Source organism: Pedobacter sp. L105, from assembly GCF_009765875.1.
Classification (GTDB): Bacteria; Bacteroidota; Bacteroidia; order Sphingobacteriales; family Sphingobacteriaceae; genus Pedobacter.
The window spans coordinates 301,776-359,446 of sequence record NZ_LMUP01000008.1 but is presented as its reverse complement, the minus strand read 5'-3'; the positions used below and the strand labels follow the sequence as shown (position 1 = coordinate 359,446).

The following is a 57,671-nucleotide window of genomic DNA, read 5'->3' as shown; positions in this document are numbered from 1 at the left end:
AGGCCTTGATTGATAAATATACTTTCACTGCACTCTACGATTCTACCAAGGTAATTGCCCAGCAGCTTTTTTTAAAGCAGAACAGGTATATCATCAAAGGTACTTACCAATCTAATGTCTCCTCTGTATTCAGCTTAAATTCCATTAATGTCCCGCAGGGATCTGTAAAAGTATTTTCGGGAACTATTCCTTTACAGGAGGGGGTAGACTTTACTGTAGATTACCAGGGCGGTAGGGTAACGATCATCAATACAGGCATACTGATTTCAGGTCAGCCGATACGGATCACCACGGAAGATAGTGAGATGTTTGGTTTACAGCAGAAGTCGTTGTTTGGTACGCGACTGGATTACCGGGTGAGTAATAAACTGAGTTTGGGGGGAACCTTTTTAAATCTTTCAGAAAAACCACTGACCACTAAAGTGAATATTGGGGATGAACCGGTAAACAATAGTATCTGGGGATTGGATATGAATTACAATTCGCCTTCCAGGTTTTTAACCAAGATGGTAGATAAGCTGCCCTTTATCTCTACCAAAGCTCCTTCAAAGGTTACTTTTGCAGCAGAATTTGCCAAGCTTATTCCAGGTCATTCCAGTGCGATCAATAGTGAAGGCGACAAAGGGGGCGTAAGTTATCTGGATGATTTTGAGTCTGCCAGTGCAGTGATCGATTTGAAGAGTTCCATAGCATGGCAATTGTCTGCCACACCTCAGTTTTTTAGTGAATCACAATTGATTGATAACCTGGCTTACGGTTATAACCGGGCAAAAATTGCTTTTTATAATATCGATCCTACATTTTACGATAAGACTTCGTCGGCTTTTCCGTCCAGTCTGCGTAATAACAGAAGTGAGTTGTCTAACCACTATGTTAGGGAAATCATTACGCAGGAAGTTTTTCCTTTACAGCAAACGCCCGCAGGACAAGCCGTAGCTTTACCTACCTTAAACGTGGCTTTTTATCCAACCATAAGAGGGCCTTATAATTATGCAACTACTGGTTTCGGCTCCAATGGTGAGCTGCAAAATCCAAAATCCCGCTGGGGAGGTATCTTCAGAAAGATTGACACCAATGATTTTGAAGCCCTGAATATCGAGTATATAGAACTATGGGTGATGGACCCTTATATCTATAAGCCTAATTCTGCAGGAGGAGATCTGTATTTTAACCTTGGAAACCTTTCTGAAGATATCTTACGGGATGGAAGGAAATCCCTGGAAAATGGCTTGCCTGCAACGGAAGACCCGACGCAATATGATGAAACCAACTGGGGCAGGGTACCCAAATTACAACCAGTAGTACAGGCTTTTGACAATGACCCATCAGCAAGACAAGCACAGGATGTAGGTTTGGATGGTTTATCCGATGCAGATGAACGCAGAAAGTTTGCTCCGGTAGTTAACCAGATCAAAGGACAGTTAAATTCAACAGCGGCAAGCCAATTGGTAAATGACCCAAGTTCTGATGACTATACTTATTACAGGGGGCCAGAATTGGATCAGGCTAATGCAGGTATCTTAAAAAGATATGAGAACTATAATGGAACAGAAGGAAACTCAAAAACCTCTCAGCAGTCTACCGCAGCGATTGGGATAGATAATTCTGCTTCTACCTCCCTGCCGGATGGTGAAGATGTGAACAGGGATAATAACATGACGCAGTCTGATGAATATTTTCAATATAAAGTATCCATGCGTAAGGCCGATTTGCAGATCGGGAAAAATTATGTGACAGATGCCGTTACCACCCAGGTTAAACTTGCAAATGGTCAGACTGCACCGGTTACCTGGTACCAGATCCGTATTCCATTATCAGATTATCAGCAAAAAGTTGGGGATATCCAGGATTTTAAATCTATCCGCTTTTTAAGGATGTTCCTAACCAATTATGCAGATACCACCGTACTGAGGTTTGGTAAAATTCAGCTGGTAAGGGGAGAGTGGAGAAAATATAATACAGATAATATAGGCACACAAGTTATTACCGACCCGGCACTGGTAACGGTTACTCCGGATAATTCCACTATTGACATCAGTACAGTAAGTGTTAATGAAAATGGTCAGCGTTCTCCTATTCCTTATGTGGTGCCGCCGGGAATTGTACAGGATGTAGATTATACGAACTATAAAACAGATACTAAATTAAATGAGCAGTCGCTGGCACTGACCATTAATTCCTTAAGGGATGGATATGGCCGTGCTGCTTTTAAGACTACCTTAAGTGATTTCAGGTCCTATAAAAGATTAAAAATGTTTGTCCACCTGGAAGCATTGCCAACAGCTACGCTGGCCAATGGCGACCTGACCGCCTTTATCAGGGTGGGGGCCGATTACCAGGATAATTATTACGAATATTCACAGCCCTTAACCGTTACGCTGCCCAACACCAAAGATCCCAATAAGATCTGGCCGGAAGCCAATGTGATCGATGTGCAGCTGGAGCTTTTCCAGAATGCCAAGCTGGCCAGAAATAAAGCCCGTGGGGCAAATGGATTGGCCTGGGACATAACCAAGCCTTATACTTATGTACAGGATGGCAAAACCATAACCATTAAGGGGCAGCCGGATATGAGCCAGATAAAGGTTTATATGCTGGGAATAAAAAATCCTTTAAAAACTACCGCTACGCAGAATGACGATGGCTTGCAGAAAAGTGCGATTGTTTGGTTTGATGAGTTGAGGCTGACTGAATACGATGAAAAAGGCGGATGGGCGGCTACTGCAAGGATGAACGCACAACTTGCCGACCTGGGAGAGGTAAATGTTTCGGGCAGTAAATCTACCATTGGTTTTGGTGCGCTGGACAGTAAAGTAAGCGACCGCTCCAGGGACGATAATACCCTTTTTGATATTTCTACGAACTTGGAACTGGGAAAATTCTTTCCTAAAAAATCGGGTTTAAGAATACCGATGTATATCAGTTATTCAAGCCAGGTAAGCACACCGGAGTATGACCCGATGATGCCTGATATTGAACTGAAAACAGTGCTCGCTGCTGCAGAAACAAAAACGGAGAAAAAGGAAATTCTGAACTATGCGCAGGATGTGACCACACGTAACAGTATTAATTTTACCAATGTGCACAAAGAACGCACAGACCCTTCTCAAAAGGCTGAAGTGTGGGACATAGAGAACTGGAGTGCAACTTATGCCTACACCAGTTACCTGCACCACGATTTTATCAATCAGAGCACTATCCAGAAAACGTGGCACGGCTCTCTTGCCTATAGTTTTTCTTCCCCGCCAAAGAATTACCGGCCATTTGATAAATTGATTAAATCTAACCTGCTGACGATATTAAAGGATATTAATTTTAGCCTGATGCCAACTGCCATTAACTTCAGGATGGATGTAGACCGCTTAAGCTCTGAAAACAGCCTTAGAAATCCGGATCCCGAAAATAATACCCCAATTAATACTACTTATAGTAAAAACTTCCTGATCACCAGGGTATATGGGTTATCCTGGAACCTGACTAAGTCTATGACCATAGATTTTGATGCCACCAACTATTCGATCGTGGATGAGCCGCAGGGAGGACAGTTGAATCCGCTGCAGCGCGATACTTTATGGCAAAATTTAAAGCGCCTGGGACGTACCACAGATTATAACCATAACCTGAACATTACCTATAACCTGCCCATCAATAAAATTCCGGGGCTGGACTGGGTAAATGTGGCTACCCGCTACGGAACAAACTTTGACTGGCAAACGGAACCACTTTCTACCCTGCTGGACCCCACTATTAACCTGGGTAATACCATTCAGAACTCAAGAACCATTCAGGTGAATCCAACCCTGAATTTTAATGGACTGTACAATAAATTTGATGCTTTAAGAGACATAAAAAATGACAATAGCGGATCAGGTATCCTGCTGAACCTGTTGACAAGTATTAAAAATATCAACGTAGCCTATACGCAAACCAAAGGTATTTACCTGCCAGGTTACCTGCCAACCACCAGTTATCTGGGGATTAATAGTGCCAATGGCGCTCCGGGACTGGGTTTTGTTTTTGGAAGCCAGGCCGATATCAGGCAGGATGCCATCAATCATGGATGGATTACTACCGATACGCTGCAAACCCAGCTGTATGTGAACACCCTGAAAGAAGATTTAAGCTTTACCAGTGTGCTGGAGCCTTTTAAAGATTTCAGGATCACCTTAACAGCAAATAAGAATAAAACCACTAATTATTCTACCAATTTCAGGTATGATAACAACAGCCGTTCTTTCGTTAACCTGAGTCCTTCCACTACCGGTGATTATAGTATTTCCTATATCACCATTGGTACTGCATTTTCAGACAAATCGGGTGCTACGGTATCCAAGTTGTTCAATAAATTTATGGCTAACCGGGAAATTATCTCTCAGCGCCTGGGCGCTGGTAACGTAAATTCCAAAGGGGTTAAAGATGGTTATGCTGATGGTTATAACCAAAATTCACAGGACGTGATCATCTCTGCTTTTATGGCTGCCTATTCTGGGAAAAATGCTTCCACCATCAGCCTGAATGCTTTCCCGAAAATCCCTTTGCCTAACTGGCGGATCAATTACGGGGGACTGGGCAGACTAAGTTTCCTGGAAGATAATTTTAGTTCCATTGACCTGAGACATTCTTACCGGTCTATTTATAGTATTAACGGCTTTAATTCACAGCTGGGTTATCAGGAAACGGATGGTGCAGTAAGTGCCAGGGATGATAACCAGAATTTCCTTCCTTTTTATCAATACACACAGGTAACTATAGCTGAGCAGTTTGCCCCGCTGATTGGTATTGATACCCGACTAAAAAACAATGTGACACTAAATATGGAACTGGATAAAACACGGCTGCTGGGTTTAAGCCTTGCCAATAGCCAGCTGGCCCAGTTGACAGAGAATAACCTGATCTTTGGAATAGGCTACCGTACAGCGAAATTCAGGTTCCCTTTTGGCTTGTTCAAGCAAGTGAAAATGGATAACAACATGGATTTTAAACTGGATGTTGCGGTAAGGGATAATGAAACGGTGATCTACAGAGCGGATGTGGCCGAAGCCGAGATTTCCTCAGGCGCTAAAAACATTACTTATCGTCCGAGTGTTAATTACGTGCTCAACAAACGGTTTAATCTGAAGATATTCTATGATGCGAATATTACTAAACCTTATACCTCGCAGACCTATACCACGTCGTTCAGCAACTTTGGCTTTAGTTTAAGGATTACCTTCAATTAGGCTTGCTATAAAATATTTAATAATTACCTTTGACATCTAAAATCGAATAAGAAAATGAATTTTCCATCAGAACTAAAGTACACTAAAGACCACGAATGGGTTAAAGTTGAAGGTAATGAAGCCTATATTGGTATAACTGATTTTGCACAACGCGAACTGGGTGATATTGTATATATTGATATTAATACTGTAGGTGAAGAAGTAACTAAAGATAATGTTTTTGGTACTGTTGAAGCGGTTAAAACTGTTTCAGATTTATATATGCCTTTAACTGCGACTGTATTAGAAATTAATGCAGCTTTGAATGATAATCCTGAACTGGTTAACTCTGACGCTTATGGAAAAGGCTGGATGGTTAAAGTTACCATTAGCGATGCAGCTCAAATTGATGAATTACTAGACGCAGCAGCTTACCAGGCTTTAGTAGGCGCATAATTGAATGGATATAATTAAATCTCAGGTCTGGTCTTTTTTATGGACCATCTTCATTTTGATCCTTTGTACTGCGAGAATGCCGGATGTGAGCGGTTCTCCCGGGTTTTTCTTTCAGGGCTTTGATAAAATGGTGCATATGGGATTTTTCTATATCCTTACTACATTTATTTTTTTTGGCAGGATACAAAGACAAGGAAATTACAGCTTTAAAGCACTGACCATTTTTAAAATTATTCTGGTCACTTTTTGTCTGGGTGGCGGAATTGAACTCATCCAAAAGTTCTTTTTCCCTTACCGCTCGGCAGAATGGTGGGACTTGGGTGCAGACATGATCGGCGTGATGATGTGCGTTTGCAATTATGTACTTTTACATAAATCCAACTATAATGAAACTAAAAGTTAGTATACTCTTCCTGCTTTTTGCAGGGCTGATGAGTGGCTGTGGTATATTCAGACGCGGATGTCATTGCCCTCATGTAAGTTATAATACTTATCCTCAACATCATATCAGCAGAAATTCTTAGAATTTCTGCTTTTTTTATTTTCATCCTTTTTTCTTTCTGTTTGTGGCGAAAAAAGAGGTGTATTTAAAATGTTACTATTCTTTTAACAGTCTGAAACAAACTATTTCTATAGAACGGAGTCTGAGAATGTATATATTTAAAACATATCCTGACTTTTCATGAAGATTTCGACTAAATACCTCTTGCTGATCCTTTCCCTGTTTATCAGCGTTGCTTCGTTTGCACAAACTAAAAATGGGTCGGTAACCGGGAAAGTGGTGAATGCCAAAGACCAGTCGCCTATAGACTTTGCTTCCGTAGGTGTAAAAAATCTTCAGGATTCAAGTGCTACCGCAGTTAATACCAACCATGATGGTACTTTTCAAATCGGCGGATTGGCGCCAGGCTCTTACCGCTTAACAGTGGCTTACCTCGGTTTAAAAAATTTTAATAAAACCTTTACGGTTACAGCTGCAGCTCCTGCTGCCAACCTGGGTAACCTGGCCATGGATAACAGCGGGCTCAATTTGAAAACAGTAGAAATCAAAGGCGCTGTAATTCCTGTAACAGTAAAAACCGATACTATTGAATATGATGCAGCGGCTTATAAAGTGAAGGAAAATGCAGTGGTGGAAGATGTGTTGAAAAAACTACCTGGTGTAGATGTAGCCAAAGATGGTTCTATCAAAGCACAGGGAGAAACCGTAACCAGGGTACGTATTGACGGTAAGGATTTCTTTGGTAACGACCCTTTACTGGCTACCAAGAACCTGCCCGCAGATATGATCGATAAAGTGCAGGTGATCGACCTGCTGTCAGATCAGGCGCAGTTTACCGGGGTGGATGATGGAAACAGGGAAAAGATCATCAACATTACGACGAAGAAGAACATGAAGAATGGGTATTTTGGAAATACCAGTGCAGGTTATGGTACCAATAACGGCCCGGAAACGGATAACCGCTATGATGTGAGCATGAATGTAAATAAGTTCAATGATAATCAGCAGCTGTCGGTAATCGGGCAGTTTAACAATGTAAATAAGCAGAACTTTGGTGCTGGTGGTGGTGCCGGTAATGCCGGTGGCGGCCGTTTTAGCCAGGCGGCAAGTAATGGTGCCCCTCAACAGGGAATTACTACTACTGATGCTGCAGGTTTAAATTATGCCAATGAGTTCAAAAATGGAACTAAACTTTCTGCAAATTACTTTTTTAACAAAACATCCCTGTTTAATGACCAGACCAGTGATATTACAAATTTACTGGGTCAGGGTGTGACAACGAATAACAAACAGAATTTAACCAGTACCACCAACAAAACGAACCACCGTTTTAACTTTTTACTGGATACCAAGATCGATTCTACCACCTCCATCAGGATTCAGCCAACGGTTACTTATTCTGTAACAGACCTGAACCAGAATACCAGTTATGTAAACAGTTATGCGCATTCTACAACGATAGGAAGCCAGATCCTCAATACCAGGACTACAGCGCCAACACTGGCTGATGTTTTGCTCCTGCGGAAAAAGTTCAAAAGAAGAGGCCGTACCATATCCCTGAATGTGAATACGAATATCAACAATAGTGATTCGAAGAATTTTAACAACATTAATAACCTAACCACTACAGATGCCGATTCATCATCAACAGCACTGACCAACCAGCTGTTTAACCAGAATGCCAAGTCCTTCAGTAATACAGCCCGTTTAGTGTATACAGAACCGCTGTCTAAAGCACTGAATCTGGAACTGAATTATCAAAATGGGTATAATTACGATAACAGTGACCGGGCTACATATAATTTTAATCCGATCACGAATTTATATGATGTGCCGGATCTGACGTATAGCAATACTTACGAGAATAAAACTTTTACCAATGCAGTGGGCGCCAGTTTAACCAATACTACTAAAAACTCTAACCTCAACATAGGTGTAGCAGTGCAAAATACCGACCGGTCAAATGATAACCTGACCACAGGTGCTGTGTTTTCACAGAACTTTACCAATGTGATTCCAAGTGCAGTGTACCGCTATCGCTTCAGCAGGACCAAACGTCTGGTGATCAGGTATCGCGGAAGTACTGTACAGCCATCTATTTCACAGATTCAACCCATTGCCGATAATACCAATACGGTCAGCGTTCCTATTGGTAACCCAAACCTAAAACCTTCATTTAACAACAACCTGACGTTTTTATACAATAACTTTGATGTCGCGCATTCCCGTTCTTTATTTATATACGGAAATTTAACGCAGACCTTTAATGGGTTTGGAAACGACAGCAAGCTGATTGATGATCCAACTAACCCAAATTCAGGTAAATTTGAGATTACCCCGATCAATGTTCACGGTGTGTTTTCAGGTACATTGGGTACCTCTTTAGGCGTGCCGGTTGTAAAGGATAATAAACTAAACTTTAACATTGATTTTGGAGGTACTTATGCAAGAGGGGCCAACGAAACCAATGATATCAGCAATATCACCAATAACTTAACCCTGACCAATAAATACAGATTGGTTTCCTCTATGGATAAGCTGGATATGACAGCGGCCATAGCCGGATCATTTAACAGGGCTACTTATTCTGCACAGGCAAGCAGCAATACTACTTATTACACTTTAAACCCAACCATTGATATCAGTTATATGTTCCCGGGTAATTTCAGGGTGTCTACAGATGTAGATTATTATCAGAATACAGGCGGGGGGCCTTCTTATGATACGCATTACACCATTATGAATGCTTTTATCAGTAAGCAGTTTTTTAACAACAGAGGGATGTTTAAAATAGCTGTGAACGATTTACTCAACCAGAACCAGGGCATTACCAGAACAGCTACCAATACGGCAATTACAGATTTAAGATATAACGTACTGAAAAGATATTACCTGTTATCCTTCACGTATTCGCTGAATAAAATGGGCGGCAAGAATGTAGGCGGAAACAGAGAGCCGGGCGAACGCAGAGGCGGCGGTTTTGGCGGTGGTGGAAACGGCGGTGGCGGCGGAGGCTTTGGTGGTGGAGGAAATGGTGGTGGCGGCGGAGGCGGTTTTGGTGGCGGCGGTAATGGCGGCGGCTAAGAAGCAGGCTGAATGTAATGCCAACATCATATCTATAGCGGATAAACTCTTCTTTATTTGGATTTATTATTGATAAAGTCTAAATTGCCGCCTAATTAAAGATATGAAACTTTCGCAGTTGAATCCAGGGGAACGTGGCACTATTGTAGCATTTACAGATTTAGAAATGTCGGTGAAATTGATGGAAATGGGTTGCCTTCCCGGGGAGATGGTGGAAGTAGAACGTTTTGCACCACTGGGCGATCCTATTGCTATCCGTGTGGCAGGTTATCAGCTTTGTTTACGTAAAAACGAAGCTTCTGTGATCATTATTTCTTAAAATACCTTGGCTTCTCCTATTAAAATTGCGTTGGTCGGTAACCCTAATACAGGGAAATCAACCTTGTTTAACCTGCTTACAGGGTTAAATCAAAAGATTGGTAATTTTCCGGGTATTACAGTAGATAAAAAAGTAGGCTTTTGCAAGTTAAACCCAACGCTGCAAGCTGAAGTCATTGACCTTCCCGGCACTTATAGTTTATACCCTAAGAGCAGGGATGAGAGTATCGTTTTCCAGGTACTTGCAGATACCCATAACTCAAGTCACCCTGATATCATTGTGGTTATTGCCGACGCAACAAACCTTCGCAGAAATTTATTGCTGTATTCTCAGGTAGCAGATTTACAGATTCCCGTATTGCTGGTCCTGAATATGATGGACATGGCAAAAAAAGAGGGGATCAATGTCAATATTGATAAACTTTCTGAGCGTTTGGGTGTACAAGTAGTAGGCATTTCTGCGCGAAGTAAAACCGGGCTGGATCAGCTGAAACAGGCTATTGCCAATACCACTACTTTAGCTACCCAGGTAAAGGGCGCAGATATGAATATGCTTGCTGCTGAGGCTATTCATGAAGTGAAAGAGCTTGTTCATACAGATAACGATTACCTGGCGCTGCAACTGCTGCACCAGCATGAACATCTGGAAAGTTACACCCATCAATACGAACAATTTGAGCATATTGAAAGGTCACATCATTTTGAATCTTCCAAATTACAGGCAGCAGAGACCATTGCCCGCTATAGATATTTAAGTACCGTACTTTCTGGGGTTATAGAAGATACCGGTGCGGCAAAGAAATTTGTCTTCAGTGACAAAATAGACTCCGTTTTAACCAATCGTTTCTGGGGATTTTTTATTTTCCTCGGCATCCTGCTTTTTGTTTTTAACGCTATATTTTCATGGGCAGCCTATCCAATGGAACTGATTGAAGAATCATTTGTTTGGCTGACTGCCTTTGGACATGCACACCTTCCTGCGGGGATGCTAACCGACCTGATGCTGGACGGTGTGGTTGCCGGTTTAGGTGGTATCGTGATATTTATTCCCCAGATTGCTATTCTTTTTGCCTTCATCTCCATATTGGAAGATACAGGATATATGGCCAGGGTTACCTTTATGATGGACAAGATCATGAGGAAGTTTGGCCTGAGCGGCAGATCTGTTGTACCGATGATCGGCAGTCTGGCTTGTGCCGTGCCTTCCATTATGAGTGCCCGTACCATTGAAAACTGGAAAGACAGGATCATCACTATTATGATCTCTCCACTGGTAAGCTGCTCTGCAAGGCTTCCCGTATATACATTACTGATTTCACTGATCATCCCTAACCAAAAAGTATTTGGTTTTATCAGTATGCAGGCCCTGGCTTTAATGGGTATGTACCTGATCAGCATATTGGCGGCTATGACCGTTGCTTTTGTAATGAACTTCCTGATCAAGGCCAAAGAGAAGTCTTATTTTATCATGGAATTGCCTGTGTACAGGATGCCAAGATGGAAGAATGTAATTTTTACCATGTATGATAAGGCAAAAACTTTTGTTTTTGAAGCGGGTAAGGTGATCATTGCCATCTCCATTGTATTGTGGGTAATGGCTTCCTATGGCCCGTCTGATCGTTTCCAGAAAATAGAACAGAAATATACACAGCTGGAAATTAAAAAAGACAGTACACAGGTAAGTACGATTGAAAGGGACAAAGCCGCAGAAAAGCTGGAAAATTCCTATGCTGGTATCTTAGGGCACACCATAGAACCTGTGATCAGGCCTTTGGGTTACGACTGGAAGATAGGCATTGCCCTGATCACTTCATTTGCGGCCCGTGAAGCATTTGTAGGAACAATGGCTACCATTTATAGTGTAGACAACGGTGCAGAGAATACAGGGACTATACGCCAGAAAATGAGCGTAGCCACCAATGCCCATACAGGACTTCCCCTGTTTACTTTTGCAACCGGCTTTTCACTGATGCTTTTCTATGCCTTTGCCATGCAATGTATGAGTACTGTAGCCGTGGTTTACAGGGAAACAAAAACCTGGAAATGGCCGGCTATCCAGCTCGCTTACATGACCGGGCTCGCCTATGTGGCCAGCTTAATTGCCTATCAATTGTTGAAGTAAATTCTTTACCTTAGAGCTGTGGAAAAATCTACTATTTTAGCACAGTATATGCCTCCTGAAGCAGCCCCCGTGATTGCTAAATGGATTGACTATTTTCAATGTGAATTTAAAATATCCAAAAGCAGGGCCACTAAGCTGGGTGATTACCGGCACCCTTTCCAGAAGCTGGGACACAAGATATCCGTGAACAATAACCTGAACAGATATGCTTTCCTGGTGACAACCGTTCATGAATTTGCGCATTTGCTCACCTGGAACGACCATAAAAATAAGGTAAAACCGCATGGGGAGGAATGGAAGCGCAATTTTAAAAGAATGATGACGCCCTTTCTGGAACAGCAGGTATTTCCGCAGGAACTGCAGACCGTGATCATTACCTATCTGAACAATCCCTCTGCATCGAGTTGTACTGATTTAAGGTTGTCCCGGGCGTTGAAACAATATGATTTTTCACCAGATCATTCCAGGCTGGAGGAATTACCAAGGAATACGGTTTTTACCATTAAAGATGGTCGCAGGTTCAAAAAAGGAGATCAACTGAGGAAACGTTTCAGGTGTGAATGTCTGGATAATGGTAATATTTACTTGTTTAGCCCGCTGGCCGAAGTAGTGGTATCCGCTACCGGCACATAAACTGCTTCTTTGTCTACAATTTTCCAGTTCAATCGCAGCTTTTCATCTTTAAAAGTCAGAGGGGTATTTAACAGGCTGTCTATAAATGCATCTTTGGTATTCACCAGCAGGCTAGCCTTATAATTGCTCCTGTTTTTGCTTTTTAGATTGATATAATGTGCCTCGGGATAAGTAGTGATATTATCAAATACCATTTCAAATTTATCCTTGCCCATAATGGCATCATTGAGGCCTTTGATATCATCTTCATAATTGGCATCGGGATATTTGTTGTCAACCGGCTGGATCAGCAGGTAGGGAAGTGTATGTATCGCTGCTGAAGAACTTGCCGTTCGGCTGTCCATCCTGAAAGCTACATTATTTCGCATATAGGTACGTACATCTTTAAAAACGTCACCTTCAGCATTCATAACCTTATCGCTTTCCGTAACCAGGATCAGGCTGTCTTTTTTAAAATAATAATTTTTGATGGTGCTACTGATGTTTCCGTTATCAGCGTAGGTTTTATAGACCAGGGTACTATCATTTCCGCTGTACTTTTCTGCGTACATGGAAAAATCACCGGACTGGTAAACAAGGCTTAGTTCTTTTTTGAAATTTTTAAGGTTATTATCTGCGTTTACTGAAAACTCAAGTATAGTTTTTTCGTTCATCCCCGTCGATCCCTGTTCGGAAGACATCTCTGCCTGCGGATGGGTAGACTTGAAGTAATTACAACTCTCCATAGTAAACAGTAAAAGGCCTAAATTTAGTAAATGGAGGGTCTTCATAACATTTTCGTGAATGGTTGATGTTATGGAGCAGGCCATTATCGTGCCAATGAAGCTAATAAGCCAGTAGTTTCTGTATCGTTTCGTGAAGGCGGCTTTTGGCCAGAAACTGATCTTCCAGTATTTTACTCATCGGGATGGCCGTATCCAGACTTGCACAGCGCATCACCGGGGCATCCAGGTGTTGAAATAAGTGTTCGCCAATCCATGCCGCAATTTCAGCACCGAAGCCGCTGCTCAGCGTATCCTCATGCAGGATGACTACCCTTCCGGTTGCCTTTACGGCTTCAGTTACTGTGGCTTTGTCCCATGGCTGTAAACTGCAAAGATCTATCAGTGTTACCGACAGCTCAGGGTGATCATCCAGATAGGACAGTGACCAGTGTACACCCAAGCCATAGGTAATAATAGTGAGTTGTTCCCCCTGTTTCAGTACGTTGGCTTTGCCGATCTCCAGGGTGTAATAGCCTGCAGGCACTTGTCCGCTTAAACTTCTGTACAGGTATTTATGTTCAAAATAGAGAACCGGGTTAGGATCTTCAATAGCTGCCAATAATAATCCCTTAGCCTCGTAAGGGAAGGCTGGATAAACAATTTTAAGTCCCGGGGTTTTGGTAAACCAGGCCTCATTGCTCTGGGAATGAAAAGGGCCTGCGCCAGTCCCTGCCCCTGTTGGCATACGCACCACTACATCAGCTTTCTCGCCCCATCTGTAATAGGTCTTGGCTAAGTTATTCACGATCTGGTTAAACCCACAGGTCACGAAATCTGCAAACTGCATTTCTACTATCGCTTTATAACCATTGATGGAGAGTCCCAGTCCTGCACCAATGATCGCGGATTCACAGATAGGCGTATTGCGTACCCTTGCTTTGCCAAATTCTTCCACAAAGCCAGCAGTAATTTTAAAAGCACCGCCATATTCGGCGATATCCTGACCCATGATCACCAAGTTTGGGTAGCGTTGCATACCTGTCCGGAGTCCATCACTGATGGCATCAATATACCGTAGTTCGGTTGTGTCTCCACTGGCGGGAATTAGCTTTGGCGTAAAAGGATGATACATATCTTCCAGTTCAGCAGCCAAATCAGATACTGGCTCCTCTTCCTGAAAGGCCAGTTCAACTTCCTCTTCGATCCCTTTCTTAAATGCTATTTTAATTTGATAAAGTAATTCATCAGTCAATACTCCTTGTTCAAAAAGGTAGTTTTCAAAGGTTTTCACAGGATCTTTCAGTTGCCATTCTTCAAAGAGCTGCGAAGGAACATACTTTGTTCCCGAGGCTTCTTCATGTCCACGCATTCTGAAAGTTAAACATTCCAGCAGCACAGGTTTGGGATTTACGCGCATATTTTCGGCCAAACGGGTAATGGTATCATAAACTTCCAGGATGTTATTGCCGTTTATCTGAATACCTTCCATCCCATAACCAATGGCTTTGTCCTTTAAATGCGCGCAATTAAACTGTTCGGTAATGGGAGTGGAGAGTCCGTAGCCGTTGTTTTCGATCAGGAAAATCACAGGGAGGTTCCATACGGCGGCAACATTCAGCGCTTCATGGAAATCACCTTCACTGGTAGCGCCTTCACCTGTAAATACCAGGGTAGCTTTTTGTTTTCCCGCAATCAGGTCTGCCAGGGCAATTCCATCAGCAAGTGCCAGCTGCGGGCCCAGATGAGAGATCATCCCGATGATCTTGTGTTCTTGTGTACCGAAATGAAAAGACCTGTCCCTGCCTTTGGTAAAGCCGGAGATTTTACCCTGCCACTGCGCCATTAATTTTTTCAATGGAATATCACGACTGGTAAAAACGCCAAGGTTCCTGTGCATAGGCAAAATATACTCGTCCTTATTCATGGCTAAAGTAGCACCTACGGCAATAGCTTCCTGGCCTATGCCAGAAAACCATTTCCCTATGCGTCCCTGCCTCAGCAGGATGAGCATTTTATCTTCGACCATCCTTGGATAAAGCAGTTGTTTGTACAATGCCAATAGGGTACTGTCGTCTTTATCCTTACGGTCGAAGTGCATCATTTAAACCTGGGGTTTGTTTTTATTTTTTTCCTGCCATTGTTTAGCAAAAGATTTAGAGGCTATTTCTGGCATGGCGCGGTATTTACCCCACATTTTTTTGAAGAGGAACTTTAGCAGGAAGTTTTTGACCTTACCGCCAAACATATCCATCATTGATCTTTTAGACATGCCGGTATTCCATACTTTCCAGCCTATTTCTTCAGCCTTTGTATTCTCATGCTGTTCTGCTGCATCCCTTCTGTTCAGCAATAACATTTTATGAATATCAATCTTCACCGGGCAAACTTCAGAGCATTTGCCGCAAAGACTGGAAGCATAACTCAGATGTTTAAACTCTTTCATACCCTGCAGATGAGGGGTAATGATAGAACCTATAGGGCCGCTATAGGTGGTATTATACGTATGACCACCAATGTTCTTGTAAACCGGACAGGCATTTAAACAGGCACCACAGCGGATACAGTATAAGCCCTGGCGCTGGTCTTTCTGCGCCAGCAGATTGGTACGTCCGTTATCCAGCAGGATCACGTACATTTCTTCCGGGCCATCTGTTTCATTAGCTTGTCTGGGGCCGCTTAAAATCGTGTTGTAAACGGTTAAATTCTGGCCGGTCCCGTGACTGGCCAGGAGTGGCCAGAACAAGTCAAGGTCTGCCATGGAAGGAATGATTTTTTCTATCCCAACAATGGCAATATGTATTTTAGGAAAGGTAGTGCTTAACCTTGCATTTCCTTCATTTTCTGTCAGCGCTATACTTCCTGTATCGGCAATCAGGAAATTCCCTCCGGTGATACCAATATCAGCCGTCAGGTATTTTTCCCTTAACAATTCCCTTGCCTTTTGGGTTAATTGCTGCGGGGTAAAATCTAAAGGTGTGCCGAATTTCTCATGGAATAACTTGGCAATGTCTTCTTTGGTGAGGTGCATTGCCGGGGTAACAATATGATAGGGAGCTTGTCCCAGTAGCTGAACGATAAACTCACCGAGGTCACTTTCCAGGGAAGTAATCTCATTCTCTTCCAGGAACTGGTTCAAATGAATCTCTTCAGTGGTCATAGACTTTGATTTGATCACAGTTTTGCCACCACTCTTGTTAATGATGTTCAGAATTTCCCTTTGGGCTTCTTCTGCATCATTTGCCCAGATCACTTTTCCCCCGCGACGCTGAAAATTGGCTTCAAACTCGGGCAGGTATTTGTCCAGGTTCTCCATCACCCTCCATTTGATCACATGGGCCTTCTTTTTAGAATTTTCCAGGTTTTCAAACTTTGTTAATCCTCTGGCTACCGCTTCGTTGTACTTACCAATGTTATGGTTAATCGTGTCACGATGGTCCAAATCAAATGCCTTCTCATCCGCCTTTATCAAAAACTCCTCAGCAATTTTCGTCATGTTCAAATATAAATAAATACGTTAACAGGTAAACAAAAAAACCTGCCAGTTGTGGCAGGTTTCTAATTTATTTTTTTAATTGAGGAATTAAATCTTAGGTGCTTTGCTTGTACCGTACAGTTCTTTATTCTTTTTACGTTCTATATAGGCCGAAATAAATATGCTCAGTTCAAATAGGAGATAAAGCGGGAAAGCAACCACCATCATGGTGATCATGTCAGGTGTAGGGGTAATAATCGCTGCGATTACCAGGATGATTACAATCGCATACCGGCGACTGGCCCGCATGAATTTAGGTGTCATGATACCAAATATCGACAGGATGTAGATCACTACCGGTAATTCGAATATAATGCCTGTTCCAATCGTTAAAGTGGATATAGACGATAAATAGGAATCGATCGTGAATGTATTTTCAATAGTTGGGCTGACAGAAAAGCCAGTCAGGAAATTTACAGATAAGGCGCATACAATAAAATAGCCGAACAGGATACCTATAAAAAATAATACTGAGGCGAAGAATACAAATCCTCTGGCAGATTTTCTCTCTTTTTCATGCAGTGCAGGTTTGATAAACAGCCATAATTCAAAAAGCAGGTAAGGTATACCGAAAACAACTCCGGTCATAATACAGGAATTGATCTGTAAAGTAAACTGACCAGCCATTTCAGTATTGATAATTTTACCGTTAATGTGGGTGATACAGAAGTCAGGCCCGAGTGAAGGGAACCTTGCAGCCAGTTTACACATCATCCGATAAGTCCAGAAATCTGGCTTATCCGGTCCCATGATAATCGTATTGAATAAGATGTCATACCACCAGAAGGCTGCCCCGGTAAATATAACTACTGCTAGTAACGATCTGAGTAAGTGTTTCCTTAATACGTCAATATGGTCAAAGAAAGACATTTCTGCCTCCATGGTCTTGCCTTTATTCTTAATAGCACCGATTAGGTCCCTTGTTCTATTCTCACTCATGTAGCTTATTTGTAACCAAAAATACCATTCTATTTGATTAGAATGGTATCTACGTTTTAAATATAAGAATTAGATTTCTATTCTGAGAAAACAAATGTTTCCATAAACTTGGTGGTGAAATTTCCTGCCCTGAAGTTTGGATCTTTCATTAGTTTTAAATGGAAAGGTATAGTAGTTTTAATCCCCTCAATCACAAATTCACTCAGTGCCCTTTCCATAGTGCTGATGGCTTCTTCACGTGTTTGTGCCACGCAGATCAGCTTTGCAATCATGGAGTCGTAGTTGGAAGGGATTTGATAACCTGCATACACATGCGTATCAACCCTTACACCATGCCCACCTGGTGAGTGGAAATTAGTGATCTTTCCCGGACAAGGCCGGAAGTTATTAAAAGGATCTTCAGCGTTGATCCTGCACTCAATTGCGTGCATATCCGGCAGATAATTTTTTCCTGAGATGGGAACACCGCTGGCTACTTTAATTTGTTCTTTAATTAAGTCGTAATTGATAACTTCTTCCGTTACGGGATGTTCTACCTGAATACGGGTATTCATCTCCATAAAATAAAAGTTACGGTGTTTGTCAACCAGAAATTCAATCGTTCCGGCACCTTCGTACTGTACAGCGGTAGCACCTTTGATGGCAGCTTCACCCATACGGTCTCTCAGCTCGGGAGTCATGAAAGGAGAGGGTGACTCTTCTACCAATTTCTGGTGACGACGCTGAATAGAGCAGTCGCGCTCAGACAAGTGACATGCTTTGCCATACTGATCACCAATAATCTGGATCTCAATGTGGCGTGGATCTTCAATATATTTTTCCAGATATAATCCATCGTTGCCAAATGCAGCACCAGATTCCTGTCTTGCACTATCCCAGGCATGTTCAAACTCTTCGTCTTTCCATACCACGCGCATTCCGCGGCCACCACCACCGGCAGTAGCTTTCAGAATAACGGGATAACCTACTTCATTAGCCAGTGCAATGCCTTCTGTAATACTCTCCAGTAATCCTATTGAACCCGGAATTGTAGGAACGCCAGCCTTTTTCATTGTTTCTTTGGCTGATGCTTTATCACCCATAGAATTGATCTGCTCTGGAGTGGCACCAATAAACTTGATCCCGTAATCGCGGCAAACAGAAGAGAACTTGGCATTCTCTGATAAAAACCCGTAACCTGGGTGAATGGCATCTGCGTTGGTTAATTCTGCGGCAGAAATAATATTTGGAATACTTAAATAAGAATCTTTACTCGGAGGAGGTCCTATACAAACAGCTTCATCCGCGAAACGAACATGTAAACTTTCTCTGTCTGCTGTAGAATATACGGCAACAGTTTTTATGCCCATTTCTTTACAGGTGCGGATAATACGCAAGGCAATCTCGCCCCTGTTGGCAATTAATATTTTTTTAAACATATAATTGATAAGATGATAATTTGCTAAAAGCAAATATTACATAGGTTCTACTAAAAATAACGGTTGGTCGTATTCTACAGGAGATGCATTATCTACCAGTACTTTAACTATTCTTCCAGAAACTTCACTTTCAATTTCGTTGAATAACTTCATTGCCTCAATGATACAGATGATTTTACCTTCAGCAATCTCGTCACCAACATTAGCAAAAGAAGGTTTATCAGGACTTGAAGAACGGTAAAAAGTACCGATCATTGGAGATTTAATGGTGATATATTTAGAACTTTCATCAGCTACAGGAGCACTTGCAGTAACAGCAGCAGGTTGTGCAGCCGGAGCAGCAGGAAGTGCCTGTGAAACTGGCTGAGCAGGTACAGTAGCGGTAATCACTGTTGGGGCCTGGTTGGTTTTAATCGTAATTTTGAAGTCTTTTTGTTCAATTGCAACTTCATTGACGCCCGAACGAGAAACAAATTTAATGAGTTCCTGAATTTGTTTTATATCCATTTTTTGGTGTTTTGTTGAAAAGATAGTGTGTCTTTTAAAGACTCTAAGTTAAGTATTTATTATTATATTAAAATCAGTAAGCCCATTTTAAGAAAACAGAGCCCCAGGTAAAGCCTCCGCCAAAAGCAGCAAGAATAATATTGTCGCCTTTTTTGAGTTTACTCTCCCATTCCCACAAACAAAGCGGTATAGTTCCGTTGGTGGTATTACCGTAACGTTCAATATTGATCATTACCTTTTCTGATCCTACGCCCATTCTTGCGGCAGTAGCATCAATAATTCTTTTATTTGCCTGATGCGGCACTAACCAGGTAACGTCTTCAGAGCTGAGTTCATTTCTTTCCATGATCTCGGCTGCAACATCCGCCATGTTGGTTACAGCAAATTTAAATACAGCTTTACCTTCCTGGTAAACATAATGTTCCCTGTTGTCTATCGTTTCATGAGATGCTGGCCTTGCCGATCCGCCGGCTTTCTGGTGCAGGAACTGTCTTCCATGACCGTCAGATTTCAGGATAGAATCGATAATTCCAAAACCTTCCTCATTAGGCTCTAATAATACAGCACCACAGCCATCACCAAAAATGATGCAGGTAGTTCTGTCTGTATAATCAATAATAGAAGACATTTTATCGCCGCCAACTACCAGTACCTTTTTATGTTTTCCTGATTCGATGAATTGTGCGCCGGTAGATAAGCCATAGATAAATCCCGAGCAGGCAGCCTGCAGGTCAAAGCCCCATGCATTTTTGGCGCCGATCTTATCCGCAAGGATATTTGCCGTGGCCGGAAAAGGCATGTCGGGCGTAGTGGTACAGAAAATGATCAGCTCGATTTCATCGGCACTGATACCACGCTTTTGCAATAAGCCATTAACGGCATGCACAGCCATATCAGATGTTCCTAAACCTTCACCTTTTAAGATTCTTCGCTCTTTAATACCCGTTCGGGAGGTGATCCATTCATCCGTTGTGTCTACAATTGTTTCTAATTCCTTATTGGAGAGCACGTAATCTGGAACATAACCTTGAACCGCAGTAATAGCAGCGTGAATTTTATTCATTTTTTATAATATTTATTTAAATGCAATCTGTATCTTCTCTACCAGGCCTGTAGTGATCATATCTCTCGCCTGGAATATCATATTTTTAACGGCTTTAGGACTTGATATACCATGACCTATAATTACAGGTGCATTTACGCCAAGTACCGGGCTTCCGCCATAGTTTTCATAATTGAACCTGTCAAAGAATTCATCTTTCAGACCTCTTTTCATGGTCATAATGTAAAACGATTCAGAGAGTTTCAGCATGATATTGCCCGTAAAGCCGTCACATACAATCACATCCGCTTTGTCGTTGAACAAATCACGTCCTTCAATGTTTCCAATAAAATTGAATTGTTCACATTCTTTCATTAAAGGGAAAGTAGCCAGACTAAGCATATTCCCTTTTTCATCTTCTTCGCCAATATTAATCAGTCCAACTTTTGGATTCCTGATTTGCATTACATTTTCGGCATATAAACTGCCTACAATACCAAATTGAACCAAAACATCCGGCTTGCAGTCGGCATTAGCGCCAACATCAAGCATCAAACCTATTCCTCCATCCAGTTTGGGTACAAAGGTACACAAAGATGGCCTGATGATACCCGGAACAGATTTTACACTGAAAACGGCACCTACCATCATGGCACCCGAATTGCCGGCACCAACAAAGGCGTCAATTTCTCCTTTTTTCAACATGGAGAAACCTACAGAAATACTTGAATTTGGTTTTTGGGTGATAGCCCGGGTTGGATGTTCGCCCATACCAATTACTTCGTCGGTATGAACAAATTCAAAGTGATCGGGATTGAACCCCTGTTCAGCAAGTAAAGGCTTAATCTGCTGAGTATCGCCAATAAGGACTAAGTGCTCATTGGGCGATAATAGTTCATGAGCTGCTATTGCTCCCAAAACATTTGATTTGGGAGCATAGTCTCCGCCCATTATATCGAGACCTATTTTCATAGTAAAAAATCAGTTTGTGAGTAAAGCGTTATTGCCTTTTTTTCCAAGCGCCTAAGATAAACTTAAAGAGGTTGAAAACACAAACAATTTCTCAGTAAAATTAACCTATTGATGTGTTTTCAATAACCAATTTACCGTTGTAGTACAAGTTACCGTCAACGTTGTATGCATGGTGTGGGATGTGGATTGCACCAGTAGTTTGACAAGTAGCTAAAGAAGGAGCTACCGCTTTATAGTGTGTTCTTCTTTTATCTCTTCTACTTTTAGAGATCTTGCGTTTAGGATGTGCCATTGCTGATTTATTTTAATTATTATTTTAATTTTTTTAGTGCTTCCCATCGTGGGTCGTCACCTGTTGTATTTTCTTCTTCCTGATGGTCCGGATTGGATAAATTCTCCAGTCTTTCAATCATTTCCCTGTCGCACTGAACGCCATTGCCGTTCTGCTCACAGATTTTTATATAGGGTACTGATACGGTAATAAATTCATAAAGAATTTCTGCGATATCAATGCTATTCTCTTTTTTACTCAATACGATGATCTCCAGATCATCACTTTCCAGCTCATCTTCAGCAAACTTAACGATCTGCCTTTCCGCAATGTCAAGTGGTGCATCAAATTCAGCCAAACATTTGTCGCAATCCAATTTGATTGTCCCCTCAATGTGGATCTGTAAGATCAGCATTGTCTCCTGCTTGTCCAGCTCTACATCTACTTTAAGGTCTCCTTTTTTTACAAGGGAGTACTCAAATGCGTCAAAAAAGCTGTTATCAATCTCAAAATCAAATTGATGCTTGCCAATTTTTAAGCCTGTAAACGGGATTGAAAATTGTTTTAAAGGTTTCAATTGTAACAAAATTTTAGCCCGCAAATGTATGAATTAATTTGATAGATCTGAAATGTTTTAGAAATATTATTAAGGTTAATTTGCATCATCCTTTACATCCGAAGCAGTTTCAATGATTTTTCCACCCGTTCTTAACTGGTTGCTTAACAGAGATTCCTGTTCGCGCCTGTGGTTAACGATGTGTGTAGCGGTAAAAATAGCCTCAATAAATGAGGATGGATCTGCCACATTTTTGCCTGCAATATCGTATCCTGTTCCGTGATCCGGAGAGGTACGGATATATTTCATTCCGGCTGTATAATTCACGCCGCTGCCAAAGGCAATGGTTTTAAAAGGGATTAGTCCCTGATCGTGGTACATGGCCAGTACAGCATCAAATTGTTTGTAACTGCCGTTGCCAAAAAATCCATCAGCCGGATATGGGCCAAAGCAGATCACCCCTTTATCAAAGGCTTCCTGTATGGCTGGCATAATGATATCCAGTTCTTCTGTACCCAATAGTCCGTTATCACCAGCGTGGGGATTTAAGCCCAATACGGCAATTTTTGGTTTTTCGATCCAGAAATCTTTTTTAAGACTTTCATTGATCATGACCAGCTTTTTAGCGATCTTCTCTTTGGTGATGCTCTGTGCGATCTGTGATACAGGAATATGTCCGGTTACTACGCCTACGCGCAGATCCTCACTTACCAGGAACATCAGCACATCTGAACTGCCGCTGCGTTCCTGAAGATATTCTGTATGACCAGGAAATTTAAAAGTTTCGGATTGTATGTTGTGTTTGTTGATCGGTGCTGTAACCAAAGCGTCGATATTTCCTTTGATCAGGTCGTCCGTTGCTTTTTCTAAAGAAAGCAGGGCATATTTTCCACCAATTTCTGTGGATAAACCCAGTTCAATTTTTACATCCTCTTCCCAGCAATTGATCATGTTAGCTTTTTTAGGATTTGCATCCGCAGCTCCGTTGATCACGTTGAAACTAAAATCTCCCAAACCCAGTGCTTTTCTATGGTAAGATGCAACTTTGGTATGTCCGTAAACGATAAGTGTACAATAATCAAGTATACTGACATGAGCTAATGATTTTAGAATGACTTCTAAACCAATCCCATTTACATCACCTATACTGATACCTATTTTAATTTTATGGCTCATTTTGACTGAAAATTTAGCGAAAATACAGAATTTTCATTAGTAACCAGTTCTTTTTATCGGGTGAACAAATGATGCTTATAGATAATTAGATCGTGGTCTAAGGAATTTAGGCATAACCTGGTTGCGGTTTGCTCGCTTATCAAAGGCTTTTGAATTGTTTATTTAATATGTCACGGGTTTGAGATTAGTTTGTTTTTTACCACTCATAGTCCACGCATAGTCCACTCATTATCTACTAAATTAGTTCTATCAGTAGAAGATGAGTGGACTATGCGTGGACTATACGTGGATTATAACAAATCGATATCAAACTAAACTCACATCAAACAAAAACCAGATTGGTCTTCCTGATAAATTTGATCAGACAATAGTTGTAAAAGACCTTTTTGTTGTTATTCTGCAAGCTTATTCCGCTTTCCGGCGTCATCTTAAGCTTAACTCATAAAAGTTTAGTTATTTTGCAGCTTTTAGAAGAATGGTCTTCTTTAAGGTGTGGAATATAAGAGGAATGAACATATGAGTTTGGTAAGGGCGAAAAAACATTTGGGACAGCATTTTTTAACCGATAAGAAGATTGCGGCTAAAATTGTGAACGGTCTTGTCCATACCGATCAGTACCGCCAGGTACTGGAAGTAGGGCCTGGTATGGGAATCCTTTCAGATATCCTGCTGGAAAGGGAAGATCTGGAAACTTATATGATCGATATTGATGTAGAATCCTATAATTTTTTAAAGGATAAATATCCTCAAATGGGCAGCAGGCTGATCAATGGGGATTTTCTAAAGATGAACCTGACCGCTGTTTTTCCCGGTAAGTTTGCCATCATTGGTAATTTCCCTTACAACATCTCTTCACAAATTTTATTTAAGGTACTGGAACACCGGGATAATGTTGTAGAAATGGTAGGCATGTTTCAAAAAGAAGTAGCAGAGCGCTGCGCTTCTAAAAGCGGAACCAAGGATTACGGGATTTTAAGTGTACTGATCCAGGCCTATTACAATATTGATTACCTGTTCACGGTAAAACCGGGGACATTTAACCCGCCGCCTAAAGTAAATTCGGGTGTGATCCGGTTGAGCCGTAATGACGTGGTTTCTTTGCCCTGCGATGAGAAATTATTCTGGTCGGTGGTGAAATCAGGTTTTAACCAGCGGAGAAAGACTTTACGTAATGCCCTATCCGGCGTATTGCCTAAAGTAAAAATGGACGATAACATCTTTTTCGAAAAGCGCGCTGAGCAACTGAGTGTGGAAGATTTTATCACACTAACACAACTGGTAGCTAAGCTTTCACAATAAATACAAATCAAATGAGCGGTAAAATTTTAATTATTGACGATTTACATCCTGCATTTAAACAGAAGGCCGAAGAGTTAGGTTATCATGTAGATGATCTCCCTAAAATCACCAGGGCAGAAACTATGGCTGTCATTGCAGGTTACGAAGGAATAGCAGTACGTACAAAATTTAAGATAGACAGGGAGCTGATGGACGCTGCGCCAGGACTTAAATTCGTGGCAAGGGCAGGTGCAGGGCTGGATAATATTGATGAGGCTTATGCAAAGGAAAAGAATATCCAGCTGATCAATGCACCGGAAGGAAACCGCGATGCACTGGGTGAACTTGCGGTAGGCTTATTGCTTTCCATCATGAATAATTTCCGTAAGGCAGATATTGAGATCAGAAACGGTGTTTGGGACCGTGAAGGGAGCAGGGGCTGGGAGCTGAAAGGTAAAACTGTAGGTATTATCGGTTATGGTTTTATGGGCAGCAGCTTTGCCCGTAAGCTTTCAGGTTTTGAAGTGAAAGTAATCGCTTACGATAAATATAAAACAGGATTTTCTGATGCTTATGCCCAGGAGTGCAGCATGGAAGAGATTGTGAAACACAGTGATATACTGAGCTTTCATATTCCGTTAACAGCAGAAACCAGACAAATGGTAGATGAAGAGTATTTACGCCATTTTAAGAAGAACATATTTTTTATCAATACGGCAAGAGGAGAGATCGTTAACACTAAAGCGGTGCTGGCCGCATTGGAAACAGGAAAGATTATTGGCGCAGGCTTAGATGTACTGGAAGCAGAAAAGTTTCCTAATTTAAGTGAGCAATCCTGGTATCGGGAATTAGCTGCTTCTCCAAAAGTTTTACTAACTCCACATGTTGGCGGCTGGACTTTTGATTCTTACCGTAAGATCTCTGAAGTACTTGGCGATAAATTAGCGCAACTGTAATCAGTACATTTTTTGCTGTTATATATAGGATAGCTAATGCTCAGGCCACTGCGCATTAGCTATTTGTTTTTCATTACCCTCCATTAGCCAGGGATGTATGGCCTTATTCTTATTGCCAATCTGGTTTTATCCATCTTAACTTTCATTTCAACCCAGCAAAGATCTATTCCTGTAAATGGGTATTTCATATCGCCGGATTTTAGTGTGGAAAAACAGTTGATTATTGAATTATAGCTATTTGGTTTAGTCGGATGGATTAATATTAAGAGAGTAATTATAATTATTCTTTTATTAATTATAATTCTACCGGATAAAATGTGGGAAATATAATAATGTGCATTTAATATAAACGTAATCATATTCTTTTATGGAGAATGTTTTATAAATGATCTGGAATATGACACATGTTGATGTGTCATCGTGCTAAAACGTCAATATTTTAGTTAAACTTTAATTAAGTTGCAGGTAACAATGTAAAAGTTATATTTTTTTTACTACTTGAACGCTCTCCAATGAAAATAGTGCTATTTGCCAATCACCTGGCGATACTTCCTGTTATCAATTATTTTTATTCCCGTGGATGGTTAAGTGCTGTGGTTTCTACAGACAAGTTACATGGTGAAAATCTTCAGATAGAAGACTTTTGTAATCAACAGGCTATTCCATTCTGCAAGGTTATACGGGAAGAATTAAAAACGACAGTTTTAAGCCTTCTTCATCAAATTGAGCCCGATTTAGTTTTTATGTGCGGCTTTAGCTACCGGATACCCGGTGAGGTGTTTTCTATTCCATTTCTAGGTTTTTATAATATACATTTTAGTTTACTACCCGCTTACAGAGGTCCTGACCCTATTTTTTGGCAATTAAAAAATGGGGAGCAAACAGGTGGAATCAGTATTCACAAAGTTAATGCTGGTTTTGATGCCGGGGAAGTGGTGGCACAGCAGGAAATACCTTTTATACCAGGAGAAAATTGGGGCATCTGCAATAGCCGTTACATACCCATCGCTTTTAATATGATTAAACAGCTTGCCGAAAAGCTGATGGTGGGAGATCGTATTCCACTAGTTCCTACCGATCATGTTGCAGGCAGTTATTATCCAAAACCCGGAGTTGAGGATCTGGCTCTCGAATGGGATATACAAACCTCAGAGCAGATAGAGCAGTTAGTTAATGCCTGTAATCCCGGTGCAAATGGTGCAATCACTGTTTTTAAACAGCAGATGGTCAGGATACTGGAAGTTTCCCCAGTAGATGGAACGGGAGATCCATCTGTATCGGGAGGAAGCATTGTACATGCCGATAGCAGCGGATTGTATGTGCAGTGTGCAGATCAAAAACTTTTAAGAATAAATATTTTAAGGCTTAAAGAAGGTTTTATGACCGGTTTTAAGCTGGCGGCATTGGGTGTCAGCAGGGGAGATTGCTTTGAAAACGTTGTTGTGAAAAATTTATCAACTATATAATAAATTAAATAATTATGGAAAATTACATTGGTGAGATTAGAATATTCGCCGGAGATTATGCACCTCAGAACTGGGCGCTATGTAATGGCGCATTGTTGCCCATCAGCCAGAATGAAGCGCTTTTCACTCTACTGGGTACAGTTTATGGAGGGGATGGAATAAACACATTTGCAGTTCCCGATCTGCGTGGCCGCATACCATTACACAAGGGAACAGGTCCTGGGTTAGCGCCGGTAGTGCTGGGACAAAAAGCCGGAGCGGAAACTGTTGTTCTGACAGCAGCTAACCTTCCGGTCCACACTCATGCTTTAGTTGCTGTAGATGTTTTGGCAACTACAGGAAATCCAACAAATATGATGATGGCAAAAACCAGCAGGAATGTGTATGTGACCAATGTAGTTACGCCACCGGAAACGACCCTACCGCCTCCTGTAGCCATGGGCCCAACGGCTATCGCTTCAGCTGGAGGTTCAACTCCCGTATCCCTTATTCAGCCCTATCTGGCTGTGAATTTTATTATTGCAACTGTAGGTATTTTCCCATCACAAAACTAAAAAAGATAATATGGACCCTTTAATCGGAGAATTAAGAGTGTTTGCTTTTGGCATTGTGCCAAGAGGCTGGGCATTATGCGACGGTACCATCCTGCCCGTTCAGCAGAATGCTGCCTTATTTTCAATATTAGGTACACAGTTTGGAGGCAATGGTACTACCAGCTTCGCCCTGCCGGATCTGCGTGGCCGTGTTCCGGTGCATGCAGCATCACCAAATTTAGTAGGACAGCCAGGCGGCGTGAACAACACTACGCTCACGGCAGTTAATATGCCTGCTCACACTCATCGGTTATCCATTACCCCTACAGCGGCAAATCAGGGTGCTGTGGCAGGTAATTTATTGGCCACTACAACAGATAATGAATTTGCTGTTAAGGGGAGTAATCCCATCGCCATAATGGCATTACCTGCAATAGGTGTTACGGGAAATTCGGTGCCTGTAAGTAATATGCAGCCTTATCTGGGTTTGTCGATTTGTATTGCTGTGGTGGGAGTTTACCCGCAACGGTCTTAATTAAAAATATTATTTAACTAAAATCTCAATAACTCATGGATCCTTATGTCGGAGAAATAAGAATGTTTGCAGGAACCTTTGCCCCTTTGGATTGGGCATTTTGTAACGGACAAACGATAAATATTCAACAGAATACAACGTTATATGCAGTCATAGGAACACTATATGGCGGCAATGGCACCACAACTTTTCTCTTGCCTAATTTGCAGGGAATGGCGCCTTTAGGTATCGGATCTGGTCCGGGCCTTAGTTCGTATAACATTGGAGAGACCGAAAATTCAGCAGCCTATACGCTGGACAATAATACCCTACCTGCACATACACATGTTTTAAACGGTACAAGTGCTGGCGGTGGTACATTAACGGCTACCAATGGATATCTGGGTGGCACTTCATCCAGAGCCCCAAAGTATGGCGTTAATCCAACTCCCAGTCCTGCTGATGTTGCAGATCCGTCAAGTATTGCACCAGCGGGTAGTGCATCACCTTTGGCTGTGTCCAACTTGCAACCTTATTTGACTTTAAATTTTATTATCTGTCTTTACGGAAATTTTCCGCCAAGACCATAAAATTTAATCTTTAGTAATTCTATATGGTTTGAGCTATCCTGTTCTGGGATAGCTTTTAATGTTTTGTTTCTGAGTACTGCTGTTTGCCTTTATACTGTTTTCCTGAGTTTAATTCTATCATATGAGACTAAAATTCTACTTAATTCTGCCTTTTTTGTTTTTATATGGTCTTGCCTTTGGTCAGACCATCACCTATTCTGATGATTTCACCGGAGGAAATATTACGCTCACTAAAGATGTCGTAAGTACTGGTGGTGGTAATTCGTATAGTGGTGGAGGGTATATAATATTCTGGTGCTCATCTGTTAATCTGGGTGATTCCGGTGGTGGATTACATACCGGAGGTACTTGGGTATTGGGTGAAGTGAATACAATTACCTGCAATGACGGAGGACAGGCATTTTACTACAATGTAAGTACCAATTCGACAACGCCTCCAACTTCCGTTCACGGGGGTGGTGGATGGCAAGTAATGAATGGCTCTACGCCAGGTGCCTTGAATCTCACCGTTGCAGGAGGAATAACTGCGCCAACTGCAACCACAGTTGCCGCTAGTAGTATCTTATCCACTTCGGCAATATTAAATGGTAGTCTGAATGCTAATGGCGCCACAACTACGGCAACTTTTGAATATAGCACTACAAGCGCTACATTGAGTAGCGGGGTCACTTCAGTAGCAGCCTCACCAGCTTCAGTTGCTGGTGGTGCCGGCAATACCAATGTAACTTACAATCTCAGCACCACCGGGGCAACTACTTATTATTACAGGGTGAAAGGAGTGAACAGCTCGGGCACAACAACAGGCAGTATCCTTAGTTTTACTACACCAGCTCCAATTATCGTTATTGCACCGGCAACTTTACCTGCACCCACGACAGGAGTAGCCTACAGTAGTACTTTAACTTCTTCAGGCGGTATTGCGCCCTATACTTTTGCGATCTCCGCGGGCGCATTGCCCGCTGGACTCATACTTACCCCCTCTGGTGTGCTTTCAGGCATACCAACAGCAGGAGGGACTTTTAATTTTACAGTGACGACTACAGATGCATCTTCCTCAACCGGAACACGAGTATATTCATTTACTGTATCCGCACCAACCATTGCCGTTACGCCAGTAACTTTACCGGCGGCTACGGCAGGCACAGCCTACAGTCAAACTATCACCGCTTCTGGCGGTACAGCACCTTATACCTTTGCGATTACCTCTGGTACATTACCAACGGGACTCACACTTTCCCCCGCTGGTGTGCTTTCTGGTACAACAACACTAAGCGGAACTTTTAATATCACGGTTAGGGCTACAGATAATTCAACCGGAACCGGTCCGTATTTTGGATCGAGATCCTATTCACTTACTGTTAACGGGCCAACAATTACTTCCGGAGGCGGACCGCTGACTACCATGTCTGCTACTTATGGTACAGCATCTGCTCCTGCACAAAGTTTTACTGTTTCGGGAGCCAATTTAACTGCGGGCCTGGTGATCACTCCTCCTAATATAGCTTTTGAGATCAGCAAGGACAATGGTACCACCTATTCGTCTACACTTAGCTTAACCCCCCCGGTATCAGGCACTGTTACAACTACAACTATATTGGTACGGTTAGCAGCAACAGCAACTGTGGGCAGCCATTCTGGAAATATTGTACTAAGCAGTAGTGGTGCCACTGCTGTTAATGTACCTACAACTAGCAGCACAGTTTTGCCAGCTCCCTTAACAATCACAGCAAACAGCCAGACCAAAGTTTATGGCGCAGCATTGCCAACTTTGACAGCCAGTTATACAGGTTTTGTGAACGGCGATAACCCGGCCAGTTTAACTACATTAGCTACATTGACCACTACGGCATCTGCCGCTTCATCCGTAGCCGGCAGCCCTTATGCGATCACCGCAAGCGGAGCGGTTGATCCAAATTATACGATCAGCTATGTTGCCGGAAGTTTGTCGGTGACTTCTGCACCATTAACTATTACTGCTAATAACCAGACTAAAGTATACGGCGCGGCATTGCCAACTTTGACAGCCAGTTACAACGGTTTTGTAAATGGAGACACGCAGGCCAGTTTAACTACATTAGCTACGTTGGCCACTACGGCATCTGCCGCTTCATCCGTAGCCGGCAGTCCTTATGCGATCACCGCAAGCGGAGCGGTAGATCCAAATTATACGATCAGCTATGTTCCGGGTAATTTGTCGGTGACTCCTGCGCCACTAACAATTACTGCTAATAACCAGACTAAAATATATGGTGCGGCATTGCCAACTTTGACAGCCAGTTACAGCGGTTTTGTAAATGGAGACACTCAGGCCAGTTTAACTACACAACCTACGTTGACAACTACTGCTACGGCAACCTCTTCCGTATCAGGCAGTCCTTATCCGATTACTGCAAGCGGAGCGGTTAGTCCTAATTATACGATCACTTACACCCCTGGTAATTTATCAGTCACCACTGCGGCATTGACTATCACTGCGGATAATCAGACCAAAGCCTATGGGGCAGCAGTACCTACTTTAACAGCCAGTTACAACGGTTTTGTAAATGGAGACACTCAGGCCAGTTTAACTACACAGCCTACGTTGACAACTACTGCTACGGGAACCTCTTCTGTAGCAGGAAGTCCTTATCCGATTACTGCAAGCGGAGCGGTAAATTCTAACTATACGATCACTTACACCCCTGGTAATTTATCAGTCACGGCTGCGACATTGACTATCACTGCGGATAACCAGACTAAAACCTATGGTGCAGCGGTACCTACTTTAACAGCAAGTTACAGCGGTTTTGTAAATGGAGACACGCAGGCCAGTTTAACTACACAGCCTACGTTGACAACTACTGCTACGGCAACATCGTCTGTAGCAGGTAGTCCTTATCCGATTACCGCAAGTGGAGCGGTAAGTACTAATTACACGATCACTTACACCCCTGGTAATTTATCAGTCACGGCTGCGACATTGAATATTACCGCGGATAACCAGACCAAAACATATGGTGCAGCGGTACCTGCTTTAACAGCCAGTTACAGTGGTTTTGTAAATGGAGACACGCAGGCAAGTTTAACTACACAGCCTACTTTAACGACTACTGCGACTGTAACTTCATCGGTTGCCGGCAGTCCTTATGCGATCACTGCAAGCGGAGCGGTTGATCCAAATTATACGATCAGCTATGTTCCGGGTAATTTGTCGGTGACTTCTGCGCCACTAACGATTACTGCAAATAGCCAAACTAAAGTATATGGCGAGGCATTGCCAACTTTGACAGCTAGTTATACTGGCTTTGTAAATGGTGATACCCAAGCCAGTTTAACAACACTACCTACTTTGACCACTACCGCGACTGCAACTTCATCTGTAACAGGCAGTCCTTATCCAATTACAGCAAGTGGGGCAGTGGATCTAAACTATACGATCAGTTATGTAGCCGGTAATTTAAGTGTCAGTGCAGCGGCCCTGACCATTACTGCGGATAACCAGACCAAAGGCTATGGAGCGGCACTACCAGCCTTAACAGCCAGTTACAGTGGTTTTGTAAATGGAGACACGCAGGCCAGTTTAACTACACAGCCTACGTTGACAACTACTGCTACGCCAACATCATCAGTAGCAGGCAGTCCTTATACGATTACCGCAAGTGGAGCGGTAAGTCCTAATTATACGATCACTTACACCCATGGTAATTTATCAGTCACCACTGCGGCATTGACTATCACTGCAGATAACCAGACTAAAACCTATGGTGCAGCAGTACCTACTTTAACAGCAAGTTACAGCGGTTTTGTAAATGGAGACACGCAGGCCAGTTTAACCACACAACCTACGTTGACAACTACTGCTACGGCAACCTCTTCCGTATCAGGCAGTCCTTATCCGATTACTGCAAGCGGAGCGGTAAGTCCTAATTACACGATCACTTACACCCCTGGTAATTTATCAGTCACCACTGCGGCATTGACTATTACTGCTGATAACCAAACTAAAACATATGGTGCAGCGGTACCTACTTTAACAGCAAGTTACAGTGGTTTTGTAAGTGGAGATACTCAGGCCAGTTTAACTACACAGCCTACATTGACAACTACTGCCACGGCAACATCGTCAGTAGCAGGCAGTCCTTATCCGATTACTGCAAGCGGAGCGGTTAGTCCTAATTATACGATCACTTATACCCCTGGTAATTTATCAGTCACCACTGCGGCATTGACTATCACTGCTGATAACCAGACTAAAATATACGGAGCAGCGGTACCTACTTTAACAGCAAGTTACAGCGGTTTTGTAAATGGAGATACGCAGGCCAGTTTAACTACACAGCCTACGTTAACAACTAATGCAACACCAACATCCTCCGTGGCGGGAAGTCCTTATGCGATTACCGCAAGTGGAGCGGTAAGTTCTAATTACACGGTCACTTACACCCCTGGTAATTTATCAGTCACCACTGCGACATTGACTATCACTGCTGATAACCAGACTAAAACATATGGTGCAGCAGTGCCTACTTTAACAGCAAGTTACAGCGGTTTTGTAAATGGAGACACGCAGGCTAGTTTAACCACACAGCCCACTTTAACGACTACTGCTACACCAACATCGTCAGTAGCAGGAAGTCCTTATCCGATTACGGTTAGCGGAGCAGCAGATCCAAATTATAACATCAGTTACACAGCAGGTAACCTTTCAGTTAGTACAAGTGCTATTACTGTAACTGCAGATGAAAAAAGCAAAACTTATGGTGATGCAGATCCTGCACTCACTTATGTGATCACAAGCGGAGCGCTTGCCAGTGCAGATACCTTTACCGGTACATTAACAAGAACTGCCGGTGAGAACGTAAACACCTATGCAATTACCCAGGGTAGCCTGGCACTAAACAGCAATTATGTGTTAACCTATGCTGGCGCTAACCTATCAATTGTTAAAAGAGCACTAACGATTACAGCTGATAACAAGACCAAAATTCAGGGGACAGCTAATCCGCCCTTAACAGCAAGCTACAGTGGATTTGTAAATGGTGATACGAACGATCAACTAACTACTCAGCCAAATCTAAGCACAACAGCCGTCCTCAGTTCTTCGGCTAACACTTATCCGATTACAGTAAATGGCGCGGCTTCAACCAACTATACCATTAACTACGTTCCTGGTATTTTAACCGTAACCGGCTCTGTGCTGACTGTCACTGTTAATAACCAGAGTAAAGTGTATGGCTCGACTAACCCTGACCTGACCGTTTCTTATAGTGGTTTTATAAACGGGGACAGTGAAGCCAGTTTCACTACTAAACCTGTTGTCAGCACTACGGCAACGACCGGATCAGCAGCAGGGGTGTATCCTGTCACAGTGAGCGGAGGTAGTATAGCCGGTTATAACCTGGTGTATGTGCCGGGCAGTTTAACTGTTACACCGGCAGCGCTGACCATTACGGCAGATAACAAAAGCAGGATTTATGGTACTGATAATCCTGAACTGACCCTTACTTACAGCGGTTTTGTGAATGGCGATGATGTAACAAAATTATCCAGCCAGGCAGTTGCCACTACAGCAGCTGTGAGCACCACTGCACCAGGAAATTATCCAATCATGGTAAATGGGGCATCATCTTCTGATTATACCTTTAACTATGTTAATGGGACATTGAATATTACACCATTAACAGTGAACAGCGTATCCGGTCTGACAATTAGTTCAGGCACTTTGTCCCCATCTTTTACTGCTGCAACGCATGGGTATACGGCTTCAGTTGATAATACGGTAAGCAACATCACACTTAAATTAACATTTGACCCAACGGCAACGGCAAAAATAGACGGTTCACCAGTTACCAATAGCGATCCTTTAGCTACCGTTTCACTAAATGTGGGTAACAACACAATTCTTGTGGTGGTAACCGCTCAGGACGGCGTAACAAAGAACACCTATACCCTAACCATATACAGGGGTGAAGCAGCTGCATCTGTTACAGCTACCAATATCCTTACGCCAAATGGCGATGGAAAGAATGATACCTGGGTAATTCAGGATATCCAGCTTTATCCTAAAAACTCAGTAAAGGTATTTGATCGTGCGGGCAGGACAGTATATGCTAAAAATGGATATATGAATGATTGGGATGGTACTTTAAGGGGAGCTCCCCTGGCTGAAGGCACTTACTATTATACAGTAGACCTTGGTCCGGGTTTAACTAAGTTCAACGGATTTATTACCCTGCTTCGAAGCAAATAAAACAGATTATACAGCGAAATATAGAAAAGAATTAATGTTCATATGAAGAATCAGGCCCCATCTAAAATATCATTCCTTAAAATTACAAAAAACCTGCTCGCAACAGTATTCCTGATGGGCATGACCTTATGTAGTAAGGCTCAGTTAAGCCCGTTTCAGGCGATGTATTTTCAGAACAAATACATTTATAACCCGGCAATGGCAGGCATGGATCATGCATTAGATATCAATGCGGGGTACCGCAAGCAATGGAGCAATTTCCCCGGAACACCGAGAACAGGGTACCTGACAGCAGATTTTCAGCCGACAGATAAGGTAGGGCTGGGTCTGAATGTCACTGACGACCAGACCGGACTGATTAAAAGTACCAGGGTAGTAGCTTCTTACGCATATCATATACAGCTGGAAGGTGATAACCAGCACCTGAGTTTCGGTTTGTCATTAGGCGTAAATGATTCAAGAATAGACTATAGCAACATTAATGGTGATATTTCTGATGTAGAACTAAACCGTTACAGTGAATTAAAGCCTTACCTGGATGGTGATTTTGGTGTGGCCTATACCAGTAATAACTTCTATCTCGGCGCCGCACTTCCAAACCTTAAAACAACCTTATCCCAAAGCTCCGATCAGAGGTACGATGCCGACAGGGTATTGTTTGTGGGTATAGCCAGTTACAAATTTCCTGTGGGTGACGGAGGTGCATTTAAACTAGAGCCTTTGGCCGGGCTGCGTATTGTAAAAGGATATACTGATATTGTAGACGCGGGATTTAATTTTGATATGGAGCGCTACGGATTATATTTTCAGAGTATCTACCATAGCAGCAGTAGCCTGGGTTTAGGATTTGGCCTGGACCAGAAAACATATGCCTTTAGTTTCTCCTATAACCTGGAAACCGGTCAGTTAACCACTTATACCAACGGAACCTTTGAAATTGGATTTAAACTGAGATTGTTCGGAAAATAAGTTAATTGGTATTTAAAGAACCCCGGATGTTTAACATCCGGGGTTCTGCTCTATTGTTTTTGAACTGAGAATTTTCTTCTTTAAAAGCAGGCTTTATTCATACACCTATTTTTTCCAGTTGTTATCTGCCGGTGTAGCATCCATATAAATGCCTCCGTCTATCTGAATAGCTGCAACTGCTTTTAAAGCATTAAATTGAACGGTAATATTTTTTTGATTGGCTTTCCAGATCAGTGGTGTTTGATGAATGGCCTGTATAGTACCATCGGCATAGGTAACCTTTAAATCAAATGGAATAGCAAACCCACCTACATTTTTTAACGCAACGCTGTAGTTAGAACCTTTTATAGATACTTTATCGATTTTCAGGTCGATATAGTTATAACTGAAAAACCAATTGTTCCAGTACCAGTTTAAATCCTGTCCTGAAGCATTACTGATACTATTGAAAAAATCCCATGGAATAGGATGTTTACCGTTCCATCTTTCCATGTATACATGCAAAGCTTTTTTGAAAATTTCATCGCCCAGCATATCTTTTAATCCAATATAGGATAAAGATGGTTTTACGTATGCGTTATTACCTCCTGCCAGTATAGTTGGCGTAATTACAGGAAGATCTTCTTCCGTAGCAGGATCATTGATATAACGTTTTACCCTGAAGTTCTTGTAATTTTCATCAGCCTTTGCTTTTCCCAGCTGATCAGTAGCAATCAGGTATTCCAGTGTTGTTGCCCAGCCTTCATCCATATAAGCATAGCGGGTTTCATTGATCCCCATATAAAAAGGAAAATAGGTATGCGCAATCTCATGGTTCATTACAAACTGGCTGAACTCCATATCATTGGTAGTACCATCATTCACCATCATCGGGTATTCCATGTCGGCAAACCCCTGTACAACGGTCATTTTTGAAAAGGGATAAGCAACACCAGGCCAGTTATTGGAAAACCAGCCAAGTGCCAGTTTAGACCAGGCTACACCATGACTAAAATCTACAGCTTTTGAATCGTAAGCCGATTGTACACTTGCCCTTCTTTTGGTTTTATTGTCCACAATCACACTTCCTGCATCCCATATATAATGGTTACTCAGGGCAAAGGTTACATCGGTAATATGGTCGGCCGTAAATTTCCAGGTGTTCCAGGCATTTTGTTTGGTCACTTCACCTTTAGCCATTTCATCGGCATTCGCCATGCTGATCACTTCATCGCTGGTTAACGATCTTTTCAATTTTTCGGCAAACTTAGGCTGTAATACTTCATCAGGATTTTTTAGATCACCTGTAGCCCACACCACATAGTTTTTTGGTGCTTTTACATTTAGCTGGTAGTCATTGAAATCGTTGTAAAATTCTGCCCTGTCCATATGCGGGATTCTATCCCATCCGTCATAATCGTCATACACTGAAATCCTTGGGAAAGAATAGGCCACAAAAAATGTAGTGCTGTCCAGCTGTCCTTCCCTGCCGCTTTCTTTAGATAGCGGATAACTCCATTCAATGGTTAAACTGGCCGTTTGTCCTGGGTTAATTGCACTCTTTAATTTTACCCCGGCTACAGTGCCCCAGTTTTTACTGTCGACAGTATAACTCTCACCATTAACGGTAAATGCATGGATGTTTAATCCGCTGCTTAAAAAATCGGGGCTTACATATCCCGCTCTCGGTGCTTCAGGCTTGTGCAGATTATTGACAAAGCGAATAGCGAGTTGTTTCAGCGTATCGGGGCTGTTATTTGTATAGGCAATAGTTTCTGTACCATTTACCATCTTATCTGCCGGTGTAACAGTAAGGGTCATATCATATTTCCCTTTGTTCTGCCAGTAATTTTTTCCAGGTTTTCCGTCTAAGGAACGGGTACCGTTTTCATATGCCTTTTTAATATTTCTTGGCATGTAGAGCTCCTGTGCGCTTGCTGTAAGGCTAACGAAGGAAATGAGCGTTAGTATTCTAAAAAGGTTTTTTTGCATATGAGTGGGCTATGTTTACCGTAAAAGTAAAGGTTTTAAGTTCTTTCCAAAACAATTCAAATTAAAAGATTTGCTTTTGTAAGAATAGCCTGTTATCTTCGTTTTAATTCAAGCAAGACTATGTAGGCTTAATAGGCCCGTATAGTCTTGTTTGTATTTTGGAGGATTTATAAATAAAAAATAAGCTATGACAGAAGTAACATACTATACTCAGGAAGGATTAGATAAACTAAAGGAAGAGGTACATTACTTAACCACTACAGGCAGACAATTGATCTCCAAAGCTATAGCTGAAGCAAGAGATAAAGGTGATCTATCTGAAAATGCTGAGTACGATGCAGCAAAAGAGGCACAGGGACTACACGAAGCAAAAATATCAAAATTGAAAGGTACTTTAGCTTCGGCAAGGCTGATTGATGAATCTAAATTGGATTTAACAAAAGTACTGGCCTTGTCTATTGTGAAAATCAAAAATATCAAGAACGGCGCTACCATGACCTATCAGTTGGTTGCAGAAACAGAGGCTGATATGAAAACCGGCAAGATTTCAGTTAAATCACCTATAGCACAGGGTTTACTGGGTAAATCTGTAGGAGATAAAGCAGAGATCGAAGTTCCTGCCGGCAAAATTGAATTTGAAATATTGGAAATCAGCAGATAATAAAGAAAGCATGTCAAGTATATTTTCAAAGATCGTAGCCGGAGAAATTCCCGCACATATAGTTGCCGAAACCACAGAATTTCTTGCTTTTTTAGATGTTAGCCCGCTAACGATGGGCCACGTACTGGTGATTCCCAAAAAGGAAATTGATTATATTTTTGATATGGATGAAGAAAGTTATTTCGGACTGACTTTATTTGCCAAGATTGTTGCCACAGGACTTAAAAAAGCATTTCCCTGTATTAAAGTAGGGATGGCAGTGATTGGTTTGGAAGTACCTCACGTGCATATTCACCTGATTCCGATGAATAATGTAAGTGACATGAACTTTAGCAAACCCAAATTGAGCCCTTCAAATGAAGAGCTTGCAGAAGCTGCCTTAAAAATCAAAGCACAGTTATAATCTAACTGTGCTATTTTAACTTCTCGTTATTCTTATGCCTGTCGGCATCTCTGATACTCTTTTTAACCATATTCTTTTCCAGTGCTTCGGTCAGGTTGATGCCGGTCTGATTGGCCAGGCAGATCAGTACAAATAATACATCCGCCATTTCCTCACCCAGATCTACCGCTTCATCACTTTTTTTAAAAGACTGCTCGCCATATTTGCGCGACATGATACGGGCTACTTCACCCACTTCTTCCATTAATATAGCGGTGTTGGTCAATTCATTGAAATAACGGACACCAGTAGTGGTAATCCATTGATCAACTGATTCCTGTGCTTCCTGTAAAGTCATTATTCTTTGTTTTTTGTGTCTATGATAATGGTGACCGGGCCGTCATTCACCAGGCTGATCTTCATGTCGGCGCCAAATATCCCCATTTGTACAGGTTTGTTTAACAATACTTCCAATTGTCTGATCATGGCCTCATATAAAGGGATTGCTTTTTCCGGCCTTGCTGCCCTGGTAAAACCAGGCCTGTTTCCTTTTTTAGTAGCAGCATATAACGTGAACTGGCTGATCAGTAAAATATTTCCTCCGGTATCTGTCAGCGATCTGTTCATTAATCCCTGTTCGTCACCAAAGATCCGCATGTTCACCAGCTTTGCAGCCAGCCATTCTACATCTTCCTGTCCATCGGTATCTTCAATACCCAGTAGAATCATTAGTCCGCCTTCAATTTCACCGGTAAGCTGCCCGTCAACTTTACAGCTGGCTTCAGTAACTCTTTGTAAAACTGCTCTCATATAAATTATGCTCTGGTTTCATTGCCATGGAAAATACTCAGATAACTTTCATACCGGCTAACTTCTATCTCCCCGTTTTCCACTGCTGCTAGAACAGCGCATCCCGGCTCATTGATGTGCCGGCAGTTGTGGAATTTGCAGAGGTGCATCAGGTCGCGCATTTCACGGAAATAATGGCCCAGTTCTTCCGGGCGGATGTCGTAAATGCCCAGCTCCCTGATTCCCGGTGTGTCTATCAGGTATCCGCCAAAGGGCAACAGGTGCATTTCTGCAAAGGTAGTGGTATGCTGTCCCTTATCACTTGATTCGGAAATTTCACCTGTTTTTATGGCCCTTTCGGGATGGAGGATATTGATCAGGCTTGATTTGCCTACTCCGGAATGTCCGGAAAACAAAGTAGTTTTATCTTTTAATAAGTTTTCAATTCTCTCGATATGGGTACCTTCTAATGCAGAAACCTCATAACAGGGGTAACCTAAATGTTCATAGATGTTTTTGTATTCGGCCAGTACTTCCAGTCCGTCTTCATTGTATAAATCCAGTTTGTTGAATATCAATGTAGATGGAATACGATAAGCTTCGGCAGTGACTAAAAAGCGGTCGATAAAACCCAGTGAGGTACGCGGAGAGGCTAAGGTGACCACCAGGAAGGCCTGATCTAAATTGGCAGCAATGATCTGCGCCTGTTTGGACAGGTTAATGGATTTCCTGATAATGTAGTTCCTTCTTTCATGGAGTTTATAGATCACTCCGTTTTCAGAATTGGGTTCCATTTCAAACTCTACCTGGTCGCCAACGGCAATAGGGTTGGTGGTTTGAATTCCCTTGATACGGAACTTTCCTTTGATCCTGCAGTCGTAACTCTGGCCATCTGCTCCATGTACCTGATACCAGCTTCCTGTTGATTTTATTACTAGTCCTTGCATATTATGCCATAAAGGTAAGGAAAAATGGGTATTGGGTTAGCATTGATCAGCTACCTTTGAAATCATAGGTTCGGTTAAAAAGCTTCATCACCTTTAAAAAGAACAATTATTTACTAATGAAAAAATAAAATACGGAGAAGGGATGAAAAGCAATTTTTTTAGGCAAAGGCTTGCGAATGATAAAAATATAACTTTACTTTATAGCACAGCTAAAACGAAGTACTGGCTGTACTTAAATTATGATCAATCAATCAATTATTACATCCATTATTATTACTACCACCGGGAACCCGGGGAAGGTGAGATAATGGCATAAATAGAAAAATAAAAAACCATTAAAAGCGCCTTCCCTTAAAACGGAAGGCGTTTTTTTTTAACCCAATTACTATGAATATTTTAAAATTCGGAGGCACTTCAGTAGGTTCATCAGAGGGCATCCGTACCCTGATCAGTATACTCATGAAACGTGATCAGGACAATTATCCGGTGGTAGTGCTATCGGCAATGAGCGGTGTGACCAACCTGCTGCAGGCCATGGCGGAGAAAGCGCTGCTGGCCGAAGAGTATGATGCAGAGCTGAAACAGATTGAAGAAAAACATTTTGAAGTAGTACGCAGCTTATTGCCCGCTGCGGCACAAAACCCGGTATTCACCAAATTAAAAATATACTTCAACGAACTGGAGGATATTCTGCAATCGGTTTATAACCTGAGAGAACTGAGCCCTCAAACCAAAGACCTGATCTTAAGCTTTGGTGAACGCTGTTCTACTTTTATGATCAGCCATATTGCAAAACAGGATTTTCCGAATGCGGTGCCGGTAGAAGGTGCGGCGCTGATTAAAACAGATAGCAATTTCGGTCAGGCAAAGGTTGATACCGAAGTAACCGAATTATTAATACAGGAATATTATGAAGCAAATGAAGGAAAATTACTATTTGTCACCGGCTTTATTGCCAGTAATGCCGAAGGGCGCTTTACCACTTTAGGACGTGGCGGAAGTGATTTTACCGCTGCCATATGGGGTTCTGCTTTAAATGCAGAAGAAATAGAGATCTGGACAGACGTAGATGGTATGCTGACCGCTGATCCAAGGATCGTAGAAAAAGCATTTTCATTGGCTGAACTCAGTTATACCGAAGCAATGGAGTTATCCTATTTCGGAGCGAAGGTGATCTATCCGCCAACGATGATCCCTGCTTTCTTAAAAAGGATTCCCATCGTCATCAAAAACACATTCAACCTGGATTTTGAAGGAACCTTTATCCGCCATGGGGTGCATACCTCAGAGCTGCCGATTAAAGGAATCTCTTCTATAGATGAAATCAGTATCCTTAACCTATCCGGAAGTGGGATGGTTGGTAAAGCAGGTTTTAGCGGTAGGTTATTTTCCCTGCTTTCGCGCGAGCAGATCAATGTGGTACTGATCACACAGTCGTCCTCAGAACATAGCATTACTTTCGCGGTAAAACCGGCGGATGCGTTAAAAGCACTGGCCATTATCAGCAAAGAGTTTGAACTGGAATTGCAGGCAAAAAAACTGGAATATCCGCAGGTAGAAACAGGCTTATCCATCCTGGCAATCGTAGGGGAGAATATGAAACATACGCCAGGCATGTCTGGCAAGTTATTTTATGCACTGGGAAGAAACGGGGTAAACGTTCGTGCCATTGCACAGGGTTCCTCAGAGTATAACATATCGGTTATTTTATCAAAAACAGATCTGTCAAAAGCGGTTAATGCAGTACATGATGCATTTTTTGCCGACCTGAAAAAAACGTTGCATATCTTTTGCCTGGGTACAGGAAATATCGGCAAAACGTTGTTCCGTCAGTTGCTGAACCAAAGCCCTTTCCTGGCAAAGAACAATGATCTGGAAGTGAAACTGATGGGGGTGAGCAATTCACGGCAGATGTACCTGAGCGACAAAGGTCTTAACCTTGCAGATTGGGAAGATGAATTGAATACCTTCGAAGAAAAAGCAGATCTGGGTGCATTTATTCACAAAATGAAAGCAATGAACCTGCCTAACTGTGTATTTGTGGATAACACTGCCAGCGGCAATCCGGTAAATTATTATCAGGAAATTCTGGAATCCAGTATATCAGTAGTCACTTGTAATAAGATCGGTAATTCGGCCGAATACAGTCAATATGCAGCCTTTAAAAAGGCAGCACGTACATTCGGTGTGGATTTCCATTATGAAACTAACGTAGGTGCTGGTCTTCCGATCATCCGTACCTTAAAAGACCTGATGATGAGTGGTGACAATATCGCCAGCATTGAAGCGATCTTATCCGGTACGATCTCTTATATCTTCAATAATTTTAAAGAGGATAAACTCTTTCATGAAGTAGTGAAAACCGCTCAGGAACTAGGTTATACAGAACCAGATCCGCGTGATGACCTGAATGGAAAGGATTTTATGCGCAAAATGCTAATCCTCGCCAGAGATGCAGGTTATCCATTGGAAGCCGCTGATGTGGAGATTGAAAGTATGCTGCCGCCGGCCTGTCTGGCTGCGGAAAGTGTGGAAGAGTTTTATCAGGAGTTGGAAAATAACGCCGCTTATTTTGAAAAACTGAAATCTGATGCCGCTGCAAGTGGTAAGGTTTTAAGGTATATCGGGAAATTGGAAGCAGGAAAAGTAGCGATCACTTTGCAGATGGTAGATGAGTTTCATCCCTTCTTTATGCTTTCGGGTAGTGATAACATCATTTCTTTTACAACGGACCGGTATAAAGACCGTCCATTGGTGATCAAAGGACCAGGCGCCGGTGCAGAAGTAACTGCAGCTGGTGTATTTGCAGATATTATAAATGTAGGTAAGAGATAATGAGAGAGTCAGTAAAAGTTTTTGCTCCCGCCACTGTTGCAAATGTGGTTTGTGGATTTGATGTGTTGGGTTTTGCAGTGAATGAACCCGGAGATGAAGTGATCATGCGGATCACAGATAATCCTGGCGTGATCATCTCCAAAATTACGGGTGACGAGGGGCGTTTACCGCTCAACCCGGCAAAGAACACGGTAAGTGCCAGTGTGCAGGATTACCTGAAACATATAGGGCGTACAGATATAGGAATTGACATTGAACTCCATAAGAAAATGCCTATAGGCAGCGGACTGGGTTCCAGCTCTGCAAGTACGGTAGCTGGTTTATTTGCCATCAATACGTTGATGGATAATTTGCTTACTGCACAGGAGCTTGTTCCTTTTGCGATGAAAGGGGAGGAGCTGGCCTGTGGTTATGGACATGCAGATAATGTGGCCCCGGCTATTCTGGGTGGTTTTGTGCTGATCAGAAGTTATGAGCCACTTGATGTGATCAGCCTGCCTTTTCCCGAAGAATTGTATGCTGCAATTGTGTACCCCGAGGTAGACGTACCGACAAAAGATGCACGCCAAATGATCCGTTCAAAGGTTTTACTGAAAGACGCGGTAAAACAATGGGGTAATGTAGCAGGATTGGTAACGGGCTTATTTATGAAAGACTACGACCTGATCGGCCGCAGTATGGTAGATGTACTGGTAGAACCTACACGTTCTATCCTGATTCCTGATTTTTATAAAATGAGGAGTCTGGCAATAGAATTGGGTGCGATCAGTTTTGGTATCTCTGGTTCAGGGCCATCAGTATTTGCTTTAACCAAAGATCCGGATACGGCACATCGCATTACAGCAGCGCTGCAAAAACAATTAAAATCTATTCAGATCAACAGTCTTTCATTTGTATCATCGGTCAATAAAAAAGGACCGGTTATACTTGATTAATATATAAACTAATGAAATTTTATAGCACTAATAACCACGACCTCAGTGTAGATTTTCAATCTGCCGTATTTAACAGCATGCCTTTGGATAAAGGATTATATATGCCGGCAGAGATACCTGTGCTGGATGCAGACTTTTTGCAAAACCTGGATCAGTATACTTTACCTGAAATAGCCTACAAGATAGCTTCTGTCTTATTACATGAAGATATACCGGCGGCAGATCTGAAGGCACTGATCGACGATGCGATCAATTTTGAAGCCCCTGTGGTAAAGCTGAATGAAGATACGTATGTATTGGAGCTGTTCCATGGCCCTTCACTGGCTTTTAAAGATTTTGGTGCCAGGTTCATGAGCAGGATCATGGCCTATTTCCTTAAAGACGGAGAACAGCTGCTGGATGTACTGGTCGCTACTTCCGGCGATACAGGCGGGGCAGTGGCCCTGGGCTTTTTAGGCGTGCCAAATACAAGGGTAACCATTCTATATCCAAAAGGTAAAGTGAGTGAAATCCAGGAACTGCAATTGTGCAGCAATGGACAGAATATCCGCGCTATAGAAATTGATGGTACCTTTGATGATTGCCAGGCGCTGGTTAAACAGGCTTTTGCAGATGAATCACTAAACCGGCAGTTAAGGTTAACTTCGGCCAATTCTATCAATATATCCAGACTGATCCCGCAAACCTTCTATTATTTCAATGCAGTGGCGCAATTGTACAGAGCAGGAAAAAGAGAGGTGGTGTTTTCTGTTCCGAGCGGTAATTTCGGAAATATTGCTGCGGGTTTACTGGCTTATAAAATGGGCTTACCGGTAAAACAGTTTATTGCGGCTACCAATGCCAACGATACGGTTCCACGTTTCCTGGAAACAGGGGTCTATGAAACCAGGCCATCTGTACAAACCTATGCCAATGCAATGGATGTAGGTGCACCAAGTAACTGGGTAAGGATCATGGAGCTGTTTAGCCAGGATAGGGAGAAACTTAAAGAAATGGTGAAGAGCTATCGTTATACAGATGCACAAACTGTAGAAGCAATCTCGGCCATACATGAGCAATTTAACTATGTGGCATGTCCGCATACAGCGATAGCCTGGCTGGCGGTGAAAGAATACCAGTTGCATTATCCGTCTGCCGAAGACACTTTTGTGTTTTTATCTACTGCACATGCCTGTAAATTCCCGGACGTGTTTTCAGAGGAGATCTTTGCCAAGATCCAGTCGCCGGAGCAGGTCGAAGAATTAAAAAGAAGAGGCAAATCGGCTACCGCGATGCAAGTGGACTTTGAAGCTTTTAAAACATTTTTACTAACATCAGCTGCTCAATAGGGCTGATGTTATTTTGTTTTAGTAAACCTCATAATATCAATATCACCCATCATAAAATTTAGGGTGGTATCCCCGTTGATCGTATACTTATTTACTTTTTTAAGCATTTCAAAAAAGATGGTCTCTCCTTCACCAGGGCAGGCCATTTTTGTCATTACAGTAGGTTCATTTAAATTGATGGAGCTGTCATCAGCCTCCAGCTTGCCTGTAAAAGAATTACAGCCGCTGTTGCCGCTGAACCTTTTTTCTGTCAGATTAAATATCAATTCTGGTTTTTTGCCCGGATAAAGCCCGTTAAAGGCTATCCTTGGTCCGGAGATATAGTTTAATTCCCATGTTCCCCCCAGTTTTGATAAATCGGAACTGGCATCTACAGTATTTTTTAACGTATTACACGCTGATAAGGTAACTATAGCGGTAAATAACATTAGTGTCGTCTTTCTCATAACGTTCCGGTTTGTAAAGAACGAAATGTACAAAGAATCTGCCAATTATCAGGAGAATTTAATTGAGATTTATTGCTTATAAGGCAGTCATGAGCTTATTTAGTGCTTTTTGGGACAATAAGCTCATGACGGTTAAGCCGTATGGATTAAAATACAGCCTGTGCAATTCTTTTAGTGGGCTCAGGATTACTCATGGTATAAAAATGCAAAACGGGAGCACCTATTTTAACCAATTCTTTACATTGCTGTATCATCCACTCTATGCCCACTTCTTTCACTTCCTTTTCATTTTTACAGGCCTGAATGGCTTCTGTCATATCTTCCGGCAGATCAATATGGAAGATTTTTGGCAAAGTGATCAGCTGTTTGGAAGAAGTGATTGGCTTAAGGCCGGGAATAATGGGCACATTGATCCCGTTTGCCCTGCAGTTCTCTACAAACTCTGAATATTTACTGTTATCAAAAAACATTTGTGTAACGATGAACTCAGCACCCATATCTACCTTCTGCTTTAAATATTTAAAGTCAGTTTTCATATTCGGGGCTTCGAAATGTTTTTCCGGATAACCCGCAACACCAACGCAGAAATCTGTTTGGAAAGCATCGTGATCTTCAAACAGGTACTTGCCTTTATTCATATTTACTACCTGTTCTAACAGGTCGGTAGCATAGGCATGTCCGTCTGGTGTAGGAATAAAACCGGAATCTGCATGCCTTGCGTCACCACGGAGCACCAATACATTGTCAATACCTAAAAACTGAAGATCGATCAAAGCGTTTTCAGTTTCTTCTTTTGTAAAACCACCGCAAATCAGGTGAGGGACAGCATCAACTTTATACCTGTTCATGATTGCCGCACAGATGGCTACCGTTCCGGGGCGTTTACGATAAGAAACTTTTTCCAGCAGGCCATTGTCATGCTGTTTGTAGATATAATCTTCCCTGTGATAAGTGACATCAATAAAAGGAGGGTTAAATTCCATCAGCGGATCTATAGCATTATAGATATCGTTAATGCTCTTTCCTTTTACAGGTGGCAGCAATTCAAAAGAAAACAGGGTTTTACCCTTAGCATTGTTGATGTGTTCGGTGATCTTCATTCGTTGTATTAGTAAGCTAAATTTGGGCTAAGCCATCTTTCTGTATCTTCCAGTGAAAGGTCTTTTCGCAGGGCATATTCTTCTACCTGGTCTTTGGTGATTTTGCCCAGTCCAAAATATCTCGATTGAGGATGTGCAAAATAAAAACCGCTTACGGCAGCAGTAGGATACATGGCAAAACTTTCTGTAAGGCGTATTCCTGTTTGGTTTTCTGCGTCCAGCAGATCAAATAATATTCCTTTTTCTGTATGGTCGGGACAAGCCGGATATCCCGGAGCGGGACGTATTCCTGCATATTCTTCTTTGATCAGGTCTTCGGCACTCAGGTGTTCATCCTGCGCATAACCCCAATATTCTTTACGTACCAGTTCATGCATTCTTTCTGCAAAAGCCTCAGCCAAACGGTCTGCCAGGGCTTTTGCCATGATGCTGTTGTAATCATCATAATTGGCTTCAAACTCAGCAACCAGTTCATCACAGCCAATACCGGTAGTGACGGCAAAACCTCCAAAGTAATCCTGTACGCCTGATGCTGCCGGAGCAACAAAGTCAGACAGCGCATAATAAGGTTCTCCGGCCATCTTCTCTGCCTGTTGGCGGAGCGTATGGATGGTCACTTCTTTTCCATCTGCCTCCAGAACAATATCATCCCCTTTGGAGTTGGCGGGCCAGAATCCAATAACTGCATTTGCGGTAAGCAGTTTTTCATCCACAATTCTTTTTAACAAGGCCTGCGCATCATCAAACAGTTTTTGTGCCTCGGCGCCAACCACTTTATCATTCAATATTTTAGGGTAGCTGCCCCTTAATTCCCAGGTTTGGAAAAATGGCGTCCAGTCAATATAAGGTACCAGGATTTCCAGGGGGTAACTTTCAAAAGTTTTCGTTCCTGTAAAGGCTGGTGCCGGAGCTACCTTCGACAGATCGATCTGGAATTGATCAGTTCGCGCTTCTTCTATCGTTTTGTACCTTTTGTCAGAACGTTTATTTAAATGCGCTTCCCGCGCTTTATCATATTCCTGTCTGATGTTATCAATATAAGCACCACGTGTATCTGTATTCATCAACGTACTGCAAACTGTCACACTTCTGGAAGCATCCAGCACATGGATGGCCGGGCCGGAATAATGCGGTGCCACTTTTACCGCGGCATGGATCCTGGAAGTTGTAGCACCGCCGATCAGCAGCGGAATGGTAAAACCTTCACGCTCCATTTCTTTGGCAAAATGTACCATTTCATCCAATGACGGGGTAATTAAACCACTTAACCCAATAATATCAGCATTGATCTCTTTTGCTTTTTTGATGATCTCCTGTGCGGGTACCATCACGCCCATGTCTATAATTTCAAAGTTATTACAGGCTAAAACCACACCGACAATGTTTTTACCGATATCGTGCACATCACCCTTTACGGTAGCCATCAATACCCTTCCGGCAGAAGAACTTTGGTCGCCGTCTGGATTGTCCAGTTTTTCCTGTTCAATAAAGGGAAGCAGATAAGCCACTGCCTTTTTCATTACCCTGGCCGATTTTACCACCTGGGGCAGGAACATCTTCCCAGCGCCAAAAAGATCACCTACGATGTTCATTCCGTCCATTAAAGGACCTTCAATTACATGTATAGGTCGGTCATATTGTTGTCTTGCTTCTTCCACATCGGCATCCAGGTATTCTATAATTCCTTTAACCAGGGAGTGGGAGAGACGGGATTCAACAGATTCTTTTCTCCATTCTTCATCCTTTACCAGTTCTTTCCCTTTGGATTTTACGGTTTCTGCAAAATCTACCAGGCGTTCTGTAGCATCATCCCTGCGGTTAAGTAGTACGTCTTCCACGCGTTCCAGCAGATCTGCGGGAATGGCTTCGTACACTTCCAGCATACCGGCATTCACAATCCCCATGTCTAAACCAGCCCTGATGGCATGGTATAAAAATGCAGAATGCATGGCTTCACGTACGGTATTATTACCCCTGAAAGAGAAAGAGATATTGGAAACACCACCACTCACCTTGGCATAGGGAAGGTTTTCTTTAATCCATCTGGCCGAATTGATAAAATCAACAGCATAATTATTATGCTCTTCCAGTCCTGTGGCAACGGTTAATATATTAGGGTCAAAAATAATATCTTCTGCAGGTAATCCAATTTCACCTACCAGGATATCATATGATCTTTTACAGATTTCTTTACGGCGCTCAAAACTATCTGCCTGTCCCTTTTCATCAAAGGCCATCACAACGATAGCTGCACCATAGTTCATGATCTTACGGGCGCTTTCGCGGAATTTATCTTCCCCTTCTTTCAGGGAAATGGAGTTGACAATCCCTTTGCCCTGCAAACATTTCAGTCCGTTCTCAATCACGCTCCATTTAGAAGAGTCTACCATGATCGGTAATTTTGAGATATCGGGTTCTGAGGCAATCAGGTTCAGGAATTTTGTCATCGCTGCTTCCGAATCCAGCATACCCTCATCCATATTCACGTCGATCACCTGGGCACCGCCTTCTACCTGCTGCCGTGCAACAGTTAGCGCTGCTTCATAATCACCGCTTAAAATTAACTTGGAGAATTTTGGGGATCCTGTGATATTGGTTCTTTCACCAATATTGACGAACATTGTTTCTGGAGTGATGGTTACGGGTTCTAATCCGCTTAGGCGCATGTAACGTTCCAGTGTAGGTATTTTTCTTGGTCTTACGTTTTTAGCTTTAGCTGCAATGGCAGCAATATGCTCTGGCGTGGTGCCACAACAACCACCCACAATATTTACAAAGCCGTGTTCTATAAAATCTCCTACCAGTAAAGCCGTTTCATTGGGCATTTCATCATAGGCACCAAATTCATTCGGCAAACCCGCATTGGGGTAAGCAGAAACATAACAGGCGGCTTTTGATGAAAGTTCTTCAATATGGGGCCTCATATCTTTGGCACCCAAAGCACAGTTAAAACCTATACTTAAAGGTTTTGCATGGACAATTGAATTTAAAAAGGCTTCTACGGTCTGGCCTGATAAAGTTCTTCCTGAGGCATCAGTGATTGTGCCTGAGATCATGATCTCAATTTTACGACCAATGACCTCTTCGTATTTTTTTATCGCAAAAATAGCTGCTTTAGCGTTCAGTGTATCAAATATGGTTTCGATCAGCAGCAGATCAGCACCACCATCTACTAAACCTCTCACCTGCTGGTAATAGGCATCAACTAGTTCATCAAAAGTTAAGGCCCTGTAACCAGGGTCATTTACATCTGGTGAAATAGATAAAGTACGGTTGGTAGGCCCTACGGCACCGGCTACAAAACAGGTACGGTCGGGATGGGCAGCCATAAATTCGTTTATCGCCTCTTTCGCAATTTTTGCGCCTTCGAAACTCATCTCATAGTCCAGCTCTTCCATTTTGTAATCTGCAAGGGATATCCGCTGCGTACTAAAAGTGTTGGTTTCGATGATGTCAGTTCCTGCTTTCAGGTATTCTGTATGGATGGCCTTAATAATGTCCGGACGTGTAATGTTCAGCAGGTCATTATTACCTTTTACATCGCATGGGTGATCCTTAAAGCGCTCCCCTCTGAAATCTTCTTCAGTGAGCACATAACGCTGGATCATGGTACCCATTGCACCATCTATAATTAATATTCGTTTTTCTAGCTCTTCTCTAATGCTCATTATCTGGGTTAATGCATCGCCATTTGTCCGTCTGTTATCTGTTCTGCAGATAAATCAGGATGGAAAATTTAATAAACAGGGCTTAATCAGAATTCCGGTACCGGATCGAATTACTTATCTTTCAGGAGCAGCCAAAGCCGTTCGAGTAGAATGTAGCACCTTGTAAGCACAGGTTGCTAAGACATCGTTGGGTCTAATCCCTCCGTCTTTCTTTATAAGCACTGCAAAAGTGCAATAAAGAAAAATCAATTCCAAGAAATGTGATACTAAACACAATAAAATTGCAAAGGCCACGCAAATCTGCATGGCCTTCGATATAATATTCTGAATTTGAATGGATAGCTTACTTTCTTCCGCCAAATATTCTTAGCAGGAAAAGGAAGATATTGATGAAGTCAAGATACAGGGATAAAGCACCCATGATCGCTAATTTTTTAGTATCGTCAGTAGCTATGGTCTCGCCATTTGCTTCAATACCTGCACCGATACGTTTTAGTTTTTGTACATCATATGCTGTTAATGCAGTGAAAATCGCTACACCGAAGAAACTCATGATATAGTCTAAACCAGAACTGTGAAGGAACATATTTACTACCATTGCAATCACTAAGCCAACTACGCCAACCATTAAGATTGGTCCGAATTTGCTTAAGTCAGTATCTGTGGTGTAGCCCAGGATGGCCATTAAACCGAATATTCCGGCTGCAGCAGCAAAACATCCAACTACAGAACCCGAAGCATAGATCAGTAAAATAAAGCTTAAGCTGATCCCTGTTAATAAGGAATATACGATAAACGTTCCCAGTAATGCGCCATAAGAAAGTTTACTTAAACCTGCACTCATGAGTAATACCAGTCCTACCGGGGCAAACATGGCCACGTAACCTAAGATAGATAGACCATGCGTTTCCGGATTGATTAAGTAACTTAACATTTGAGGGGTATTCGCCATATAAACTGCAGCAGCGGTAGAGATACCCAGCGCTACGAACATCCACAAGAATACGCTTGCAAAGAATTTCTTTGCAACAGTACCTGTTTGCTTCTCTACAAAAACTGATTTTTCTGACCAGTTGAAATTATTGTTGTCCATTTTTATTAAAATTTATATAAATATACGAATGTTATGCTTCATGCAAAATTTATGCCCCTAGTCTTTTTGTCAGGATACCTTCAACTTTATTGAAAAATTGCAGGGGTTTAAGCGTCCGCCATGCCAAATCGTCAAGCTCTCCGCCAAAATTTATGTAATAATCAATGTTACTGCTTCTGAATTCATCGATCACATGCTGGTTAAAATTGATGCCGGTTATCCATCCGTCTTCTACATCCTGGAACCATTCTTCATAATAAGAATCTTCTGAAGAGTGGAAGTTCAGGACATTCTCACCAATGAGAATAAATTTATTGATGCCTTCATCTATCATCAGTTCCAGGATTTCCCTTTTGAGGAGCATGATGTCATTATTGATGGCATCGTTCCATTCACCGATCAGCTCAATAATTGCATAATTGTATTCATAGTCTACAAATAATACCTTGATATATAATGTTGTAGAACCGAAATCATCCCATTGGGGGTGGATCAGGAAATTATATAACTGTTTATCAAAATAGAATTCTGAGTATTCTGTGTTAAAAAAGGGGGAGCGCGGGTCTTCCGCAGCGATATAATCGTCACGCCAGCGGTAATAAGGTTCTATTTCGTGCATTTGATTCTTAATTTTTATAGGCTTCAACCGCTTTTCTCACACTTCCGTAGCGGATCAGCAGGTCTTCAGCTTCCTTGTAATCAATCTTCAGTTCGTTCATCACCATCTGGGTTCCTCTGTCTACCAGCTTGTGATTGGTTAACTGCATATCTACCATTTTATTGCCTTTAACGCGGCCCAATTTAATCATGACCGTGGTGCTCAGCATATTGAGTACCAGCTTTTGTGCCGTGCCGGATTTCATGCGGGTAGAGCCGGTTAAAAATTCTGGCCCCACCACTACTTCAACAGGGAAATCACTTACTGCAACTACCGGGCCGCCCTGGTTGCAGATGATACAGCCCGTTAAAATGCCATTTTCCCTGGCCTGTGTTAATCCCCCAACTACATAAGGAGTGGTTCCCGAGGCGGCAATACCAATCAGGCTATCCTTTGCATTGATGTTAAATTGCTCCAGGTCGAGCCAGGCTTGTTCGATATCATCTTCCGCATTTTCAACAGCCCTTCTAATGGCTTTATCGCCACCGGCAATAATTCCAACCACCTCATCAAAAGGAACGCCGAAGGTTGGCGGGCATTCTGAAGCGTCTACTACGCCCAGCCTGCCGCTTGTTCCGGCACCAATATAAAATAACCTGCCGCCAGCTTTCATTCTTTCGGTAACCGCCAGAACGAGTTTCTCAATTTGAGGGATACATTTTTCTACCGCCAGGGGAACTGTCTGATCTTCATTATTTATTCCTTTTAGAATAGCGGATACTTCCATCTGATCAATATCATTGTAGTTCGATTCCTGTTCGGTTATACGTATCATAGTTAAATTTCGTTTTTTATAATGGATATATCCTCTTTAAGTACTTACCAATTATTTATAAAGAACGGAATTTGTAACAAATTTTTAAACAATTATAAATCATAACCCGTTAAATACTTAATTGACAGCGTAATTTTATAGCTTTGTGCAACAGCTCATCCATGAAACCAACTACCCGTAAAAATCTATTTATTGCGCTTACTTATTCTGTAACACTAATAGGTGGGATGTTCCTGGGTTACAAGTTTTTAAAGGATCAAGGTTTCAATTTTCAGCGCGACCTGCAGTTTGCAGATAACAGTTCTGAGAAAGTGGATGAGATCATTAATCTGATCAACAGAAACTATGTGGATGAAATTGATGCAGATACTTTAAGTCACCTTCAGATCGATAGCCTTTTGCACCGGCTTGATCCGCACAGCGTATATCTTCCCCCTGTTAAAGCAAGTGAACAAATTGACCGGCTGGACGGTAATTTCGCAGGTATAGGTATAGATTATTACCTCTTAAATGATACCCTGCTGGTTACCCATGTATTTAAGGATGGGCCTGCGGCTATGGCAGGACTAAAGCTGGGCGATAAGATTTTAAAAATTGATACGCTTAATGTGAGTGGAAAACACCTGCTGCGTTCCCAGATGATTGGCAGGATTAAGGGGAAAAAGGGAACTTCTGTACAGCTGGTGATTTTGCATTCAGGTGCCAGCCATCCTGTTTCGCTCTCCGTAAAACGGGATAGGGTAGTGGTATCCAGCATCGATGCATCTTATATGATCAATGCAGATGCCGGATATATCCGTATCAGTCAGTTCGGGGCCAATACAGATCAGGATTTTGTAGAGTCGGTAAAAGCGCTCAAGACCGAAGGAATGAAAAAACTGATCCTCGACTTGCGTGATAATGGGGGCGGCTATCTTACCGCAGCTACTGGTCTGGCAAATCAGATCCTTCCGGAAAATAAACTGATTGTATATACTGAAGGCAAACATGAGCCGAGAACTGATTATGTCGCTACTGGCGGCGGTGAATTTGAAGAGGGTAAACTCGTCGTGCTGATCAATGAAAATTCCGCTTCCGCAAGTGAAATACTGGCGGGTGCTGTACAGGACCTGGACAGGGGCGTGATTATTGGACGCCGGTCTTTTGGTAAGGGATTGGTGCAGGAACAGTTTCCTTTTGGAGATGGCTCTGCTTTAAATTTAACTATTGCAAGATATTATACCCCATTGGGAAGAAGCATCCAGAAGTCTTATAAAAGAGGTTATACGGCTTATCAGAATGAAATTGAACAGCGGTTTAATGATGGAGAGCTCACTGCGGACCCTGTTGTCGCAAAAGACAGTGTAAATAAAAATGAAGCTTTTGTTACTGGTTCCGGCAAAAAAGTTTTCGCCGGTGGCGGTATACAGCCCGATATCTATGTGAAAATGGATACAATAGGTGTAAATAAATTTTATTCGACGCTGGTAGAGAAAAAAGTGTTGTTTGATTTTGTACTGGATGTGCTGGCAAACCGGTATACAGAAACCTATCTGGAACAGAATCTGGCTAATTTTGCAATCAGCGATACAGATTATAAAGATTTCGTGAGATATATCCTGGCAAAAAATATACTCATTGACAATAAACAGTTGATGGCTTCAAAGCAGGTTGTTTACAATGACCTTAAAGCCTTGCTGTATAAATATTATATGGGAGATGAGGGCTATTATAAAGCGATGAACCTCAACGACAATATGATTAAGCAAGCTCTTTCGAGCCTGCAATAATCTTATCTGTTTAATTCTTATTTCTGTCTGAAGTAGATCTGGATAGGAACTCCATTGAAATCAAAGTGCTCACGCAGCTTGTTCTCTATAAAACGTTTATAGGGTTCTTTAATGTATTGCGGCAGGTTACAGAAGAAAGCAAACATTGGAGATGTTGCATTAATCTGCGTTACGTATTTCACTTTGATGTATTTTCCTTTTAATGCCGGCGGCGGATAGTTCTCAATGATCGGCAGCATCACATCGTTCAGTTTCGAGGTAGGAACTTTTTTGCCCCTGTTCTTGAATACTTCCAATGCTGTTTCTATAGCTTTAAAGATACGCTGTTTGTTCAATACAGAAGTAAAGACGATAGGCACATCAGTAAAAGGTTGTAGTTTCGTGCGGATCTGATCTTCAAATGCCTTCATTGTTTTATTATCCTTCTCTACCAGGTCCCATTTGTTAACCAGGATTACGATACCTTTTTTGTTTTTCTCTGCAAGGTGGAAAATGTTCACGTCCTGCGATTCTAAACCGTCTACGGCATCTATCATCAGGATCACTACATCAGCCTCTTCAAGGGCTTTAATGGTACGCATTACCGAATAAAATTCGATGTTCTCTTTTACTTTTGTCTTCTTACGCAAACCAGCAGTATCGATGAACATAAATTCATGTCCGAATTGGTTATAGTGGATATGGATAGAGTCACGCGTAGTACCAGCGATTGGTGTAACGATATTTCTTTCCTTTCCCATCAACGCATTGATCAGAGATGATTTACCTACGTTAGGACGACCAACGATAGTTAGTTTAGGTAGTCCGTTTTCTTCGATCACGTCATCTTCAAAGTGGGTGATCACTTCATCCAGTAAATCACCTGTACCAGAACCTGTCATGGAAGAAATTGTATAGATCTCTCCAAGGCCAAAGCCGTAAAATACAGCGGCATCATTTTCTAACTGGGTATTGTCTACTTTATTTACGACGATGAAAACCGGTTTTTTGCTTCTGCGCAATAATTGTGCGATTTCATCATCCAGATCAGTAATTCCGGTAATTACGTCTACCATAAACAGGATCACTGAAGCTTCTTCGATCGCAATGACTACCTGTTCGCGGATAGCTGCTTCAAAAACATCTTCAGAATTGGCTACGTAACCACCTGTATCAATAACAGTAAACTGTTTGTGTGTCCACTCGGCAACGCCGTAGTGACGATCGCGCGTTACACCGCTGAAATCATCAACAATAGCTTTACGACTTTCAGTTAAGCGGTTAAAAAGGGTAGATTTGCCTACATTTGGTCTTCCGACGATTGCAATAATATTAGCCATGTGTTGTAATTGTATTAATTCTTAAGGGGTTGCAAAGGTAGGTTTAATTTTCGTACCCGAAACTTTTTAAATAGTTCTTTTTACTGCGCCAGTCGGGAAGCACTTTTACGAAGGTTTCCAGGAACACTTTCTGATCTAAGAACTTCTCTATATCCTTACGTGCTTCAGTACCAACCTTCTTCAGCATAGAACCTCCCTTGCCAATCAGGATATTTTTTTGTGATTCGCGTTCAACAATGATTTCTGCACTGATCCTGGTGATCTTTTCTTCTTCTTTAAAAGCAGTGATCACTACTTCTGTACTATAAGGGATTTCTTTCTGGTAGTTGTTAAAGATCTTCTCCCTGATGATTTCAGAAACAAAGAAGCGCTGGCTTTTATCGGTGAGTTCTCCCTTGTCATAATAAGCAGGATGTTCAGGAAGTTCGTCCAATATTCTTTCCATGATCCCTTCCAGGTTATATCGGTGGAGGGCAGAAATGGCGTAAATATATTTGGGTTTTAAAAGGTCCTGCCAGTAAGCCTGTTTCTCATCTACTTCTTCCTGTGTGGCACCATCGATCTTGTTGATCAGGACGATCATTGGGATAGTGGTATTGATGATCTTCTCCAGTACATCGTTTTCATCATGTGTTTCATTCACGTCTGTTACAAACAGAATTAAATCGGCATCACTCAATGCGCCTTTCACAAAATTCATCATAGAATCCTGCAGTCCGTAACGCGGTTTTATGATGCCCGGAGTGTCGGAAAAAACGATCTGATAATTTTCTTCATTCACAATTCCCAAAATACGGTGACGTGTGGTTTGGGCCTTCGGCGTGATGATCGATAGCTTTTCCCCTACCAGGGCATTCATTAACGTGGATTTACCCACATTTGGTTTACCAATAATGCTTACAAAACCTGCTTTATGCGACATTGAATATTTTTTAAAATAAATTTGCATTGCAAAGAAACGAAATATATCTTTGCAGACCAATTTAAAACAAAGGAAGATTGATTCTTTAATCGTTTTAAGCTGATATAA

44 protein-coding genes and 1 riboswitch (1 of these 45 only partly in view) are annotated in these 57,671 nt (G+C 42.1%); of the genes, 21 read left to right on the top strand and 23 right to left on the bottom strand.

Annotated features, from left to right (window positions below; genetic code table 11):
- The 7 genes from sprA to GSQ84_RS16735 form a co-directional block, all read left to right on the top strand.
- Positions 1–5,219, top strand: the 3' portion of a protein-coding gene (gene sprA, locus GSQ84_RS16765) for a cell surface protein SprA (protein WP_158798419.1). Its footprint begins 1,939 nt before the window's first position; the window shows 5,219 of its 7,158 coding nt (coding positions 1,940–7,158); its start codon lies off the left edge, out of view; it ends in the stop codon at positions 5,217–5,219.
- A 54-nt stretch (positions 5,220–5,273) separates the two neighbouring features.
- On the top strand, positions 5,274–5,654 hold the full coding sequence (gene gcvH / locus GSQ84_RS16760) for a glycine cleavage system protein GcvH (RefSeq protein WP_158798418.1): 381 nt from the start codon (positions 5,274–5,276) through the stop codon (positions 5,652–5,654).
- A gap of 4 nt (positions 5,655–5,658) precedes the next feature.
- Entirely contained in the window at positions 5,659–6,057 is a 399-nt protein-coding gene (locus GSQ84_RS16755) for a VanZ family protein (protein WP_158798417.1), read from the top strand.
- Positions 6,058–6,336: 279 nt separating this feature from the next.
- Positions 6,337–9,240 carry a TonB-dependent receptor gene (locus tag GSQ84_RS16750; protein ID WP_216848949.1) on the top strand — a complete coding sequence of 968 codons (2,904 nt, stop codon included), beginning with the start codon at positions 6,337–6,339 and terminating at the stop codon, positions 9,238–9,240.
- Between the two features lie 103 nt (positions 9,241–9,343).
- Complete coding sequence (locus GSQ84_RS16745; RefSeq protein WP_158798416.1) at positions 9,344–9,559, top strand: FeoA family protein; 216 nt, start codon at positions 9,344–9,346, stop codon at positions 9,557–9,559.
- A 6-nt stretch (positions 9,560–9,565) separates the two neighbouring features.
- Complete coding sequence (gene feoB, locus GSQ84_RS16740; RefSeq protein ID WP_158798415.1) at positions 9,566–11,680, top strand: ferrous iron transport protein B; 2,115 nt, start codon at positions 9,566–9,568, stop codon at positions 11,678–11,680.
- Positions 11,681–11,698: 18 nt separating this feature from the next.
- On the top strand, positions 11,699–12,313 hold the full coding sequence (locus GSQ84_RS16735) for a SprT-like domain-containing protein (RefSeq protein ID WP_254070890.1): 615 nt from the start codon (positions 11,699–11,701) through the stop codon (positions 12,311–12,313).
- Here GSQ84_RS16735 and GSQ84_RS16730 read toward each other — a convergent pair.
- From GSQ84_RS16730 to pdxA, 11 genes are all read right to left on the bottom strand, one after another.
- Positions 12,262–13,038 (bottom strand): hypothetical protein, encoded by a 777-nt coding sequence (locus tag GSQ84_RS16730; protein ID WP_158798414.1) that lies wholly within the window; start codon positions 13,036–13,038, stop codon positions 12,262–12,264. The genes GSQ84_RS16735 and GSQ84_RS16730 overlap by 52 nt on opposite strands.
- 100 nt (positions 13,039–13,138) lie before the next feature.
- Entirely contained in the window at positions 13,139–15,118 is a 1,980-nt protein-coding gene (locus tag GSQ84_RS16725; RefSeq protein ID WP_254070889.1) for a thiamine pyrophosphate-dependent enzyme, read from the bottom strand.
- Complete coding sequence (locus tag GSQ84_RS16720; RefSeq protein ID WP_158798413.1) at positions 15,119–16,510, bottom strand: LutB/LldF family L-lactate oxidation iron-sulfur protein; 1,392 nt, start codon at positions 16,508–16,510, stop codon at positions 15,119–15,121. It abuts the gene before it with no gap.
- Positions 16,511–16,597: 87 nt separating this feature from the next.
- Positions 16,598–17,488, bottom strand: coding sequence for a twin-arginine translocase subunit TatC (gene tatC / locus GSQ84_RS16715; protein ID WP_158798412.1), 891 nt, complete (start codon positions 17,486–17,488; stop codon positions 16,598–16,600).
- A 77-nt stretch (positions 17,489–17,565) separates the two neighbouring features.
- Complete coding sequence (accC, locus tag GSQ84_RS16710; protein ID WP_158798411.1) at positions 17,566–18,906, bottom strand: acetyl-CoA carboxylase biotin carboxylase subunit; 1,341 nt, start codon at positions 18,904–18,906, stop codon at positions 17,566–17,568.
- Positions 18,907–18,942: 36 nt separating this feature from the next.
- On the bottom strand, positions 18,943–19,413 hold the full coding sequence (gene accB / locus GSQ84_RS16705; protein WP_158798410.1) for an acetyl-CoA carboxylase biotin carboxyl carrier protein: 471 nt from the start codon (positions 19,411–19,413) through the stop codon (positions 18,943–18,945).
- 73 nt (positions 19,414–19,486) lie between these two features.
- Positions 19,487–20,476: a beta-ketoacyl-ACP synthase III gene (locus GSQ84_RS16700; protein WP_158798409.1), complete on the bottom strand. Its 990-nt coding sequence runs from the start codon at positions 20,474–20,476 to the stop codon at positions 19,487–19,489.
- 12 nt (positions 20,477–20,488) lie between these two features.
- Positions 20,489–21,427 carry a phosphate acyltransferase PlsX gene (gene plsX / locus GSQ84_RS16695; RefSeq protein ID WP_158798408.1) on the bottom strand — a complete coding sequence of 313 codons (939 nt, stop codon included), beginning with the start codon at positions 21,425–21,427 and terminating at the stop codon, positions 20,489–20,491.
- Positions 21,428–21,527: 100 nt separating this feature from the next.
- On the bottom strand, positions 21,528–21,719 hold the full coding sequence (gene rpmF / locus GSQ84_RS16690) for a 50S ribosomal protein L32 (protein ID WP_090556981.1): 192 nt from the start codon (positions 21,717–21,719) through the stop codon (positions 21,528–21,530).
- 19 nt (positions 21,720–21,738) lie between these two features.
- Complete coding sequence (locus GSQ84_RS16685) at positions 21,739–22,275, bottom strand: DUF177 domain-containing protein (RefSeq protein WP_158798407.1); 537 nt, start codon at positions 22,273–22,275, stop codon at positions 21,739–21,741.
- A 75-nt stretch (positions 22,276–22,350) separates the two neighbouring features.
- Complete coding sequence (pdxA, locus tag GSQ84_RS16680; protein ID WP_158798406.1) at positions 22,351–23,430, bottom strand: 4-hydroxythreonine-4-phosphate dehydrogenase PdxA; 1,080 nt, start codon at positions 23,428–23,430, stop codon at positions 22,351–22,353.
- 516 nt (positions 23,431–23,946) lie between these two features.
- On the opposite strand from pdxA, the gene rsmA reads away from it, so the two are divergent.
- The 8 genes from rsmA to GSQ84_RS16640 all read left to right on the top strand — a co-directional run bounded on the left by rsmA (position 23,947) and on the right by GSQ84_RS16640 (position 35,965).
- Entirely contained in the window at positions 23,947–24,729 is a 783-nt protein-coding gene (gene rsmA, locus GSQ84_RS16675) for a 16S rRNA (adenine(1518)-N(6)/adenine(1519)-N(6))-dimethyltransferase RsmA (RefSeq protein ID WP_158798405.1), read from the top strand.
- Positions 24,730–24,740: 11 nt separating this feature from the next.
- Positions 24,741–25,664 carry a 2-hydroxyacid dehydrogenase gene (locus GSQ84_RS16670; protein WP_158798404.1) on the top strand — a complete coding sequence of 308 codons (924 nt, stop codon included), beginning with the start codon at positions 24,741–24,743 and terminating at the stop codon, positions 25,662–25,664.
- A gap of 512 nt (positions 25,665–26,176) precedes the next feature.
- Complete coding sequence (locus GSQ84_RS16665; RefSeq protein ID WP_158798403.1) at positions 26,177–27,130, top strand: methionyl-tRNA formyltransferase; 954 nt, start codon at positions 26,177–26,179, stop codon at positions 27,128–27,130.
- Positions 27,131–27,144: 14 nt separating this feature from the next.
- Entirely contained in the window at positions 27,145–27,684 is a 540-nt protein-coding gene (locus GSQ84_RS16660; protein ID WP_216848948.1) for a phage tail protein, read from the top strand.
- A gap of 10 nt (positions 27,685–27,694) precedes the next feature.
- Positions 27,695–28,198, top strand: coding sequence for a phage tail protein (locus tag GSQ84_RS16655; RefSeq protein WP_158798402.1), 504 nt, complete (start codon positions 27,695–27,697; stop codon positions 28,196–28,198).
- Positions 28,199–28,233: 35 nt separating this feature from the next.
- Entirely contained in the window at positions 28,234–28,767 is a 534-nt protein-coding gene (locus GSQ84_RS16650) for a phage tail protein (RefSeq protein ID WP_158798401.1), read from the top strand.
- 121 nt (positions 28,768–28,888) lie between these two features.
- Positions 28,889–34,996 carry an MBG domain-containing protein gene (locus tag GSQ84_RS16645; RefSeq protein ID WP_158798400.1) on the top strand — a complete coding sequence of 2,036 codons (6,108 nt, stop codon included), beginning with the start codon at positions 28,889–28,891 and terminating at the stop codon, positions 34,994–34,996.
- 42 nt (positions 34,997–35,038) lie between these two features.
- The gene (locus GSQ84_RS16640; RefSeq protein WP_158798399.1) at positions 35,039–35,965 is read left to right on the top strand and encodes a PorP/SprF family type IX secretion system membrane protein; all 927 of its coding nucleotides are present in this window, start codon (positions 35,039–35,041) and stop codon (positions 35,963–35,965) included.
- Between the two features lie 105 nt (positions 35,966–36,070).
- Here GSQ84_RS16640 and GSQ84_RS16635 read toward each other — a convergent pair whose 3' ends face one another.
- Positions 36,071–37,936: a M1 family metallopeptidase gene (locus GSQ84_RS16635; protein ID WP_158798398.1), complete on the bottom strand. Its 1,866-nt coding sequence runs from the start codon at positions 37,934–37,936 to the stop codon at positions 36,071–36,073.
- A 187-nt stretch (positions 37,937–38,123) separates the two neighbouring features.
- Here GSQ84_RS16635 and greA point away from each other — a divergent pair, with 187 nt between their 5' ends.
- Both greA and GSQ84_RS16625 read left to right on the top strand, forming a co-directional pair.
- On the top strand, positions 38,124–38,597 hold the full coding sequence (greA, locus tag GSQ84_RS16630) for a transcription elongation factor GreA (RefSeq protein WP_158798397.1): 474 nt from the start codon (positions 38,124–38,126) through the stop codon (positions 38,595–38,597).
- A 10-nt stretch (positions 38,598–38,607) separates the two neighbouring features.
- Positions 38,608–39,000, top strand: a complete 393-nt coding sequence (locus GSQ84_RS16625; RefSeq protein WP_158798396.1) for an HIT family protein — start codon at positions 38,608–38,610, stop codon at positions 38,998–39,000.
- Between the two features lie 10 nt (positions 39,001–39,010).
- On the opposite strand, the gene GSQ84_RS16620 is transcribed toward GSQ84_RS16625, so the two are convergent.
- The 3 genes from GSQ84_RS16620 to rsgA are packed head-to-tail and all read right to left on the bottom strand — an operon-like array spanning position 39,011 to position 40,715.
- Positions 39,011–39,337, bottom strand: a complete 327-nt coding sequence (locus GSQ84_RS16620) for a nucleotide pyrophosphohydrolase (protein WP_158798395.1) — start codon at positions 39,335–39,337, stop codon at positions 39,011–39,013.
- On the bottom strand, positions 39,337–39,789 hold the full coding sequence (gene dtd, locus GSQ84_RS16615) for a D-aminoacyl-tRNA deacylase (protein ID WP_158798394.1): 453 nt from the start codon (positions 39,787–39,789) through the stop codon (positions 39,337–39,339). Before dtd ends, GSQ84_RS16620 begins: the two co-directional genes overlap by 1 nt.
- Positions 39,790–39,794: 5 nt before the next feature.
- Entirely contained in the window at positions 39,795–40,715 is a 921-nt protein-coding gene (rsgA, locus tag GSQ84_RS16610; protein WP_158798393.1) for a ribosome small subunit-dependent GTPase A, read from the bottom strand.
- 387 nt (positions 40,716–41,102) lie between these two features.
- On the opposite strand from rsgA, the gene thrA reads away from it, so the two are divergent.
- The 3 genes from thrA to thrC are packed head-to-tail and all read left to right on the top strand — an operon-like array spanning position 41,103 to position 45,813.
- Positions 41,103–43,550 carry a bifunctional aspartate kinase/homoserine dehydrogenase I gene (gene thrA / locus GSQ84_RS16605; RefSeq protein WP_158798392.1) on the top strand — a complete coding sequence of 816 codons (2,448 nt, stop codon included), beginning with the start codon at positions 41,103–41,105 and terminating at the stop codon, positions 43,548–43,550.
- Positions 43,550–44,485 (top strand): homoserine kinase, encoded by a 936-nt coding sequence (locus tag GSQ84_RS16600; protein ID WP_158798391.1) that lies wholly within the window; start codon positions 43,550–43,552, stop codon positions 44,483–44,485. The genes thrA and GSQ84_RS16600 overlap by 1 nt, the downstream gene beginning before the upstream one ends.
- A gap of 11 nt (positions 44,486–44,496) precedes the next feature.
- A complete protein-coding gene (thrC, locus tag GSQ84_RS16595) occupies positions 44,497–45,813 on the top strand; it encodes a threonine synthase (protein ID WP_158798390.1) in 1,317 nt (438 codons plus the stop codon).
- Positions 45,814–45,821: 8 nt separating this feature from the next.
- On the opposite strand, the gene GSQ84_RS16590 is transcribed toward thrC, so the two are convergent.
- From GSQ84_RS16590 to murQ, 6 genes are all read right to left on the bottom strand, one after another.
- The gene (locus GSQ84_RS16590) at positions 45,822–46,259 is read right to left on the bottom strand and encodes an META domain-containing protein (RefSeq protein WP_158798389.1); all 438 of its coding nucleotides are present in this window, start codon (positions 46,257–46,259) and stop codon (positions 45,822–45,824) included.
- A 146-nt stretch (positions 46,260–46,405) separates the two neighbouring features.
- Positions 46,406–47,359, bottom strand: coding sequence for a methylenetetrahydrofolate reductase [NAD(P)H] (metF, locus tag GSQ84_RS16585; protein WP_158798388.1), 954 nt, complete (start codon positions 47,357–47,359; stop codon positions 46,406–46,408).
- An 8-nt stretch (positions 47,360–47,367) separates the two neighbouring features.
- On the bottom strand, positions 47,368–51,027 hold the full coding sequence (metH, locus tag GSQ84_RS16580; RefSeq protein WP_158798387.1) for a methionine synthase: 3,660 nt from the start codon (positions 51,025–51,027) through the stop codon (positions 47,368–47,370).
- 111 nt (positions 51,028–51,138) lie between these two features.
- A riboswitch (SAM riboswitch) is annotated at positions 51,139–51,248 on the bottom strand.
- 122 nt (positions 51,249–51,370) lie between these two features.
- The gene (locus tag GSQ84_RS16575; RefSeq protein WP_158798386.1) at positions 51,371–52,120 is read right to left on the bottom strand and encodes a Bax inhibitor-1/YccA family protein; all 750 of its coding nucleotides are present in this window, start codon (positions 52,118–52,120) and stop codon (positions 51,371–51,373) included.
- Between the two features lie 49 nt (positions 52,121–52,169).
- Entirely contained in the window at positions 52,170–52,739 is a 570-nt protein-coding gene (locus GSQ84_RS16570; RefSeq protein WP_158798385.1) for a hypothetical protein, read from the bottom strand.
- Positions 52,740–52,746: 7 nt separating this feature from the next.
- Positions 52,747–53,553: an N-acetylmuramic acid 6-phosphate etherase gene (gene murQ / locus GSQ84_RS16565; protein ID WP_158798384.1), complete on the bottom strand. Its 807-nt coding sequence runs from the start codon at positions 53,551–53,553 to the stop codon at positions 52,747–52,749.
- 161 nt (positions 53,554–53,714) lie between these two features.
- Between murQ and GSQ84_RS16560 the strand changes: the two genes are divergently transcribed.
- The gene (locus tag GSQ84_RS16560) at positions 53,715–55,322 is read left to right on the top strand and encodes a S41 family peptidase (RefSeq protein ID WP_158798383.1); all 1,608 of its coding nucleotides are present in this window, start codon (positions 53,715–53,717) and stop codon (positions 55,320–55,322) included.
- Between the two features lie 17 nt (positions 55,323–55,339).
- Here the strand turns inward: GSQ84_RS16560 and der are convergent, their stop codons facing one another.
- Both der and era read right to left on the bottom strand, forming a co-directional pair.
- On the bottom strand, positions 55,340–56,641 hold the full coding sequence (gene der / locus GSQ84_RS16555) for a ribosome biogenesis GTPase Der (protein ID WP_158798382.1): 1,302 nt from the start codon (positions 56,639–56,641) through the stop codon (positions 55,340–55,342).
- 43 nt (positions 56,642–56,684) lie between these two features.
- Positions 56,685–57,563, bottom strand: coding sequence for a GTPase Era (era, locus tag GSQ84_RS16550; protein ID WP_158798381.1), 879 nt, complete (start codon positions 57,561–57,563; stop codon positions 56,685–56,687).
- Between the last annotated feature and the right edge of the window lie 108 nt (positions 57,564–57,671).

Excerpts from the sequence above, each read along its gene's own strand:
- gcvH (WP_158798418.1), top strand. The coding sequence starts at position 5,274 with ATGAATTTTCCATCAGAACTAAAGTACACTAAAGACCACGAATGGGTT.
- GSQ84_RS16755 (WP_158798417.1), top strand. The coding sequence starts at position 5,659 with ATGGATATAATTAAATCTCAGGTCTGGTCTTTTTTATGGACCATCTTC.
- GSQ84_RS16750 (WP_216848949.1), top strand. The coding sequence starts at position 6,337 with ATGAAGATTTCGACTAAATACCTCTTGCTGATCCTTTCCCTGTTTATC.
- GSQ84_RS16745 (WP_158798416.1), top strand. The coding sequence starts at position 9,344 with ATGAAACTTTCGCAGTTGAATCCAGGGGAACGTGGCACTATTGTAGCA.
- GSQ84_RS16730 (WP_158798414.1), bottom strand. The coding sequence starts at position 13,038 with ATGGAGAGTTGTAATTACTTCAAGTCTACCCATCCGCAGGCAGAGATG.
- GSQ84_RS16725 (WP_254070889.1), bottom strand. The coding sequence starts at position 15,118 with ATGATGCACTTCGACCGTAAGGATAAAGACGACAGTACCCTATTGGCA.
- GSQ84_RS16720 (WP_158798413.1), bottom strand. The coding sequence starts at position 16,510 with ATGACGAAAATTGCTGAGGAGTTTTTGATAAAGGCGGATGAGAAGGCA.
- tatC (WP_158798412.1), bottom strand. The coding sequence starts at position 17,488 with ATGAGTGAGAATAGAACAAGGGACCTAATCGGTGCTATTAAGAATAAA.
- accC (WP_158798411.1), bottom strand. The coding sequence starts at position 18,906 with ATGTTTAAAAAAATATTAATTGCCAACAGGGGCGAGATTGCCTTGCGT.
- accB (WP_158798410.1), bottom strand. The coding sequence starts at position 19,413 with ATGGATATAAAACAAATTCAGGAACTCATTAAATTTGTTTCTCGTTCG.
- GSQ84_RS16700 (WP_158798409.1), bottom strand. The coding sequence starts at position 20,476 with ATGAATAAAATTCACGCTGCTATTACTGCGGTTCAAGGTTATGTTCCA.
- plsX (WP_158798408.1), bottom strand. The coding sequence starts at position 21,427 with ATGAAAATAGGTCTCGATATAATGGGCGGAGACTATGCTCCCAAATCA.
- rpmF (WP_090556981.1), bottom strand. The coding sequence starts at position 21,719 with ATGGCACATCCTAAACGCAAGATCTCTAAAAGTAGAAGAGATAAAAGA.
- pdxA (WP_158798406.1), bottom strand. The coding sequence starts at position 23,430 with ATGAGCCATAAAATTAAAATAGGTATCAGTATAGGTGATGTAAATGGG.
- rsmA (WP_158798405.1), top strand. The coding sequence starts at position 23,947 with ATGAGTTTGGTAAGGGCGAAAAAACATTTGGGACAGCATTTTTTAACC.
- GSQ84_RS16670 (WP_158798404.1), top strand. The coding sequence starts at position 24,741 with ATGAGCGGTAAAATTTTAATTATTGACGATTTACATCCTGCATTTAAA.
- GSQ84_RS16665 (WP_158798403.1), top strand. The coding sequence starts at position 26,177 with ATGAAAATAGTGCTATTTGCCAATCACCTGGCGATACTTCCTGTTATC.
- GSQ84_RS16660 (WP_216848948.1), top strand. The coding sequence starts at position 27,145 with ATGGAAAATTACATTGGTGAGATTAGAATATTCGCCGGAGATTATGCA.
- GSQ84_RS16655 (WP_158798402.1), top strand. The coding sequence starts at position 27,695 with ATGGACCCTTTAATCGGAGAATTAAGAGTGTTTGCTTTTGGCATTGTG.
- GSQ84_RS16650 (WP_158798401.1), top strand. The coding sequence starts at position 28,234 with ATGGATCCTTATGTCGGAGAAATAAGAATGTTTGCAGGAACCTTTGCC.
- GSQ84_RS16645 (WP_158798400.1), top strand. The coding sequence starts at position 28,889 with ATGAGACTAAAATTCTACTTAATTCTGCCTTTTTTGTTTTTATATGGT.
- GSQ84_RS16640 (WP_158798399.1), top strand. The coding sequence starts at position 35,039 with ATGAAGAATCAGGCCCCATCTAAAATATCATTCCTTAAAATTACAAAA.
- GSQ84_RS16635 (WP_158798398.1), bottom strand. The coding sequence starts at position 37,936 with ATGCAAAAAAACCTTTTTAGAATACTAACGCTCATTTCCTTCGTTAGC.
- greA (WP_158798397.1), top strand. The coding sequence starts at position 38,124 with ATGACAGAAGTAACATACTATACTCAGGAAGGATTAGATAAACTAAAG.
- GSQ84_RS16625 (WP_158798396.1), top strand. The coding sequence starts at position 38,608 with ATGTCAAGTATATTTTCAAAGATCGTAGCCGGAGAAATTCCCGCACAT.
- GSQ84_RS16620 (WP_158798395.1), bottom strand. The coding sequence starts at position 39,337 with ATGACTTTACAGGAAGCACAGGAATCAGTTGATCAATGGATTACCACT.
- dtd (WP_158798394.1), bottom strand. The coding sequence starts at position 39,789 with ATGAGAGCAGTTTTACAAAGAGTTACTGAAGCCAGCTGTAAAGTTGAC.
- rsgA (WP_158798393.1), bottom strand. The coding sequence starts at position 40,715 with ATGCAAGGACTAGTAATAAAATCAACAGGAAGCTGGTATCAGGTACAT.
- thrA (WP_158798392.1), top strand. The coding sequence starts at position 41,103 with ATGAATATTTTAAAATTCGGAGGCACTTCAGTAGGTTCATCAGAGGGC.
- GSQ84_RS16600 (WP_158798391.1), top strand. The coding sequence starts at position 43,550 with ATGAGAGAGTCAGTAAAAGTTTTTGCTCCCGCCACTGTTGCAAATGTG.
- thrC (WP_158798390.1), top strand. The coding sequence starts at position 44,497 with ATGAAATTTTATAGCACTAATAACCACGACCTCAGTGTAGATTTTCAA.
- GSQ84_RS16590 (WP_158798389.1), bottom strand. The coding sequence starts at position 46,259 with ATGAGAAAGACGACACTAATGTTATTTACCGCTATAGTTACCTTATCA.
- metF (WP_158798388.1), bottom strand. The coding sequence starts at position 47,359 with ATGAAGATCACCGAACACATCAACAATGCTAAGGGTAAAACCCTGTTT.
- metH (WP_158798387.1), bottom strand. The coding sequence starts at position 51,027 with ATGAGCATTAGAGAAGAGCTAGAAAAACGAATATTAATTATAGATGGT.
- GSQ84_RS16575 (WP_158798386.1), bottom strand. The coding sequence starts at position 52,120 with ATGGACAACAATAATTTCAACTGGTCAGAAAAATCAGTTTTTGTAGAG.
- GSQ84_RS16570 (WP_158798385.1), bottom strand. The coding sequence starts at position 52,739 with ATGCACGAAATAGAACCTTATTACCGCTGGCGTGACGATTATATCGCT.
- murQ (WP_158798384.1), bottom strand. The coding sequence starts at position 53,553 with ATGATACGTATAACCGAACAGGAATCGAACTACAATGATATTGATCAG.
- GSQ84_RS16560 (WP_158798383.1), top strand. The coding sequence starts at position 53,715 with ATGAAACCAACTACCCGTAAAAATCTATTTATTGCGCTTACTTATTCT.
- der (WP_158798382.1), bottom strand. The coding sequence starts at position 56,641 with ATGGCTAATATTATTGCAATCGTCGGAAGACCAAATGTAGGCAAATCT.
- era (WP_158798381.1), bottom strand. The coding sequence starts at position 57,563 with ATGTCGCATAAAGCAGGTTTTGTAAGCATTATTGGTAAACCAAATGTG.